The 55,610-nt window shown below is 73.3% G+C and carries 59 protein-coding genes (1 of these 59 running past the window's edge); 35 read left to right on the top strand and 24 right to left on the bottom strand.

The window, feature by feature from the left end; translation table 11 throughout:
- Window positions 1–197 precede the first annotated feature (197 nt).
- A complete protein-coding gene (locus tag M8C11_RS17200; RefSeq protein ID WP_120571047.1) occupies window positions 198–1,670 on the bottom strand; it encodes an NAD-dependent malic enzyme in 1,473 nt (490 codons plus the stop codon).
- Between the two features lie 196 nt (window positions 1,671–1,866).
- On the opposite strand from M8C11_RS17200, the gene hflX reads away from it, so the two are divergent.
- Together hflX and M8C11_RS17210 are read left to right on the top strand one after the other, a co-directional pair.
- Window positions 1,867–3,330 carry a GTPase HflX gene (gene hflX / locus M8C11_RS17205; protein ID WP_120571046.1) on the top strand — a complete coding sequence of 488 codons (1,464 nt, stop codon included), beginning with the start codon at window positions 1,867–1,869 and terminating at the stop codon, window positions 3,328–3,330.
- 50 nt (window positions 3,331–3,380) lie between these two features.
- Window positions 3,381–5,135 carry a hypothetical protein gene (locus M8C11_RS17210; RefSeq protein ID WP_252450621.1) on the top strand — a complete coding sequence of 585 codons (1,755 nt, stop codon included), beginning with the start codon at window positions 3,381–3,383 and terminating at the stop codon, window positions 5,133–5,135.
- Window positions 5,136–5,191: 56 nt separating this feature from the next.
- Here the strand turns inward: M8C11_RS17210 and lexA are convergent, their stop codons facing one another.
- Entirely contained in the window at window positions 5,192–5,974 is a 783-nt protein-coding gene (gene lexA / locus M8C11_RS17215; RefSeq protein ID WP_013284750.1) for a transcriptional repressor LexA, read from the bottom strand.
- A gap of 489 nt (window positions 5,975–6,463) precedes the next feature.
- Here lexA and nrdR point away from each other — a divergent pair, with 489 nt between their 5' ends.
- From nrdR to M8C11_RS30725, 3 genes are all read left to right on the top strand, one after another.
- A complete protein-coding gene (nrdR, locus tag M8C11_RS17220; protein WP_013284751.1) occupies window positions 6,464–6,964 on the top strand; it encodes a transcriptional regulator NrdR in 501 nt (166 codons plus the stop codon).
- A 34-nt stretch (window positions 6,965–6,998) separates the two neighbouring features.
- The gene (locus M8C11_RS17225) at window positions 6,999–9,896 is read left to right on the top strand and encodes a vitamin B12-dependent ribonucleotide reductase (protein ID WP_145822806.1); all 2,898 of its coding nucleotides are present in this window, start codon (window positions 6,999–7,001) and stop codon (window positions 9,894–9,896) included.
- 139 nt (window positions 9,897–10,035) lie between these two features.
- A complete protein-coding gene (locus M8C11_RS30725; RefSeq protein ID WP_013284753.1) occupies window positions 10,036–10,272 on the top strand; it encodes a DUF2188 domain-containing protein in 237 nt (78 codons plus the stop codon).
- Between the two features lie 107 nt (window positions 10,273–10,379).
- Here the strand turns inward: M8C11_RS30725 and M8C11_RS17230 are convergent, their stop codons facing one another.
- Together M8C11_RS17230 and M8C11_RS17235 are read right to left on the bottom strand one after the other, a co-directional pair.
- The gene (locus M8C11_RS17230) at window positions 10,380–10,568 is read right to left on the bottom strand and encodes a DUF397 domain-containing protein (protein WP_013284754.1); all 189 of its coding nucleotides are present in this window, start codon (window positions 10,566–10,568) and stop codon (window positions 10,380–10,382) included.
- A gap of 17 nt (window positions 10,569–10,585) precedes the next feature.
- Window positions 10,586–11,476: a DUF5753 domain-containing protein gene (locus tag M8C11_RS17235; protein WP_145754706.1), complete on the bottom strand. Its 891-nt coding sequence runs from the start codon at window positions 11,474–11,476 to the stop codon at window positions 10,586–10,588.
- A gap of 81 nt (window positions 11,477–11,557) precedes the next feature.
- Here M8C11_RS17235 and M8C11_RS17240 point away from each other — a divergent pair, with 81 nt between their 5' ends.
- From M8C11_RS17240 to M8C11_RS17255, 4 genes are all read left to right on the top strand, one after another.
- Entirely contained in the window at window positions 11,558–11,746 is a 189-nt protein-coding gene (locus M8C11_RS17240; protein ID WP_145754704.1) for a hypothetical protein, read from the top strand.
- Window positions 11,743–11,922, top strand: coding sequence for a hypothetical protein (locus M8C11_RS17245; protein WP_145754701.1), 180 nt, complete (start codon window positions 11,743–11,745; stop codon window positions 11,920–11,922). Before M8C11_RS17240 ends, M8C11_RS17245 begins: the two co-directional genes overlap by 4 nt.
- A gap of 211 nt (window positions 11,923–12,133) precedes the next feature.
- Window positions 12,134–12,313, top strand: coding sequence for a hypothetical protein (locus M8C11_RS17250; RefSeq protein WP_145754696.1), 180 nt, complete (start codon window positions 12,134–12,136; stop codon window positions 12,311–12,313).
- 49 nt (window positions 12,314–12,362) lie between these two features.
- Entirely contained in the window at window positions 12,363–13,310 is a 948-nt protein-coding gene (locus M8C11_RS17255; RefSeq protein WP_145754694.1) for a DUF2332 domain-containing protein, read from the top strand.
- Between the two features lie 25 nt (window positions 13,311–13,335).
- Here the strand turns inward: M8C11_RS17255 and M8C11_RS17260 are convergent, their stop codons facing one another.
- The 3 genes from M8C11_RS17260 to M8C11_RS17270 all read right to left on the bottom strand — a co-directional run bounded on the left by M8C11_RS17260 (window position 13,336) and on the right by M8C11_RS17270 (window position 15,639).
- Entirely contained in the window at window positions 13,336–13,869 is a 534-nt protein-coding gene (locus M8C11_RS17260) for a hypothetical protein (protein WP_145754692.1), read from the bottom strand.
- A 223-nt stretch (window positions 13,870–14,092) separates the two neighbouring features.
- On the bottom strand, window positions 14,093–15,049 hold the full coding sequence (locus M8C11_RS17265) for a hypothetical protein (RefSeq protein WP_145754689.1): 957 nt from the start codon (window positions 15,047–15,049) through the stop codon (window positions 14,093–14,095).
- A complete protein-coding gene (locus tag M8C11_RS17270) occupies window positions 15,046–15,639 on the bottom strand; it encodes a sigma-70 family RNA polymerase sigma factor (protein ID WP_145754746.1) in 594 nt (197 codons plus the stop codon). Before M8C11_RS17270 ends, M8C11_RS17265 begins: the two co-directional genes overlap by 4 nt.
- A gap of 276 nt (window positions 15,640–15,915) precedes the next feature.
- Here M8C11_RS17270 and M8C11_RS17275 point away from each other — a divergent pair, with 276 nt between their 5' ends.
- The 4 genes from M8C11_RS17275 (at window position 15,916) to M8C11_RS17290 (ending at window position 19,002) form a co-directional block, all read left to right on the top strand.
- On the top strand, window positions 15,916–16,557 hold the full coding sequence (locus tag M8C11_RS17275; RefSeq protein ID WP_145754686.1) for a class I SAM-dependent methyltransferase: 642 nt from the start codon (window positions 15,916–15,918) through the stop codon (window positions 16,555–16,557).
- Between the two features lie 103 nt (window positions 16,558–16,660).
- Window positions 16,661–18,103, top strand: a complete 1,443-nt coding sequence (locus M8C11_RS17280; protein WP_252450625.1) for an alpha/beta hydrolase — start codon at window positions 16,661–16,663, stop codon at window positions 18,101–18,103.
- Between the two features lie 29 nt (window positions 18,104–18,132).
- Window positions 18,133–18,366, top strand: a complete 234-nt coding sequence (locus M8C11_RS17285) for a DUF5522 domain-containing protein (RefSeq protein ID WP_071096262.1) — start codon at window positions 18,133–18,135, stop codon at window positions 18,364–18,366.
- An 87-nt stretch (window positions 18,367–18,453) separates the two neighbouring features.
- On the top strand, window positions 18,454–19,002 hold the full coding sequence (locus M8C11_RS17290; RefSeq protein WP_145754681.1) for a hypothetical protein: 549 nt from the start codon (window positions 18,454–18,456) through the stop codon (window positions 19,000–19,002).
- A 100-nt stretch (window positions 19,003–19,102) separates the two neighbouring features.
- On the opposite strand, the gene M8C11_RS17295 is transcribed toward M8C11_RS17290, so the two are convergent.
- A complete protein-coding gene (locus M8C11_RS17295) occupies window positions 19,103–19,789 on the bottom strand; it encodes a metal-dependent transcriptional regulator (protein ID WP_145754679.1) in 687 nt (228 codons plus the stop codon).
- Window positions 19,790–19,886: 97 nt separating this feature from the next.
- Here M8C11_RS17295 and M8C11_RS17300 point away from each other — a divergent pair, with 97 nt between their 5' ends.
- The 3 genes from M8C11_RS17300 to M8C11_RS17310 are packed head-to-tail and all read left to right on the top strand — an operon-like array spanning window position 19,887 to window position 24,554.
- On the top strand, window positions 19,887–20,744 hold the full coding sequence (locus M8C11_RS17300; RefSeq protein WP_252450627.1) for a sulfurtransferase: 858 nt from the start codon (window positions 19,887–19,889) through the stop codon (window positions 20,742–20,744).
- A 47-nt stretch (window positions 20,745–20,791) separates the two neighbouring features.
- Window positions 20,792–21,973: an acetoin utilization protein AcuC gene (locus M8C11_RS17305; protein WP_252450635.1), complete on the top strand. Its 1,182-nt coding sequence runs from the start codon at window positions 20,792–20,794 to the stop codon at window positions 21,971–21,973.
- 25 nt (window positions 21,974–21,998) lie between these two features.
- Complete coding sequence (locus M8C11_RS17310; protein ID WP_252450645.1) at window positions 21,999–24,554, top strand: bifunctional GNAT family N-acetyltransferase/acetate--CoA ligase family protein; 2,556 nt, start codon at window positions 21,999–22,001, stop codon at window positions 24,552–24,554.
- 3 nt (window positions 24,555–24,557) lie between these two features.
- Here M8C11_RS17310 and M8C11_RS17315 read toward each other — a convergent pair whose 3' ends face one another.
- From M8C11_RS17315 to sigB, 4 genes are all read right to left on the bottom strand, one after another.
- Window positions 24,558–24,965 carry a VOC family protein gene (locus tag M8C11_RS17315; protein ID WP_121684293.1) on the bottom strand — a complete coding sequence of 136 codons (408 nt, stop codon included), beginning with the start codon at window positions 24,963–24,965 and terminating at the stop codon, window positions 24,558–24,560.
- On the bottom strand, window positions 24,962–25,453 hold the full coding sequence (locus M8C11_RS17320; RefSeq protein WP_121684292.1) for an SRPBCC family protein: 492 nt from the start codon (window positions 25,451–25,453) through the stop codon (window positions 24,962–24,964). The genes M8C11_RS17315 and M8C11_RS17320 overlap by 4 nt, the downstream gene beginning before the upstream one ends.
- Window positions 25,450–25,785, bottom strand: a complete 336-nt coding sequence (locus tag M8C11_RS17325; protein ID WP_120573912.1) for a helix-turn-helix transcriptional regulator — start codon at window positions 25,783–25,785, stop codon at window positions 25,450–25,452. The genes M8C11_RS17320 and M8C11_RS17325 overlap by 4 nt, the downstream gene beginning before the upstream one ends.
- Window positions 25,786–25,893: 108 nt before the next feature.
- The gene (gene sigB, locus M8C11_RS17330) at window positions 25,894–26,880 is read right to left on the bottom strand and encodes an RNA polymerase sigma factor SigB (protein ID WP_194802988.1); all 987 of its coding nucleotides are present in this window, start codon (window positions 26,878–26,880) and stop codon (window positions 25,894–25,896) included.
- Between the two features lie 220 nt (window positions 26,881–27,100).
- Here sigB and M8C11_RS17335 point away from each other — a divergent pair, with 220 nt between their 5' ends.
- Window positions 27,101–27,889, top strand: coding sequence for a sporulation protein (locus M8C11_RS17335; RefSeq protein ID WP_121684305.1), 789 nt, complete (start codon window positions 27,101–27,103; stop codon window positions 27,887–27,889).
- Window positions 27,890–27,895: 6 nt separating this feature from the next.
- On the opposite strand, the gene dtd is transcribed toward M8C11_RS17335, so the two are convergent.
- Complete coding sequence (gene dtd / locus M8C11_RS17340) at window positions 27,896–28,318, bottom strand: D-aminoacyl-tRNA deacylase (RefSeq protein ID WP_013474500.1); 423 nt, start codon at window positions 28,316–28,318, stop codon at window positions 27,896–27,898.
- Complete coding sequence (locus M8C11_RS17345; RefSeq protein ID WP_252450647.1) at window positions 28,318–29,802, bottom strand: methyltransferase; 1,485 nt, start codon at window positions 29,800–29,802, stop codon at window positions 28,318–28,320. Before M8C11_RS17345 ends, dtd begins: the two co-directional genes overlap by 1 nt.
- 181 nt (window positions 29,803–29,983) lie before the next feature.
- Between M8C11_RS17345 and M8C11_RS17350 the strand changes: the two genes are divergently transcribed.
- The 3 genes from M8C11_RS17350 (at window position 29,984) to M8C11_RS17360 (ending at window position 33,212) form a co-directional block, all read left to right on the top strand.
- Window positions 29,984–31,204, top strand: coding sequence for a S8 family peptidase (locus M8C11_RS17350; protein WP_120571034.1), 1,221 nt, complete (start codon window positions 29,984–29,986; stop codon window positions 31,202–31,204).
- Between the two features lie 118 nt (window positions 31,205–31,322).
- Window positions 31,323–31,907, top strand: a complete 585-nt coding sequence (locus tag M8C11_RS17355; protein ID WP_252450649.1) for an HhH-GPD-type base excision DNA repair protein — start codon at window positions 31,323–31,325, stop codon at window positions 31,905–31,907.
- Between the two features lie 72 nt (window positions 31,908–31,979).
- A complete protein-coding gene (locus tag M8C11_RS17360; protein WP_252450651.1) occupies window positions 31,980–33,212 on the top strand; it encodes a low temperature requirement protein A in 1,233 nt (410 codons plus the stop codon).
- Between the two features lie 4 nt (window positions 33,213–33,216).
- On the opposite strand, the gene M8C11_RS17365 is transcribed toward M8C11_RS17360, so the two are convergent.
- Window positions 33,217–33,528 (bottom strand): hypothetical protein, encoded by a 312-nt coding sequence (locus M8C11_RS17365; protein ID WP_013284778.1) that lies wholly within the window; start codon window positions 33,526–33,528, stop codon window positions 33,217–33,219.
- Entirely contained in the window at window positions 33,518–33,829 is a 312-nt protein-coding gene (locus tag M8C11_RS17370; RefSeq protein ID WP_216932656.1) for a hypothetical protein, read from the bottom strand. The genes M8C11_RS17365 and M8C11_RS17370 overlap by 11 nt, the downstream gene beginning before the upstream one ends.
- A 106-nt stretch (window positions 33,830–33,935) precedes the next feature.
- Between M8C11_RS17370 and M8C11_RS17375 the strand changes: the two genes are divergently transcribed.
- Window positions 33,936–34,292: a DUF3099 domain-containing protein gene (locus M8C11_RS17375; protein WP_145754740.1), complete on the top strand. Its 357-nt coding sequence runs from the start codon at window positions 33,936–33,938 to the stop codon at window positions 34,290–34,292.
- A 39-nt stretch (window positions 34,293–34,331) separates the two neighbouring features.
- On the opposite strand, the gene M8C11_RS17380 is transcribed toward M8C11_RS17375, so the two are convergent.
- Together M8C11_RS17380 and M8C11_RS17385 are read right to left on the bottom strand one after the other, a co-directional pair.
- On the bottom strand, window positions 34,332–35,228 hold the full coding sequence (locus M8C11_RS17380; protein WP_252450662.1) for a carbohydrate kinase family protein: 897 nt from the start codon (window positions 35,226–35,228) through the stop codon (window positions 34,332–34,334).
- The gene (locus M8C11_RS17385) at window positions 35,225–36,145 is read right to left on the bottom strand and encodes a pseudouridine-5'-phosphate glycosidase (RefSeq protein ID WP_120571028.1); all 921 of its coding nucleotides are present in this window, start codon (window positions 36,143–36,145) and stop codon (window positions 35,225–35,227) included. Before M8C11_RS17385 ends, M8C11_RS17380 begins: the two co-directional genes overlap by 4 nt.
- Before the next feature lie 88 nt (window positions 36,146–36,233).
- On the opposite strand from M8C11_RS17385, the gene M8C11_RS17390 reads away from it, so the two are divergent.
- The 3 genes from M8C11_RS17390 (at window position 36,234) to M8C11_RS17400 (ending at window position 39,056) form a co-directional block, all read left to right on the top strand.
- Complete coding sequence (locus M8C11_RS17390) at window positions 36,234–36,452, top strand: DUF3039 domain-containing protein (RefSeq protein ID WP_013284783.1); 219 nt, start codon at window positions 36,234–36,236, stop codon at window positions 36,450–36,452.
- 40 nt (window positions 36,453–36,492) lie between these two features.
- Window positions 36,493–37,143 carry a trimeric intracellular cation channel family protein gene (locus tag M8C11_RS17395; RefSeq protein ID WP_145754656.1) on the top strand — a complete coding sequence of 217 codons (651 nt, stop codon included), beginning with the start codon at window positions 36,493–36,495 and terminating at the stop codon, window positions 37,141–37,143.
- Between the two features lie 191 nt (window positions 37,144–37,334).
- Window positions 37,335–39,056 carry a DEAD/DEAH box helicase gene (locus M8C11_RS17400; protein WP_120573908.1) on the top strand — a complete coding sequence of 574 codons (1,722 nt, stop codon included), beginning with the start codon at window positions 37,335–37,337 and terminating at the stop codon, window positions 39,054–39,056.
- A 99-nt stretch (window positions 39,057–39,155) separates the two neighbouring features.
- Here M8C11_RS17400 and M8C11_RS17405 read toward each other — a convergent pair whose 3' ends face one another.
- Together M8C11_RS17405 and M8C11_RS17410 are read right to left on the bottom strand one after the other, a co-directional pair.
- Window positions 39,156–39,389: a hypothetical protein gene (locus tag M8C11_RS17405; protein WP_013284786.1), complete on the bottom strand. Its 234-nt coding sequence runs from the start codon at window positions 39,387–39,389 to the stop codon at window positions 39,156–39,158.
- A 244-nt stretch (window positions 39,390–39,633) separates the two neighbouring features.
- A complete protein-coding gene (locus M8C11_RS17410; RefSeq protein WP_121684303.1) occupies window positions 39,634–41,235 on the bottom strand; it encodes an RNA polymerase sigma factor in 1,602 nt (533 codons plus the stop codon).
- 286 nt (window positions 41,236–41,521) lie between these two features.
- Between M8C11_RS17410 and M8C11_RS17415 the strand changes: the two genes are divergently transcribed.
- Complete coding sequence (locus M8C11_RS17415) at window positions 41,522–42,343, top strand: inositol monophosphatase family protein (RefSeq protein ID WP_252450664.1); 822 nt, start codon at window positions 41,522–41,524, stop codon at window positions 42,341–42,343.
- A gap of 69 nt (window positions 42,344–42,412) precedes the next feature.
- Here the strand turns inward: M8C11_RS17415 and M8C11_RS17420 are convergent, their stop codons facing one another.
- Window positions 42,413–42,928, bottom strand: a complete 516-nt coding sequence (locus M8C11_RS17420) for a LytR C-terminal domain-containing protein (protein WP_252451096.1) — start codon at window positions 42,926–42,928, stop codon at window positions 42,413–42,415.
- 439 nt (window positions 42,929–43,367) lie between these two features.
- Between M8C11_RS17420 and M8C11_RS17425 the strand changes: the two genes are divergently transcribed.
- Together M8C11_RS17425 and M8C11_RS17430 are read left to right on the top strand one after the other, a co-directional pair.
- Entirely contained in the window at window positions 43,368–43,664 is a 297-nt protein-coding gene (locus M8C11_RS17425) for a DUF4193 domain-containing protein (RefSeq protein ID WP_013284790.1), read from the top strand.
- 214 nt (window positions 43,665–43,878) lie between these two features.
- On the top strand, window positions 43,879–44,685 hold the full coding sequence (locus M8C11_RS17430) for a hypothetical protein (protein ID WP_374668623.1): 807 nt from the start codon (window positions 43,879–43,881) through the stop codon (window positions 44,683–44,685).
- 24 nt (window positions 44,686–44,709) lie between these two features.
- Here M8C11_RS17430 and M8C11_RS17435 read toward each other — a convergent pair whose 3' ends face one another.
- Entirely contained in the window at window positions 44,710–45,201 is a 492-nt protein-coding gene (locus M8C11_RS17435; RefSeq protein ID WP_121684285.1) for a DUF3093 domain-containing protein, read from the bottom strand.
- A gap of 85 nt (window positions 45,202–45,286) precedes the next feature.
- On the opposite strand from M8C11_RS17435, the gene dut reads away from it, so the two are divergent.
- From dut to M8C11_RS17455, 4 genes are all read left to right on the top strand, one after another.
- Window positions 45,287–45,784, top strand: a complete 498-nt coding sequence (dut, locus tag M8C11_RS17440; protein ID WP_199733147.1) for a dUTP diphosphatase — start codon at window positions 45,287–45,289, stop codon at window positions 45,782–45,784.
- Window positions 45,785–45,809: 25 nt separating this feature from the next.
- Window positions 45,810–46,430 carry a DUF3710 domain-containing protein gene (locus M8C11_RS17445; protein ID WP_252450666.1) on the top strand — a complete coding sequence of 207 codons (621 nt, stop codon included), beginning with the start codon at window positions 45,810–45,812 and terminating at the stop codon, window positions 46,428–46,430.
- Window positions 46,431–46,599: 169 nt separating this feature from the next.
- Window positions 46,600–46,980: an OB-fold nucleic acid binding domain-containing protein gene (locus M8C11_RS17450; RefSeq protein ID WP_013284795.1), complete on the top strand. Its 381-nt coding sequence runs from the start codon at window positions 46,600–46,602 to the stop codon at window positions 46,978–46,980.
- Entirely contained in the window at window positions 46,977–47,657 is a 681-nt protein-coding gene (locus tag M8C11_RS17455; protein ID WP_120571021.1) for a DUF3159 domain-containing protein, read from the top strand. Before M8C11_RS17450 ends, M8C11_RS17455 begins: the two co-directional genes overlap by 4 nt.
- 10 nt (window positions 47,658–47,667) lie before the next feature.
- On the opposite strand, the gene M8C11_RS17460 is transcribed toward M8C11_RS17455, so the two are convergent.
- Together M8C11_RS17460 and M8C11_RS17465 are read right to left on the bottom strand one after the other, a co-directional pair.
- Entirely contained in the window at window positions 47,668–48,357 is a 690-nt protein-coding gene (locus tag M8C11_RS17460) for a TrkA family potassium uptake protein (RefSeq protein WP_120571020.1), read from the bottom strand.
- A 3-nt stretch (window positions 48,358–48,360) separates the two neighbouring features.
- Window positions 48,361–49,026 (bottom strand): TrkA family potassium uptake protein, encoded by a 666-nt coding sequence (locus tag M8C11_RS17465; RefSeq protein WP_120571019.1) that lies wholly within the window; start codon window positions 49,024–49,026, stop codon window positions 48,361–48,363.
- Window positions 49,027–49,184: 158 nt separating this feature from the next.
- Here M8C11_RS17465 and M8C11_RS17470 point away from each other — a divergent pair, with 158 nt between their 5' ends.
- From M8C11_RS17470 to dxs, 4 genes are all read left to right on the top strand, one after another.
- Window positions 49,185–51,236 carry an APC family permease gene (locus M8C11_RS17470; protein WP_121684284.1) on the top strand — a complete coding sequence of 684 codons (2,052 nt, stop codon included), beginning with the start codon at window positions 49,185–49,187 and terminating at the stop codon, window positions 51,234–51,236.
- Between the two features lie 95 nt (window positions 51,237–51,331).
- Window positions 51,332–52,540 (top strand): class I SAM-dependent RNA methyltransferase, encoded by a 1,209-nt coding sequence (locus M8C11_RS17475; protein WP_252451115.1) that lies wholly within the window; start codon window positions 51,332–51,334, stop codon window positions 52,538–52,540.
- Window positions 52,541–52,549: 9 nt separating this feature from the next.
- Window positions 52,550–53,740: an anhydro-N-acetylmuramic acid kinase gene (locus M8C11_RS17480; RefSeq protein ID WP_252450668.1), complete on the top strand. Its 1,191-nt coding sequence runs from the start codon at window positions 52,550–52,552 to the stop codon at window positions 53,738–53,740.
- 58 nt (window positions 53,741–53,798) lie between these two features.
- Window positions 53,799–55,610: the 5' portion of a 1-deoxy-D-xylulose-5-phosphate synthase gene (gene dxs, locus M8C11_RS17485; protein ID WP_252450680.1), read on the top strand. 132 nt of this gene lie beyond the right edge of the window; 1,812 of the gene's 1,944 nt are visible here — the first part of the coding sequence; the start codon lies at window positions 53,799–53,801; its stop codon lies beyond the right edge, outside the window.

A 55,610-nucleotide genomic window follows, 5' to 3' on the forward strand; every position in this document is an offset into this window, starting at 1 on the left:
CCGCCCTCATCTGCCTCGCCCGCCGTCGCTGCGACGTCCTGTTCGCCATGCTCCGCGACAAGATCCCCTACCAACCCCGCCCCACGACGCCGATCGCCGCTTGACGAACCCCATAGGGACACCCCCCAGCAGGAAGGTGCCCATGAGAGGGCGCTGGCCTGTGCAGAGGCGCCGCGACGGGCTGGGGCGTGCCTGGGTCAGGGGGTGGCGCTGGCGTTGGCGGCGATCTCGGGAAGGTCGGCCGGGCCCGGGTCGGCCGCCGGGGCCGGCGTGGCGGCCGGGTTCTGGGCGGCGGCCCGCACCGCGGCGGCCACCGCCGGGGCGACCCGGGAGTCGAAGACGCTGGGCACGATCACCGTCGGGTTGATCTTGTCTTCGCCGACCACGTCCGCGATGGCCCGCGCGGCGGCGAGCGCCATCTCCTCGGTGAACTCCTCGGCGTGCGCGTCGAGCATGCCGCGGAACACGCCGGGGAAGGCGAGCACGTTGTTGATCTGGTTCGGCTGGTCCGAGCGGCCGGTGGCGACCACCGCGGCGTACTTGCGCGCCTCCCGCGGGTCCACCTCCGGGTCGGGGTTCGCCAGCGCGAAGACGATCGAGTCCTTCGCCATCGCGGCGACGTCCTCGCCGGTGAGCAGGTTCGGCGCGCTCACGCCGATGAACACGTCCGCGCCGCGTACCGCCCCGGCCAGGTCACCGGAGTAGTTCTCCTTGTTGGTGTTCTCGGCCAGCCACTGCCACGCCGGGTTGAGGTCCGGCAGGCCGCGGTGCAGGGCGCCCTGCCGGTCGTACGCGATGATGTCGCCCACGCCCTGACGCAGCAGCAGCTTCATGATCGCGGTGCCGGCCGCGCCGGCGCCGGAGACCACGACCCGGACGTCCGCGAGCTGCTTGCCCACGACGCGCAGCGCGTTCGTCAGCGCGGCCAGCACGCAGATCGCGGTGCCGTGCTGGTCGTCGTGGAAGACCGGGATGTCCAGCGCCTCGCGCAGCCGGGCCTCGATCTCGAAGCAGCGCGGCGCGGCGATGTCCTCCAGGTTGATCCCGCCGTACGCGGGCGCGATCGCCTTGACGATCGCCACGATCTCGTCGGTGTCCTGGGTGTCCAGCACCACCGGCCAGGCGTCCACCCCGCCGAAGCGCTTGAACAGCGCCGCCTTGCCCTCCATCACCGGCAGCGACGCGGCCGGCCCGAGGTTGCCCAGGCCGAGCACCGCGGTGCCGTCGCTGACCACGGCGACGGTGTTGCGCTTGATGGTGAGCCGGCGCGCGTCGGCCGGGTTCTCCGCGATCGCCATGCAGACCCGGGCCACACCCGGGGTGTACGCGCGGGACAGCTCGTCGCGGGTGCGCAGCGCGACCTTCGGGGTGACCTCGATCTTGCCGCCGAGGTGCAGCAGGAAGGTGCGGTCGGAGACCTTGCGCACGTCCACCCCGTCGAGCGCGGTGAGCGCGTCGACGACCTGGTCGGCGTGGCCGGCGTCGGCGGTGTCGCAGGTGAGGTCGACGATCACGTGCGCGGGATCGGAGTCCACCACGTCCAGCGCGGTGACGATGGCCCCGGCCTCGCCGGCGGCGGTGGTGAGCCGGCCGATGGAGGTGGCGTCGGCGGGTACCGCGATCCGGATGGTGATGGAGAATCCGGCACTCGGCAGTCGTGTGTTGGCCACGAGAAACTCCTCCGTCGGCGCTGAGCGGCTCGACTGGCATTTCTACTCGCCTGCCCAGGTCGCCCGGCATCCGCCCCCGCTACCAGTGGGTAGCGTCGCGGGCATAACACACGTGCGCCCGGCGTTGTCACATGTCAGGATTGCTGTCACGCGCCGAAAATTCTCGGCGTTGCACATAACGGACAGGAGACGCAGTTTGCGCGAGCAGGAGACCTTCCATCCCTACACCGACGACGAGTTCGACGCCACCACCGGCGAGTACGAGCTGTCGGAGCGGCAGGCGCTGCGGCGGGTCCCCGGCCTCTCCACCGAACTCACCGACATCACCGAGGTCGAATACCGCCAGCTGCGGCTGGAGCGGGTCGTCCTGGTGGGGGTCTGGACCGAGGGCACTCAGACCGACGCCGACAACAGCCTCACCGAGCTGGCTGCGCTGGCCGAGACGGCCGGCTCGCAGGTGCTCGAAGGGCTGATCCAGCGTCGCCACCGGCCCGACCCGGCCACGTACATCGGCCGGGGCAAGGTCGACGACCTGGGCGCGGTGGTGCTGTCGACCGGCGCCGACACGATCATCTGCGACGGTGAGCTGTCGCCGTCGCAGCTGCGCAACCTGGAGCAGCGCACCAAGGTCAAGGTGGTCGACCGGACCGCCCTGATCCTCGACATCTTCGCCCAGCACGCCAAGAGCAAGGAGGGCAAGGCGCAGGTCGAGCTGGCCCAGCTCGAATACCTGCTGCCGCGCCTGCGCGGCTGGGGCGAGACGCTGTCCCGGCAGACCGGTGGTAGCGGCCGCGGCGGGGGCGCCGGCGGCGGCGTGGGTCTGCGTGGTCCCGGTGAGACCAAGCTGGAGACCGACCGGCGGCGCATCCGCCACCGCATCGCGCGGCTGCGCCGCGAGATCAAGAGCATGGCGACGGTACGCCAGACCAAGCGCGCCCGGCGTACCCGTAACGCGGTGCCCGCGGTGGCGATCGCCGGCTACACCAACGCCGGCAAGTCCAGCCTGCTCAACCGCCTGACCGGTGCGGGCGTGCTGGTGGAGAACGCGCTGTTCGCCACGCTGGACCCGACCACCCGCCGGGCCACCACGTCCGACGGGCGGCTCTACACGCTGTCCGACACGGTCGGGTTCGTCCGGCACCTGCCGCACCAGATCGTCGAGGCGTTCCGCTCGACGCTGGAGGAGGTCGCCGACGCCGACCTGGTCGTGCACGTGGTCGACGGCACGCACCCGGATCCGGAGGAGCAGGTCCGGGCGGTACGCGAGGTGCTCGCCGAGGTGGGCGCCGACCGGCTGCCGGAACTACTGGTGGTGAACAAGACCGACGCCACCGACGAGGAGACGATGCTGCGGCTCAAGCGGCTCTGGCCGGACGCGGTCTTCGTCTCCGCCCACAGCGGGCGCGGGATCGACGAGATGCGCGAGGCCGTCGAGCGGCGGCTGCCCCGGCCGGCCGTCGAGGTGCGCGCGGTGCTCCCGTACGACCGGGGTGACCTGGTCGCCCGGGTGCACCGGCAGGGTGAGGTGCTCAGCACCGCGCACCTGCCCGAGGGCACGCTGGTGCACGTGCGGGTCAACGAGGGGCTGGCCGCGGAGCTCGCGCCGTACCGGGCGGGTGACCGGCTGACCAGCGACGAGCGGGTGGGCGCCGGGCGGTGAGCCGTCCGGCGTCACCCGCCGGAAACCCGTGCCGTGCGACACTGAGCGTCATGCGGCACGTTGTCTCCTCGGTCACGCTCGCGCTCGGCCTGGTCGGCGCGGTCGTGGCGCCGGCCGGGCCGGCCCCGGCGGCTCCCGCCGCGGCCCCCGTGCTGGCCGCGGCTCCCAAGAAGAAGTGCACGGTCGAGGACGACCGGCTCCGCGAGCTGTCCGGCCTGGTGGCCACCAGCAACGGGTACGTCGTGATCAACGACGGCTCGGACGACCCCAGCCGCAAGCGGGTCTTCTATCTGGACACCAAGTGCAAGGTCGACAGGGAGGTCCGTTACTCCGGTGACGGGCCGCTCGACACCGAGGACCTGGCTCTCAGCCCGGACCGCAAGACGCTCTGGATCGCCGACACCGGCGACAACGTGGAGAAGAAGACCCGCCGGGAGCGGGTCGCGGTCTGGACGATGCCGCTGAGCGGCTCGAGGCAGCCGGTGCTGCACCGGCTCAGCTACCCGGGCAAGGAGCCGCACGACGCGGAGGCCCTGCTCGTCGGCGACGACAACATGCCGCTGGTGATCACGAAGGAGCTCTCCGGCAAGTCGGAGATCTACACCCCGACGGTGAAGCTGAAGGCGAGCGGCGACACCGAGGCGATCCCGATGAAGAAGGTCGGCGAGGTCACGCTCCCGAAGACCAGCACCGAGAACAAGCTCGGCTCGCCCGGGCGGGCGCTCGTCACCGGCGCGGCCCGCTCGCCCGACGGCAGCAAGGTCGTGCTGCGCACGTACGCCGACGCGTTCGAGTTCGACGTGGCCGGCGGCGACATCGTCAAGGCGCTCACCACCGGCAAGCCCCGGGTCACGCCGCTCGCCGACCCGTTCGGCGAGGCGATCTCCTACACGCCGGACGGCAAGCTGTTCGTCACCGTCTCCGACGGCGGCACGCTCGACGAGTCGGACCCGATCGACATCCTCACCTACACCCCGTCGACCACCGGCGCCGAGGCGCTGCCGAACGGCGGCAAGGCCGACACCAAACCGGCCGCCCAGAAGTCGTGGCTCGAAGGGCTCTCGCTCGACGAGATCACGTACCTGATCGCGGCCGTCGGGGTGCTCGGCGCGCTCCTGGTCGGCGCGGGTGTGTTCGGCATCCTGCGGGCGCGGCGCAAGCCGGCGCCGCGGGCGCCGGCCGACGAGCCCGAGCGCAGCGGCGAGTTCCCGGTGAACAACGGCTTCCCGTCGGGCGAGCGGCCGGCCGCGCCGCGCGGCGGTGTCTACGGCGGCGGTCAGGGCGGCGTGTACGGCGGCGCGGCCAACGGCGACCGCCCGGCGTCCGGCGGTGTCTACGGTGGTGGCCGGCCGGGCGGCGGCGTGTACGGCGGCGGCCCGCAGGACGGTGGCCGTGGTCAGGGCGGTGGCCGTCCTCCGGGCGGAGCCCGTCCGCCGGGTGGCGGCGGCGTCTACGGCGGCGGTGGTGCCCCGGCCGGCGGCGGAGGGCGCGGCGGCGTCTACGGCGGCGGAGGTCAGGGTGGACCGGGCGGCGGTGCGGGCCAGGGTGGCCCCGGTCGTGGCGGCCCGGGTGGCGGCGGCCAGGGCCGCGGCGGCCCTGGTGGCGGCTATGGCGGCGGCCCGGGCGGGGCCGGACACCGTGGGCAGCCGAACGGCGGCGGACCGCGGGGGGACGGCGGCCGGGCCGAGCCGCCGCGCCGCGGCCAGGAGCCGCGGGGCGGGCGCCGCGACGACGGCTACGACGGCCGGGGCCAGTACGGCCCGGTGTCCGGCGGTGGCCGGGAGTACCGCGGCGACCGCTACTGAGACGACACGACGAAGGGGTGACCGGCCACCGGTCACCCCTTCGTCGTCGCTGTCGCTCAGATGCGGCGCAGCACCGCCACCACACGGCCCATGATGGTGGCGTCGTCGCCGGGGATCGGGTCGAAGGCCGGGTTCTGCGGCATCAGCCAGACGTGCCCGTCGCGCCGCCGGTAGGTCTTCACCGTCGCCTCGCCGTCGAGCATGGCGGCCACGATGTCACCGACCTCGGCGTTCGGCTGCTGCCGGACGACCACCCAGTCGCCGTCGCAGATCGCCGCGTCGAGCATCGAGTCGCCCTTGACCTGGAGCATGAAGACCTCGCCCTCGCCGACCAGCTCGCGGGGGAGGGGGAAGATGTCCTCCACCGCCTGCTCGGCCAGGATCGGCCCACCGGCGGCGATGCGACCCAGCATCGGCACGTACGCCGGGGCGGGCCGCTGCGCGCGGGCCGCCTCGTCGTCCGCCTCGCCCGGCGCGCGGACGTCGACGGCGCGCGGACGGTTCGGGTCGCGGCGCAGGAAGCCCTTCTTCTCCAGCTCCTTGAGCTGGTAGGCGACGCTGGACGGGGACACCAGCCCGACCGCCTCGCCGATCTCGCGCACGCTCGGCGGGTAGCCGTGGCGCTCGACCCAGTTGCGGATGAACTCCAGGATCCGCCGCTGCCGGGCGGTCAGGTCGACCGTCGCCGGGTCGGGGAAGCTGCTCACCACCGGGGTGACCGGACGCACCGCCGCGGGGGCGGTGCGGCTGCGGGCGGTGCGGGGGCGACGGGTCGCCGGAGGACCCGCCCCGTCGTTCGGCTGCGGGTTCTTCTGCCGGCTGGCCCGGTCCTCGGTCACGTCCGTCCCTCCCTGGTCGGCGCTGGGGTGCCTCGTCGGCTCGTGGTGCGTGTGGTCTGACCGTATAGGTGAGATCGGCCATTTTCAAACATCTGTACGACCTGCTGTCGGCGTGTCGCGCCGAATTCCTGGATTTCCGAACTGGTGTTCTGATAGAAGAGTACGCCGCTCGAACGGGTGTTCTATCCCGGCCGCCCGTGACTAGCACGGGAGGCCGTCCGTTGGGCTCCACGGCGGCGTCGCGCCGGGCGTGATCCTGACGACTCGCCGGACACGCCCGTCAACTTGACCTCGCTTGGGGTTCGGCATACGGTCGACCCCTAGATGTAGTAGTCACACGGGCGTAAGTTGCCTACAGGTTGGGTTCAACTACCGAACGCACTCCCGCACCGCGCACTCGGCGACGGTCATCGGACGATGGCCCCGCCGTGTCGACGCGTGCCCGGGAGCCGGTAGCTGTGCCCGCGATCGACGGAGGAGGTCGGGCGAATGCGGTGTCCGTACTGCCGGCACGCCGACTCCCGGGTGGTCGACTCGCGGGAGGCCGACGACGGCCAGCTCATCCGGCGGCGACGGTCGTGCCCGGAGTGCGGCAAGCGGTTCACCACCGTCGAGGAGGCGGTGCTCGCGGTGGTCAAGCGCAGCGGGGTGACCGAGCCGTTCAGCCGCACGAAGATCATCGGTGGGGTGCGCAAGGCGTGCCAGGGGCGGCCGGTCGACGACGACTCGATCGCGCTGCTGGCACAGAAGGTCGAGGAGACCGTACGGGCCAAGGGGGCGGCCGAGATCCCCAGCCACGAGGTGGGCCTGGCCATCCTCGGCCCGTTGCGTGACCTCGACGAGGTGGCCTACATGCGGTTCGCCAGCGTCTACCGGTCCTTCGACTCGCTCGCCGACTTCGAGCGCGAGATCGAGACGCTGCGGGCCGCCGCGCGCGCCCGGGAGGGCGCCGGTGCCGGTGCGGCGGACGCCGCCGGCGCGATCAGCTGACATTTTCGGGTTTCTGACAGGTACACGAGGCGCGGTGGGTGACCGTGCCGACGAGGGGGGCGAGGGCGTGACGACCAGCAAGTCACGGAACAAGGCCGGGGCGGGGCTGAAGATCGAGCGCGTCTGGACGACCGAGGGGGTGCATCCCTACGACGAGGTCGCCTGGGAGCGCCGCGACGTCGTCATGACGAACTGGCGGGACGGCTCGATCAACTTCGAGCAGCGCGGGGTGGAGTTCCCCGAGTCCTGGTCGGTGAACGCGGCGAACATCGTGACCACCAAGTACTTCCGGGGCGCGGTGGGGACCCCGGAGCGGGAGTGGTCGCTGCGGCAGCTGATCGACCGGGTGGTCGAGACCTACCGCACCGCCGGTGAGGAGTACGGCTACTTCGCCACCCCGGCCGACGCCGAGGTGTTCGCGCACGAACTGACCTGGATGCTGCTGCACCAGGTGTTCAGCTTCAACTCGCCGGTGTGGTTCAACGTCGGCACGCCGTCGCCGCAGCAGGTCAGCGCCTGCTTCATCCTGTCGGTCGACGACTCGATGGACTCCATCCTCGACTGGTACAAGGAGGAGGGCCGGATCTTCCAGGGCGGCTCGGGCGCGGGGGTTAACCTGTCCCGCATCCGTTCCTCGAAGGAGCTGCTCTCCTCCGGCGGCACCGCCTCCGGCCCGGTCAGCTTCATGCGCGGCGCGGACGCCTCCGCCGGCACCATCAAGTCCGGTGGCGCCACCCGGCGTGCGGCCAAGATGGTCATCCTCGACGTGGACCACCCGGACATCGAGGAGTTCGTGGCGACCAAGGCGCGCGAGGAGGACAAGATCCGCGCGCTGCGCGACGCCGGGTTCGACATGGACCTGGGCGGCGCCGACATCGTCAGCGTGCAGTACCAGAACGCCAACAACTCGGTCCGCGTCTCGGACGAGTTCATGACCGCCGTGGAGAACGGCGGCGGCTTCGACCTGCGCGGCCGGCTCGACGGGCAGACCATCGAGACGATCGACGCGAAGAAGCTGTTCCGCACCATCTCCCAGGCCGCGTGGGAGTGCGCCGACCCGGGCCTGCAGTACGACGACACCATCAACGACTGGCACACCTGCCCGGAGACCGGGCGGATCACCGCGTCGAACCCGTGCTCGGAGTACCTGCACCTGGACAACTCCTCGTGCAACCTGGCGTCGCTGAACCTGATGAAGTTCCTCCGCGCCGACGGCGGCTTCGAGGTGGAGAAGTTCGTCAAGTCGGTCGAGTTCGTCATCACCGCGATGGACATCTCGATCTGCTTCGCCGACTTCCCGACCGAGAAGATCGGTGAGACCACCCGCGCCTACCGGCAGCTCGGCATCGGGTACGCCAACCTGGGCGCGCTGCTGATGGCCTCCGGCCTGCCGTACGACTCGGAGCAGGGCCGGGAGGTGTCCGCCGCGATCACCTCGCTGATGACCGGCACCGCCTACCGCCGGTCCGCCGAGCTGGCCGGCATCGTCGGCCCGTACGACGGCTACGCGCGCAACGCCGAGCCGCACAAGCGGGTCATGCGCAAGCACGCCGCCGCCAACGACGCGATCAAGGCGACCGGCACCGTGGCCACCGCCGTGCAGCGCGAGGCCACCAAGCAGTGGACGCTCGGCAACAAGCTCGGTGACAAGTTCGGTTGGCGCAACTCGCAGGCCAGCGTGCTCGCCCCGACCGGCACCATCGGCCTGATGATGGACTGCGACACCACCGGTGTCGAGCCGGACCTGGCACTGGTGAAGTTCAAGAAGCTGGTCGGCGGCGGCTCGATGCAGATCGTCAACCAGACCGTGCCGCGCGCCCTGCGCAGCCTCGGCTACCCCGAGGAGCAGGTCGAGGCGATCGTCGAGCACATCGCCGACCACGGCCACGTGGTGGACGCCCCGGGCCTGAAGCCGGAGCACTACCCGGTCTTCGACTGCGCCATGGGCGAGCGCTCGATCGCGCCGATGGGTCACGTGCGGATGATGGCGGCCGTCCAGCCGTTCATCTCCGGTGCCATCTCCAAGACGGTGAACATGCCGGAGCAGGCCACCGTCGAGGACGTCGAGAAGATCTACTTCGAGGGCTGGAAGCTCGGCCTCAAGGCGCTGGCGATCTACCGGGACAACTGCAAGGTCGGCCAGCCGCTGTCGGCCGCCAAGCCGAACAAGGCCACCGCCGAGACGCAGGCCCCGGCCGCCGAGGTCGAGAAGGTCGTGGAGAAGGTCGTCGAGTACCGCCCGGTGCGCAAGCGGCTGCCGAAGAAGCGCCCGTCGCAGACGGTCTCCTTCTCGGTCGGCGGCGCGGAGGGCTACCTCACCGCCTCGTCCTACCCGGACGACGGCCTCGGCGAGGTCTTCCTCAAGATGTCGAAGCAGGGCTCGACCCTGGCCGGTGTGATGGACGCCTTCTCGGTGGCCATCTCCATCGGTCTCCAGTACGGCGTCCCGCTGGAGACGTACGTCAGCAAGTTCACCAACATGCGCTTCGAGCCGGCCGGCATGACCGACGACCCGGACGTGCGGATGGCCGCCTCGGTGATGGACTACATCTTCCGTCGCCTGGCGCTGGACTTCCTGCCGTACGACCGCCGCGCCGAGCTGGGCATCTTCACCGCCAAGGAGCGGGCCGCCCAGCTCCGGGCCGAGGCGGAGGCGGAGGCGAGCGGTGCGGACCTCACCGCGATGGCCGCCTCCGCCCCGGTCGAGGCGCCCGAGCCGAAGACCGGCCCGATCGCGCAGCCGGCGCAGGAGATGGCCGACGCCGCGGCCGTCAAGCCCGCGCCGTCGGTGGGTTCCAGCACCGAGCTGCTGGAGGCCGTGATCGGCAAGGCCGCCGACGCGCCGCTCTGCTTCACCTGCGGCACGAAGATGCGGCCCGCCGGTAGCTGCTACGTCTGCGAGGGCTGCGGCTCCACCAGCGGCTGCAGCTGACGAAAGCAACGAGCCCCGGGCGTTGGCGCGCCCGGGGCTCGTGAGCCGGGACGGAACCCGACCTGTTTCCTTGCAGAGACAGATCTTCGCTCCTCCCGGCTCGGTCAAGCAAGTTAATCGAGTAGGAGTGGAGAAAGTCATGGCTGATAAGGCCAAACCTGTTCATGTCGTCCCTCGTGACGGCGAGTGGGCTGTGGTCCGGGAGGGAAATCAGCGGGCATCGTCGCTGCACCCGACTCAGGCGGAAGCCGAGAGGGCTGGGCGGCCAGTAGCCCGGGCGGACCAGACGGAGTTCTACCTTCACGGCAGAAACGGTCAAATCCGTGAGCGAGACAGCTACGGAAACGATCCGAATCCGCCACGTGACTCACGCTGACTAGAAGGCCGGGGCGTACGCGAAGGCGTGCGCCCCGCTTGCCCTCATTCGTCCTCGCGGCTGGCTTAAGGGCCAGCGGTGAAGTGTGTGTACCGGCAGGTCCGGGTTCAGGGCAGAGTCCGGAGGAACGCCTGCCATGCCTGACGCCCGAAGCGTAGAACGGGACCGGCCGCATCCTTGCTGTCGCGGATCAGGATGTTCTCGCTGACGGCGGCAACCTCTACGCACGCGCCGCCGTTGTTGTCGCTGCGACTCGACTTGCGCCACTTGAGGCCGAGGCGATCCGGGCTTGTCACGGCCACCTCCAGTTCCGTCAGCGTGCCAGCTCATCCGCCAGTTGCCGGATGAGCTTGCGCGACTCTACCGGCCCGAGCGCGGCGGCACGGAGCCGGTCCCACAGCCGAGTGTAGGCCCGCACCGCGTCCGGTCGGTCGAGGTAATCCGCGTCCGTGAACGTCTCTACGTAGATCACATCCGAGCCGGCGTCGTCGCCGAAGCGCAAAATGATGAAGTTGAAGGACGCCGTTTCGTAGGTCTGCGCGTCGAAGGGGAAGACCTGGAGCGAGACATTCGGCTGGTTGCTCACCTCCACGAGGTGGCGGAGTTGGTCGCTCATGGTGTCGACGTCACCGATGTTCCGCCGGAGCGCGGATTCGCTCAGGATGAAGCTCAGCTCCGGGCCGCCGTCCTGACGCAAGATCGCCTGCCGCTCAAGTCTGATGGCAACCGTTCGGTCCAGATCCTCGTCGTTGGGGCGCGGGTGGGCGGTGGCGTTCATCGCGCGGATGTAGGGCTCGGTCTGGAGGATGCCGGGAACGACCTCCGGTTGGTACCAGCGAATCTCCGACGCGTCGCCCTCTAGGTCGAGGTACTGGCGGAACCAATCGGGTACGGCGTTGCGGTATGTGCTCCACCGCCCTCGCTGGCGCCCGGCACGAGCGAGTTCGCGTAACGGCTCAGCTTCCTCGCCCGTAACGCCGTACAGGTCGAGCAGGAGATGCAGGTCGGTCAGCTTGATGCCCGATTGACCCAGCTCGATGCGGCTGATCTTGCTCGCTGCGGCATCGATGACTGCTGCCGCCTCGTCCTGCGTCCTGCCGGCGTGCTCCCGAGCCCGCTTGAGTGCGAGTCCGAGCCGCCTGCGCTGGATTGTCGGGTTGACCATCGGCTGATTATCGCCCTCCGCATCGAGATGACGCGACACGCTCGGCAGGGTTCCAAAACAGGAGTCCAACTTTAGTCTAGTTGGGCTTCCAAAATGGAAGTCTAAGTTTGGGAGGGCGGCATGCGTACTCGTGTGTCGTACGAGGACTACGTGGTGGCGGTCGCGCTGACCCTCGCCCGGCGACACCGTCCGGTGTGGTCCTGGCGGCGGTGGCGGCGGATCTGCCGCTGCGGCGCGGAACTGCCGTGCCGCGTACGCCATCGCATCCCGATCCGTCGCGGCCACTGGCCGGGAGAGGAGCAGACGTGACGGAGCCGCAGGTCCGGCAGATCCTGTCGGTACACGTACCCGGCGTCGACGGCTTCTGCGCAGGGTGCCGGGCGTGGTGGGCGCGGCTGTCCCCGTACCCCTGTCAGCAGGTCGAATGGGCGGCCCGCCGGCAAGCGCGGACGGCCACCCGGCGCTTCCTGGACGGCCTCCGGTGACCGCCCACGGGCCGGTTCTTCCGGTGTGGAGCTGCGGTGGGTGTGGCGCTCCGTGGCCCTGCCCGACGCGGCGTCGTGAGCTGCGGGCCGAGTTCGCCGGAGCGCCGGTGTCGTTGGGCTTGTACATGGGGTCTTATCTGGTGTGGGCGGCGGAGGATCTGACCTGGGTGACGGCCGGGGTGTTGCATCAGCGCTTCCTCGGGTGGGTGCGATGAATGTCATTCGGCCGGGCGACGAACGGTTTCATTACTGCGACGGCTCGCACCGGTGGGTGCCGCTCGATCCTGACTTCGACCAGGAGGTCTGGGAGGCCATGGTGCGTGAGCACCAGCAGCGGCACCTGGAGGAGATCTCCCGAGGGCTTCGTCCCCGTCGGCCGAAACGGCTGTAGGTGCCCACGGTCACAGACCATCGTGTACGCGAGCTGGAATGCTCGGGGGATGAGCACGGCAGACATCTATCGGGTCTTCGCCGAGCGTGAGACGCGCGGCGTGTCCCCGGCGTACGAGCGGTTGTCGCGGGCGGTGGCCGGTGACCGGGAGCTGCTCGCCCTGCTCGACACGCTGCCGCCGGCCAAGCGTCAGCCGAACCTGCTGTTCGGGGTGGTGCGGCTGCGCGGCGGGCCGGTGGACGACCCGGCGGCGTTCCGCGCGTACGTGATCGGGCACTGGCCGGACGTCGCGGCGCAGATGCGGACGCGGGCGACCCAGACGAACGAGGCGGGGCGCTGCGCGGTGCTGCTGCCGGTGCTCGCCGCGTTGCCGCAGCCGCTGGCGTTGCTGGAGGTGGGTGCGTCCGCCGGGCTGTGCCTCTACCCCGACCGGTACGCGTACCGCTACGGCGACCGGCGGGTCGGCGACGGCGAGCCGGTGCTCGACTGTGACTTGACCGGCACCGAGCCGCCGGTGCGGCGCCCGGAGGTGGTGTGGCGGGCCGGGCTCGACGTGAACCCGCTCGACGTCACCGACCCGGCGGACGTGGCCTGGCTGGAGGCGTTGATCTGGCCGGAGCACCGGCACCGCCGGGCGCGGCTGCGCGCGGCGGCTGCGGTCGCGGCGGCCGACCCGCCGCTGCTGGTGCGCGGTGACCTGGTCGACGACCTGCCGGCGCTGGCGGCGCAAGCTCCGGCCGGGGCGACGCTCGTGGTGTTCCACAGCTCGGTGCTGTACCAGGTGCCGCCGCCACGGCGGGAGGCGTTCACCGCGCTGGTCCGGACCCTGCCCGGCCACTGGCTCGCCAACGAGGACCTGTCGGTGCTGCCGCACGCGACGCTGCCCGAGCCGCCCGCCGACGGGTTCCACAACGTCCTGGCCCTGGACGGTCGCCCCCTGGCCTGGACCCGGGGCCACGGCCAGGCGCTCACCTGGTTCGGCGCGGCGCGGCCGTGAAGACCGCCGGACCGCCCGGCCCGGCTCAGTCCGGCAGCGCGTCGACCGCCGAGGCGAGCACGCCCCGCAGGTCGGCCTCCGCGCCGGCCGGCAACGTCTCCGGCTTGACCACCTGGTACGCCACGCGCACCTCGTAGTGGTCACCTCGCCAGGCCCAGCCGTCGAACCGGGTCTCCCCGCCGTCCCACGGGCGCACCGCCGTGCAGGAGGTGTCGCCCGGGCCGGCGTCGCTCGGTTCGGCGGCGATGCGGTCGCACCGGTCCCGCCGCCACGTCGCGTCGTACCTGCCCTCGGCATCCGTGGCCACGGTGACGACCAGGTCGCCGCGCATGGCGGTGCCACTGGTCAGGTCGACCGCGCACTCCTTGGAGCCGCTGCGGTCACCGAGGTTCGCCGAGGCGGTGGGCTGAGCGCCGGGCGCGAGCCGCGCCAGCAGGTCGGCCGGGAGCAGCGCGCAGGGGTCGCGGAGTTCCCCCGGCGACGCCGTCTCGTCGGCGGTGCAGCCGGCGGAGGCCAGGAGCACCCCGATGACCAGCAGTAAGGCGGCCGATCTCGTCATGTTGTCCTCCTCGGACGATCGCGGGCGACCGTAGCAGCGCGGCGCCAGCCCCGCCCTCCGCTGCTCCGCCCCGTCGATCATGAGGTTGACGGCGCGGCACGCCGACCTCGCCCCGCCAACTTCATGATCGACGGAGCGGGGGGCGGCTGCGAGATCGGCGCGACGGCGGCATGACCGGCGGGCTGCTGGTCCGGCCACCGTCGCCGAAGGGCCGACGGGACGGTCAGCGACCCCGTGGCGTCACCGACACCTGCTCGGCGATCGCGATCACCTGCTCCACGGTGAGCCGTAGGGGCGCCTGCAGGTTGACCACCGCCCCGCCCGGCACCTCCGTCTGCAGGAACCACATCTCGTCGGCCCGGACCAACCGTGCGTCCCGCCCGCCGACCGTGACCGTGCGTTCCTCCACCGCCCCCATCACCGTGTGCAGCAGGTCCGGGTCGCGGCCAGCCACCACCTGCACGGCGAGCATGTCGCCGGGGGACTTGCCGCGCAGGGTGAGGATGGTGTCGTCCTTGAACGAGGCGATCCGCCACCCGCGGGGCGCGACCCGGACCCGCAGGGGTATCGGCTGCGGCTCGTCGACGACGTCCCCGGCCAGCCGCAGCAACGCGCCGTCCGCCGCGAACCGGCCGTGGCCGGTCAGCGACACCCACCGACCCGATTTCTGTTCCCACGTCACGGTGACCTGCCGGGGCGCGGCGGGGTGCTCGTCCTCGTACAGTTCCGCCTGGTGGCTGCCGACGGTCACCCGCCGGGACGGCAGTGCGTGGCGATCCGGGCGCTCGTCCCGGACGGAGAGCCAGACATCGTCGGCGCCGCCATCCGACAGGTACACGGCGAGGAACCGGTCCGGCTCGTAGCTGTACCGCGGTGGTGCCAGCACCGCTGGGCGGGACCGCAACGTCAGCGGGAACTCGGGCATGGTCACCGCCACCAGCGTGACCGGCTCCGCCGGGCGGTCGACCGGACGCGCCGCCAGACCGACGCCCACCGCGACCGTCACCGTCGTCGCGGCTGCCGCCACCAGGAGGGTCCGGCGCCGCACCGGTCTGACGGTCCGGCGTGCCGATGCGGCCGGGAACTCGTCGACGAGGCGGTTGCGAGCGTCGTTCAGCGTCTCCGCTGACGCCTCCGGAGCGTCCGGTCCGTGCGTCCGCAACAGGGCGATCTCGTTCATGTCGGCTCCTTCGAGGTGAGCGCGAGTCGGGTGAGCCGGCGGGCCCGGTGCAGGCGGGAACGGACCGTGCCGACCGGAATGTCGAGCACGGCGGCGATCTGCTCGTACGACAGATCCGCCCAGGCGGTGAGCAGCAGCACGTCCCGGTCGCGCCGGTGCAGCGACGCGAGTGCCGCGGCCAGATCGCGGCGCAGGGCGCGGGCGTCCAGCCGGTCGATCGCGTCCTCGATCCCGGGCTGCGTCTCCGCTGCGGCGAGCCGGGCCAGTGCCCGGTACCGGCGCTCCTCGGCCCGTACGTGCCGGCGCAGCAGATTGGTCGCGATCCCGAAGAGCCACGGCCGTACCCCCACGTCCGGTCGGTACGCGGCCCGCCGTCGGAACGCGACGAGGAACGTCTCGGCCAGGAGGTCGTCGGCGGGCGGGCCGATCCGCCGGGCGAGGTAGCGGTGCACGGCGACGGCGTGCCGGTCGAACAACGGCGCGAACCGCTCCGGCTCGGTGACGGATCCGTGGATCAGGTCGCCGTCCGTTGCCGCCTCGGGTGGCCCGGCCCCGGGTGGTCGTCGTTCCTGGGCCGCGACCGGGTGCATCTCGTTCGTCACATCCCTTCATGCCCGGTCGGCGCATACCGGTTCACGCTGGTCCGAGGGCCGGTCGTCGTGTCCCTTCCCGCAGATCGGCCGGCAGCAGCGCGCAGGGGGCGCGGAGTTCCCCCGGCGACGCCGTCCCATCGGCGGTGCAGCCGGCGGAGGCCCGCCCCGTCGATCATGAGGTTGACGGCGCGACACGCCGACCTCGCCCCCGTCAACTTCATGATCGACGGAGCGGGGGCGGGAGGTGGTCCGGCCGGCTACTAGGGTCGCGGGGTGACCGAACCGCGGTGGCTCGCCGAGACCCGTGCGGCGTACGACGCCGTCGCCGAGGACTACGCGCGGCTGCTGCCCGACGTGGTCGAGCCGCCGCTGGACCGGGCCCTGCTGGCCGCGTTCGCCGAGACGGTCGGGCCGGGGCGGCCCGTGCTGGAGGTGGGCTGCGGTACCGGTCGCGTCACCGCCCACCTGCACCGGCTCGGCCTCGACATCAGCGGCGTCGATCTGTCGCCCGGCATGGTGGCGGTGGCCCGCCGCGCGTACCCGGACCTGCGCTTCGAGGTCGGCTCGCTGACCGAGCTGGCCGTGCCGGACGGATCACTGGCCGGGCTGGTGTCCTGGTACTCGGTCATCCATCTGCCACCGGAACTGCTGCCGGAGGTGTTCGCCGGTTTCCACCGGGTGCTCGCTCCGGGCGGTCACCTGCTGCTCGCGGTGAAGGCCGGCGACCGGCTCGACCGACGGGAGCAGGCATACGGCCACTGCGTCGCCTTCGACGTCTACTGGCTGTCCCCGGATCGGCTGGTCGCACAGCTCACCGCGGCCGGGTTCGCGGTGTCGGCGACGACGGTCCGCGCGCCGGTCGGCAGGGAGCGGCAGTCCCAGGCGTTCCTGCTCGCGCAGCGTCCGGCCGGCTGAACATTCACCACAGCCGACACCCGATCTGTACCACACGTGAGGACGGGACAGCGAAGAGTGGCCGCCCTGGCTAGGGTTGACGATCTCGGCGGAGGGAGACGGCATGCGCACCCGGATGCTCCTCGCGTCGACGCTGCCCCTGCTCTGGGGCGCTGTCGCCGGCTGGTGGACCCCGCGTGGGCCCGGCACGGTGGGTGCGGCACTCGCCTCCGTCGCGGTGAGCCTCGTCGTCGGGCTGGCCGCCGGGTGGCTGGGCCGGTCCCGCTGGTTGATGCTCGTCGCGCCGGTGATCTTCGCGGTGGCTGTCGAGCTGGTCCGGCTGCGGCTGCGTGGGCCCACCGTCGACCGTCCGCACCTGTCCGGCTTCGGTGTCGTGGCGCTGCTCGCCGGCCGGGGCGTACACGGGCTGCTGACCTTGTTGCCGCTGCTGGTCGGCGCCGCCTACGGCGCCGGCCTCGCCCGCCGCCTCGACGCGGTGCCGCCGCGCCGGCCGGTGCCGCGCTGGGCGGGCCGGGCCGGCGTCGGTCTGCTGGCCGCGTTGCTCGCGCTCGTCACCGTCGGCGTGGCCGTGCCGGGCCGCACCGAGCCGATCCCCGGCGGCATCGCCCGCTTCGACACCGTCGACTCCTCCGGGCGCGAGCTGGGCCTGCTGATCAGGGGTACGGACCGCGGCGCTCCGGTGCTGCTCGTGGTGCCCGGTCCGCCCGGCGGCTCGGAGATCGGCGCGGTCCGTCGCCACCTGCCCGAGTTGGAGCGCCGATTCGTGGTGGCCGTCTGGGACCGTGCCGGCGGGCCACGCTCCTGGTCGGGGTTCCGCGCCCCGTCGGGCTGGCACCTGGACGACGAGGTGGACGACCTGGTCGCGGTGGCCCGGCACCTGCGGGAACGGCTGGGCCGGGATCGGATCCACCTGGTCGCGCACTCCGGCGGCACCATCGCCGGCCTGCTCGCCGTGCGACAGCACCCGGAACTGTTCGCCGCGTACGTGGGCGTCGGGCAGGTGGTGAGCCTGCGCGAGGCCGACCGCAGCCAGTACGCCGACACCGTGGCCTGGGCCCGCCGCACCGGCCGGACGGCGCTCGCGGACCGGATGACCGCGCAGGGGCCGCCGCCCTACCGCGACCTCTGGGCGTACGAGCCGTTGCTGACCAACGAGGCCGGGGCCTTCCCGGTCGACCGGGAAGGCGCGAGCGAGGACGAGACCGGGACCGTCGGCAACCTGGGCGTCTCCGAATACAGCCCACTGGAGAAGGTGCACCTGTTCGGTCTCCTGGACGGCTGGGACGTGCTCTACCCCCGGTTGCAGGAGATCGACTTCCGGCGTGACGTGCGGCAGCTCGCGGTGCCGGCGTACTTCGTGGACGGCGCGCAGGAGGTGCCGGGCCGGCTGCGCCTGTTCGACGAGTGGTACGCGCAGCTCCAGGCGCCGCGCAAGGACCATCTGGTGATCCCGCGCGCCGGGCACCGTTCGATGTTCGAGCGGCCCGAGGCGTTCGTGCCGTACCTGGAACGCCTCGGGACCGGCGGCGGCCCGGGCGGAAACTAGGGCGGGCCGGGCGTCCGTAGACTTCAGCGGTGCGTGACGAGCTGGCGGGACGGCCCCTTACCGAACCGCACCCGTCGCGGCTGTCGCCGGACCACCCCGGGCGGGAGCGCATCCTCGCCGCGCACGCCGCCGCCCTGGCCGCCGGGGAGGCCGGCTACCTGGATCCGGAGACGGGGCTGTTCGTGCTCAGCGCGGGCTTCCTGGCGCGGCGTGGCACGTGCTGCGGGCGAGGCTGCCGGCACTGTCCGTACGTGGCCGATTAGGGGGCTTCCGTCCCCGCTGGGGCACGCCGTACGGTGTCCGACGGAACTCCGGCGGGTCGGACCCGCCGCCGACCGCGGAGGTCTCCCGTGCGTGCACGTATCTGGCTGGCCGTTGCGGCCGTCCTGCTCGCCGCCGGCTGCGCCGACGAGGGGCCGACCCGGTCCGGGCCGCCGGCCCCGCCTCCGCCGGTGCCGGTCGCGGCGGCGTCCTCGGGCGGGGCGTGCCGGCTGCTCGACTTCGCGGTGATCGCCGAGCACACCGGCGGCACGTTCGACGTGGCGGCGGCCACCGAGCGGGGCGACACCCACACGTGCGTGGTCCGGGCGGCCGGGGCGGTGCTGCCGGAGCTGACGCTGTCGGTGACCGAGACGTCGATCGACGCGGCCACGTTCGCCCTGGACGTGCAGCCGGGCGGCGCGGCGAAGATCACCAAGCTGGGCAAGGCCGCCTACCGGCGCACGCTGCCCAAGACCGCGAAGTCCGGGCCGGCCGCGGAGGTCGGCTGGCTGGCCACCGAGGGGCGGCTCGCCACCCTGCGCTGGACCGCCCCGGCCGGCACCGCGAAGGCGGAGGCGGACAAGACGGCCGGCAAGCTGGTCACGCTGGCCAAGGTGATCGACACAAGGCAGCTCTGACCGAAGGTCGCCAAGCAGCTCTGACCGAAGGTCGCCAAGCAGCTCTGACCGAAGGTCACGCAGGCAGCTCCGACCGTAGGGCCAGAGCTGCCGGACGCGATCAGCGGGCCGCGACGAACACCCGGGACGCCACCTCGCGGGGAAGGCGTACCCGGTCGCCGGAGCGGTCGATGGAGACGGCGTCGCGTTCCTGCGCCACCGTCACGGTCGCGCCCGGGTCGACGCCGGCGGCGTGCAACTGCCGGAGCACGTCCGAGTCGGTCTGCACGCTCTCGCAGATCCGCCGCACCACGACCGGGCCGGACAGGCCGGGGAAGGCCAGGTTGCGCTCGCCCTCGACGGCGTCGGCAAGCGCCTGGCCCGGGTCGCCCAGCTCCGCCAGGCCCGGGATCGGGTTGCCGTACGGCGAGCGGGTCGGGCGGTTGAGCAGGTCGAAGACCCGCTTCTCCACCGCGTCGCTCATCACGTGCTCCCACCGGCAGGCCTCTTCGTGGGCCTCCTCGTAGGGCATCCCGATCACGTTCACCAGCAGCAACTCGGCCAGCCGGTGCTTGCGCATCACCGACACGGCGGTGTTGCGGCCCTGCGGCGTGAGAGTCAGGTGCCGGTCGCCCTCGACGGTGAGCAGGCCGTCGCGCTCCATGCGGGCGACGGTCTGGCTGACGGTCGGACCACTCTGCTTCAGCCGCTCGGCGATGCGGGCACGAAGCGGCGGCACCCCCTCCTCCTCGAGTTCGAGGATGGTGCGCAGGTACATCTCGGTGGTGTCAACAAGGTCGTGCTTCACGTCTGCGGCCTCCTGGGCTCCGATGGTACCCGCTCCCACCGACCATCGACGCAGGCGAAGCCGGAGGTGGCGGGCCGAATGGTGTTGACTGGGCCGCATGCCCGCCACCGCAGACCTGCTGGTCGAGCCCGACCGGCTCGCCGCCGAACTCGATCACGCCGACCCGCCGACCCTGCTCGACGTCCGCTGGCGGCTGACCGGCCCGCCCGGACGCGACGACTACACCGCCGGCCACCTGCCCGGCGCCGTCTTCGTCGACCTGGACACCGAGCTGTGCGGGCCGCCCGGCGCCGCCGGCCGGCACCCGCTTCCGGACCCGGCGGCGTTGCAGGCCGCGCTGCGGGCCGCGGGCGTCCGCGCCGGTCGTCCCGTCGTGGTGTACGACGGCGGCGACGGCATGTCCGCCGCCCGCGCCTGGTGGACGCTGCGCTGGGCCGGGCACCGGCAGGTGCGGGTGCTGCACGGCGGCTTCGCGGCCTGGACGGCCGCCGGCCTGCCGGTCGACACGAGCGTGCCCGCCCCGGCGCCCGGCGACGTGACCGTGGCGCCCGGCGCGTTGCCGGTGCTCGACGCCGCCGCTGCCGCCCGGCTCGCCGCCGCCGGGCCCGGCGTGTTGATCGACGTACGGGCCGCGCCCCGCTACCGGGGCGAGCACGAGCCGGTCGACCCGGTCGCCGGGCACGTGCCGGGCGCGGTCAACCTGCCCGCCCCGGAGTACGTCACGCAGGGCCGGTTCCCGGGCGCCGAGGCGCTGCGGGAGCGGTTCGCCGCCGCCGGGGTGGACGCGGACGCGCCGGTCGGTGCGTACTGCGGCTCCGGGGTGACCGCCGCGCAGGCGGTGCTCGCGTTGCACCTGGCCGGTCGTCCGGACGCCGCGTTGTACGTCGGCTCGTGGAGCGAGTGGGTGGCCGACGCGGACCGTCCGGTCGCGACCGGCGGCACGTCCGGCCGGTGAGCGCACGACCGGTGGGCGCGTCCCGGGCCACGTGCGACGATGGCCGCATGGCCGACGACACGGTGGTGGTGTGGGACGAGGGTCTCCTCGCCTACGACATGGGCGACCATCCCCTCGACCCGGTCCGGGTCGAGCTGACCATGGCGCTCGCCCGCGAGCTGGGTGTGCTGGACCGGCCCGGCGTGCGGCTGGTCAAGCCCGAGCCGGCCGACGACGCGCTGCTCACCCGCGTGCACGATCCGGCCTACCTGGACGCGGTCCGGTCCGCGCCGCGCGACCCGCTGTTCGCCGGGTTCGGTCTGGGCACGTCGGACAATCCGGTCTTCGACGGGATGCACGAGGCGAGCGCGCTGATCGCCGGCGCCACGACGGCCGCCGCCGAGGCGGTGTGGCGCGGCGACGCCCGGCGTGCGGTGAGCGTGGCCGGCGGGCTGCACCACGCGATGCCCGCCCGGGCCGCCGGGTTCTGCGTCTACAACGACCCGGCCGTGGCCATCGCGCGGCTGCTCGACCTCGGCGCGGAGCGGATCGCGTACGTGGACGTGGACGTGCACCACGGCGACGGCGTGCAGGAGATCTTCTACCGCGACCCGCGGGTACTCACCGTCAGCCTGCACGAGACGCCGCTCGCGCTGTTCCCCGGCACCGGGTTCCCGGACGAGACCGGCGGCCCGGGCGCGGAGGGCACCGCCGTCAACGTGCCGCTGCCGCCGGGGGTGGGCGACGCGGGCTGGCAACGGGCGTTCCACGCGATCGTGCCGTCGGTGCTGCGCGCGTTCCGGCCGCAGGTGCTGGTCACCCAGTGCGGCGCCGACGGGCACCGCAAGGATCCGCTGGCCGACCTGCACCTCTCCGTGGACGGGCAGCGGGCCACCTACCGCGCGCTGCGGGCGCTCGCCGACGAGCTGTGCGACGGCCGCTGGGTCGCCACCGGCGGCGGCGGGTACGCGCTGGTCGAGGTGGTGCCCCGGGCCTGGACGCACCTGCTCGCGATCGCCACCGGCGAGCCGGTCGACCCGGCCACGCTGACCCCGCCCGGCTGGCGGGAGCTGGCCGCGCGGCGGCGACCCGGGCACGACGTGCCGTTGCGGATGACCGACGACGTGGACCCGTCGTACCAGCCGTGGCAGCCCAGCGGCGAGCCGAACGCGGTGGACCGGGCCGTCGCGGCCACCCGCAAGGCCGTCTTCCCGCTGCTCGGGCTCGATCCGCACGACCCGCGCGACTGAGCCGGCGGCAGGGGAGGACCGACCGGTGACCACCGTCGAACAACCGGTGGACGTGCTGCTCAGCGACGGCACGACCGTCCAGCTGCGACAGATCCGTCCGGAGGACGCGCCCGAGATCGTGGCCATGCACGGCCGTTTCTCGGAGCGCACCCGATACCTGCGGTACTTCTCGCCGTACCCGCGTATCCCGGAACGCGACCTGAAGCGCTTCGTCAACGTCGACCACCGCGACCGGGAGGCGTTCGTGGTGCTCGCCGGCGAGCGGATCGTCGCCGTCGGCCGGTACGAGCGGCTCGGCCCCTCCTCGCCCGAGGCCGAGGTGGCGTTCGTGGTCGAGGACGCCTACCAGGGCCGGGGCATCGGCTCGGTGCTGCTGGAACATCTGGCCGACGCGGCCGGACGCAACGGCATCGTGCACTTCGTCGCCGAGGTGCTCCCGGCCAACGGGGCGATGCTGCGGGTCTTCGCCGACTTCGGCTACCAGGTCCAGCGCCAGTACGCCGACGGCGTGGTGCACCTGAGCTTCCCGATCGCGCCCACCGAGGCGACGCTCGAGGTGCAGCGCGGCCGGGAGCACCGCACCGAGGCGCGGTCGATCGCCCGGCTGCTCGCGCCGCGCGGCATCGCCGTGTACGGCGCCAGCACCACCGGCCAGGGCGTCGGCGCGGCGCTGCTCGGGCATCTGCGTGACGGCGGCTTCGCCGGGGCGATCGTGCCGGTGCACCCGAGCGCGGCGACGGTGGCGGGGCTGCCCGCGTACCCGTCGGCGGCCGACGCCGGCCAGGACGTCGACCTGGCCGTGGTGGCGGTCCCGCCGGACGCGGTGACCGACGTGGTCCGCGACGCGGCCCGCGCGGGGGCGCACGGCCTGGTGGTGATCTCGGCCGGGTTCGCCGAGTCCGGCCCGGCCGGCGCGGCGGCGCAGCGCGCGCTGGTCCGCGCCGCGCACCTGGCCGGCATGCGGGTGGTCGGCCCGAACTGCCTCGGCGTCGCCAACACCGACCCGGCGGTACGCCTCAACGCCACGCTCGCCCCGGTGCTGCCCGCGGCGGGGCGGGTCGGCGTGTTCAGCCAGTCCGGCGCGTTCGGGGTGGCGCTGCTGGCCGAGGCGTCCCGGCGCGGGCTCGGCCTGTCCAGCTTCGTCTCGGCCGGCAACCGGGCCGACGTGTCCGGCAACGACCTGCTCCAGTACTGGCAGGACGACCCGGCCACCGACGTCATCACGCTCTACCTGGAGACGTTCGGCAACCCGCGCAAGTTCGCCCGGCTGGCGCGGCGCATCGGCCGCCGCAAGCCGGTGGTGGCGCTCGCCTCGCTGGCCCGGCCGCCGGGCGTGGGGGAGGCGCCCGCGCTGGACGCGGCGGCGGTGAGCGCGTTGTTCGCCCAGTCCGGGGTGATCCGGGTGGACACCGTGTCCGAACTGCTCGATGTGGGCGTGCTGCTGGCCCACCAGCCGCTGCCGGCCGGGCGTCGGGTGGCGGTGGTGGGCAACTCGTCGGCGCTGACCGGGCTGGCCGCTACCGCCTGCGCGGCGCAGGGACTGACCGTTGCCGACGGCTACCCGCGGGACGTCGGGCCGAGCGCCGGGGCCGCCGCGTACGCCGCCGCGCTCGGCGAGGCGGTGGCCGACGAGCGGGTGGACGCCGTGGTGGCGGTGTTCGCGCCGCCGCTGCCGGGCCAGCTCGCCGATCCGGTGGCCGACTTCGCGGCGGCGCTGCCCGAGGCGCGGGTCACCGGCAAGCCGGTGGTGGCGACGTTCCTGGCCGGGCTGGTGCCGGCCGGGGTGCCGGCGTACCCGAGCGTGGAGGAGGCGGTGCGCGCGCTGGGCCGGGTGACCGCGTACGCGGACTGGCTGCGCCGGCCCGCCGGGGTGCTGCCGGAGCTGGCCGACGTGGACCGGACGGCGGGGCACGCCGCGCTGCGGCCGGACGGCGCCGACTCGGCGGCGTTGCTGCGCGCGTACGGGATCGACGTGGTGGACTCGGTGCCGGCCCGCTCGGCCGAGGAGGCGGCGGCGGTGGGGGAGCGGCTCGGCTGGCCGGTGGCGCTCAAGGCCGCCGCCCCCGGGCTGCGGCACCGCCTCGACCTGGGCGCGGTACGCCTCGACCTGACCGACGCCGCCGCGCTGCGCCGCGCGTACGCGGAGATGGCCCCGGTGTTCGGCGCGGAGGTGCTGGTCCAGCCGATGGTCGCGCCGGGCGTGGCGTGCGTGGTGGAGCTGGTGGAGGATCCGGCGTTCGGGCCGGTGGTCGGGTTCGGGCTGGGTGGTGTCGCGACCGAGCTGCTCGGTGACCGGGCCTGGCGCGCGGTGCCGCTGACCGACCGGGACGCCGCCGAGCTGGTCGACGAACCCCGGGCGGCGCCGCTGCTGCGCGGGCACCGGGGTGCCGCGCCGGTGGACCGGGCGGCCCTGGTCGACCTGCTGGTGCGGGTCGGCCGCCTCGCCGACGAGCAGCCCCGGGTGCGGTCGCTCACGCTCAACCCGGTGCTGGCCCGGCCGGACGGCATCTCGGTGCTGCACGCCACTGTGCGCACCGGCGCCGAGGCCGCCCGTCCGGACACCGGCCCGCGGAGGTTGTAGGCCTCAGCCGCGCTCGGAGATCTGCTGTACCGCCCACTCGTTGCCGTCCGGGTCGCGGAAGAACACGAAGCCGACGTTGTCCAGCGGGTGCGGCACCGGGCGCGGGTTCTGACCCATCACCTGGATCTCGCTCACCTCGACGCCCCGCTCGACCAGCTCGGCGTGCGCCCGCTCCAGGTCGGGCACGACGAGTTGCAGGCCCTTGAGGGAGCCCGGCGGCATCTCCGGTACGACGCCCCGGCCGAGCACGATCGAGCACCCGGAGCCCGGGGGAGTGAGTTGGACGATCCGCCCCGCGCCGCCCAGATCGGTGTCGTGGTCTAGGACGAAGCCGAGCCGCCGCACGTAGAACTCCTTGGCCCGGTCCAGGTCGGAGACCGGTACGACCACCACTTCCAGCGTCCAGTTCACGTTGTCGCTCCTGTCGTCGAATCGTTGTGCAGCGCTGCCGCGAGGCGGTCGAACGCCTCGCTCAGGCCGCGGGTCATCGGATAGCGCAGGACGGTGTCGCGGCCCTGCGCGGTGGCGTACCGCAGGTGGGTGACGACCGTGGTCCGGTCCGCCGGACCGGTGAAGTCGTGACGCACCAGCGTCTCGCCCGGATAGGACTGGTCGTCGAAGAGTTCGGTGCAGACCAGCCGCGCGGGCGGGTCGACCTCCCGGTACGTGCCGCCCTGGGCCATCAGGTCGCCGTCCGGTCCCCGGGAGACGAACCGCCAGCGCCCGCCGACCCGCAGGTCCACCTCGCACTCGACCAGGTGCCAGCCACGGGCGCCCCACCAGCGGACCAGCAGCTCGGGTCGGGTGAAGGCGGCGAACACCAGGTGGCGCGGGGCGGCGAAGTCGCGGCTGAGCCGGATCTCCCGGTCGCCGTGCAGCGTGACGGTCAGGCCGGTCACCGCTGCTCCCCGGCGGTCAGCTCGGCGAGCACCTCGTCCAGCCGCGCGTAGCTCTCCGCCCAGTAGTCGCGGTAGTCCGCCAGCCACGCGACGGCCTCCCGCAGCGGCCGGGCGTCGAGCCGGCAGGGGCGGCGCTGGGCGTCCCGGCCCCGGGTGACCAGGCCGGCGCGTTCGAGCACCTTGAGGTGCTTGGAGACGGCGGGCTGGCTCATCGCGAACGGCTCGGCCAGCTCGGTGACTGTGGCCTCACCGGCGGCCAGCCGGGTGAGGATGGCGCGCCGGGTGGGGTCGGCGAGCGCGGCGAATGTGGCGTCGAGCAGATCCGCGGACACGTTCATAACCTCCTGGTTGTGTAACCAGTCGGTTCTATACGGCGGGAGCGCCCGGGTCAAGCGCGACAGGCCCCGGCGAACCGCCGGGGCCTGTCGGGGCAGGGGGGATCAGCAGGCGTACGCCTCCAGCCGGTTCGCCCGCTCCGGGTCGCGCAGCTTGAGCAGCGTGACCTTCTCGATCTGCCGGATCCGCTCCCGGGACAGGCCGAACTCGCGGCCCACCTCGTCCAGCGTGCGCTGCCGGCCGTCGTCCAGGCCGAAGCGCAGCCGGATCACCGCCTGCTCCCGCTGGGACAGCGTGGCCAGCACGATCCGGACCTCGTTGCGCAGCTCGCCGTTCGTGGCGGCGTCGCCCGGCTCGGTACGCGGGTCGACGGCGGCGACGAAGTCGCCGAGCGCGCTCTCGCCGTCCTCGCCGACGGCCTGGTCCAGGCTGACCGGCTCCCGGTCGTAGGAGATCAGCTCGATCACCTGGAACTCCGGGATCTCCAGCGCCACGGCCACCTCGCTCACGGTGGGCTCGCGGCCCAGCGTCACCGACAGCTCCCGGCGCACCCGGACCATGCGGTTGACCTGCTCCACCATGTGCACGGGGATGCGGATGGTGCGGGCCTGGTCGGCCATGGCGCGGGTGATGGCCTGGCGGATCCACCAGGTGGCGTAGGTGGAGAACTTGTAGCCCTTGGTGTAGTCGAACTTCTCGACGGCGCGGATGAGGCCGAGGTTGCCCTCCTGGATGAGGTCGAGGAAGGCCATGCCGCGACCCGTGTAGCGCTTGGCGATGCTCACCACCAGCCGCAGGTTCGCCTCCAGCAGGTGGTCCTTCGCGGCGCGGCCCTCGGCCGCGATCAGCGCCAGGTCCGCGCGCAGCTCGGCGGAGACGGGGGTGCAGGTGGCCAGCTTCTCCTCGGCGAAGAGGCCGGCCTCGATCCGCTTGCTCAGCTCGACCTCCTGCGCCGCGGTGAGCAGCTTGGTGCGGCCGATGCCGTTCAGGTACGCCCGGACCAGGTCGGTGGAGACGCCGCGCTCGTCGGTGGCGTCGAGGTCCGTGAGGGTGACGTCCATGTCCTGGTGCTCGATCATCTGCTGGGTCATCTCTGTTCTCCCCGTGTCCGACGTGCCTACCGGTCCCGTGCCGCCCACGCGGTGGTGGCCGATGACAAACAGCTTGGCGGTCGGGGCGTGAGACGGGAGTGAGGCGATCGGGGAACCGACAGGAATCCTCGCGGGAATCCGGCATCCGCTTGCCCGGCGCGGTTACCGTGCCACCGACCGGCCGTCGGAGCCGGCCCGGCACTGATGATCGGAGAACGTGGTGGTCTTCAAGCGGCTCATGCAGGCGATGGGTGTGGGCGGACCGTCGGTGGAGACGGTGCTGGCCAACCCGAACTGCCGCCCGGGCGGCGTTCTGGAGGGCCGGATCCAGGTGGTCGGTGGCGACCACCCGGTGGACGTGAGCTACGTCGCACTCGGTCTGGTCACGCGGGTCGAGGTGGAGAGCTCCGATTCGGAGTACGACGTCAACCAGGAGTTCGGCCGGGCCCAGATGACCGGCCCGTTCCGGCTGGAGCCGGGGCAGCGCCACGACGTGCCGTTCCGCTTCCAGGTGCCGTGGGAGACGCCGCTCACCGACCTGTACGGCCAGCACCTGCACGGCATGACGATGGGTCTGCGTACCGAGCTGGAGGTGGCGCGGGCGATGGACAAGGGTGACCTGGACCCGGTCGCGGTGCACCCGCTGCCGGCCCACGAGCGGCTGCTGGAGGCGCTGCTACGGCTGGGCTTCCGCTTCGCGCGCGCCGACGTCGAGCGTGGACACATCTACGGCCTGCACCAGCAGCTGCCCTTCTACCAGGAGATCGAGTTCTACCCGGCGCCGCAGTACGCGGGCGCGATGAACCAGCTGGAGGTCACCTTCGTGACCGATCCGCGGCAGGTCCACGTGGTGCTGGAGCTGGACAAGCGGGGTGGCCTGTTCACCGAGGGCCGCGACGCGTTCGGCCGGTTCACAGTGGACCACGCGACGGCGGACCGCACGGACTGGGCCGCCCAGCTCGACGGCTGGCTGCGTCAGTCGCTGTCCCGCCGCGGGCTGTTCTTCTGATCCTCCTCAGAGGTCGAGCACGAGGGTCCGGGGACCGACGTTGACGCTCTCCACGAGCATGTGGGCGCGGAAGCGGCCGGTCTCCACCTTCGCGCCCCGGGCGCGCAGCTGTTCGACCACGGCGTCCACCAGGGGCTCGGCCACCTCGGCCGGCGCGGCGGCGGTCCAGCTCGGCCGCCGGCCCTTGCGGGCGTCGCCGTAGAGCGTGAACTGGCTGACCACGAGCAGCGGCGCCCCGACGTCGGCGGCGCTGCGCTCGTCGTCGAGGATCCGCAGCTCGTGCAGCTTGCGGGCCATCGTGGCGGCCACCTGCGGGGTGTCGGTGTGGGTGACGCCGAGCAGCACCAGCAGCCCGTCGGCGATCTCACCGGTCACCTCGTCGTCGACTGTCACCCGGGCCCGGCCGACGGTCTGCACCACCGCCCGCATCAGTCGGTCACCGGCTCGACGATGCCGCGCTCGACCAGGTGCGCCACGATCGGCCCGGCGGCCTCGGCCAGCTCGTCCGGTGCCACGTCGTGCGCGGCGGCCAGCAGGGCGAGCTGGTCGCGCAGCGGCAGCCGGCCGTCGGCGCCGCCGACCAGGGCGAGCACCAGCGGGTCGATCTCCTCCGACCAGCGCAGCCCGCGCGGCATGGCCAGGACCTGCCGGTCGACAGCCCAGCCGTCGTCGCCCATGGTGGCCTCCTGCCGCAGCTGGAGGCCCTCGGCGGCGCGGTAGCGGGCGGCGAGCAGGCCCTCGGTGTCCCGGGCGCGCAGCCAGTCCTGCCGGGCGAACCACTCGCCGATCCGGTCGCCCAGCGGCGGCTCGACCCGCTGGCGCAGGTCCTCCACCCGGACGACCGGCTGGTCGTGGCCGGAGCGACGCAGCGAGACGATGCCGAAGCCGATCGCCTCCACCTTGTGCGCGTCGAACCAGTCCAGCCAGGCCGCCATCCGCTGCGGGTCGGCGCTCTCGCCGACGTCGGTGAGCCACAGGTTCACGTACGCCATCGGGTCGGCCACCTCGCGCTGGATCACCCACGCGTCCAGGCCGGTGCCGGCGAACCAGCCGGTGACCCGCTCGGCCCAGTCCTCGCCGGTGACGTGCACCCAGTTCGCCAGGTACTGCATCGTGCCGCCCTCGGTGAGCAGGTCCGGCGCGGCGGCGGCCAGCTCCGCGCCGATCGCGTCGCCGACCCGGCCGGAGTCCCGGTAGACGTGCGTGGTGGTGCCCGGGCCGACCACGAACGGGGGATTGCTGACCACCAGGTCGAAGCGGCGCCCGGCCACCGGGGCGACCATGTCACCGCGCAGCAGCTCCCAGTCCTGCCCGTTGAGCGCGGCGGTGGTCGCGGCGAAGCGCAGCGCCCGCTCGGAGACGTCGGTGGCGGTGACCCGGCGGGCGTGGGTGCCCAGGTGCAACGCCTGGACGCCGGAGCCGGTGCCGAGGTCGAGCGCGGTGTCCACGGTCGGGCGCACCGCGGCCGAGATCAGCGTCTGGGTGGCGCCGCCGATGCCCAGCACGTGCTCGGCGTGCAGCGGACGCCCGGGGCGCGCGGCGGCCGGCACGTCGGCGAGAACCCACCACTCGTCCCCGTACGGCTCCAGGTCGACCCCGGCACGCAGGCCGTCGCCGTGCCGCTCCACGATGCCCCCGGCCAGTGCCTCGTCCAGCGCGAGCGGGGCCAGCGCGGCGGCCACCGCCGCCTCCGGCTCGGTCTGGTCGCAGATGAACACCCGGATCAGCGTGGCCAGCCGGTCCCGGTCCTCGGTGGCGCGCAGCGCGGCCCGGTAGTCGTTGCGGGCCACCGCGCCGGTGGCCTGCGGGCCCAGGCGGTCGGCGATCCCGTTGGCGGTGAAGCGGGCGAGCGTCAGCGCGGTGCGCAGCGCGTCGACCCCGGCGGGGGAGAGCAGCATGTCGTGACGGTCCACGTGCTCATCCTGCCCCGGGCGCCGTCCAGCGTGGCGCGGCACCCGCCGAATCCATAACGTCGACCGCATCTATCGGCGGCTATCTCTTTCATGTTTATCGATCTCTGGCTAGCATTCCTGCCAACATCCGTCGATGGGGCGATCCGGCCACAAACCGGGCCGCCCGGTAGGGAGCCAGACGATGCCCGACGTGTCCCTTCCCCGGCGGCGCGCGCTGCGTGCGCTCGCCGTCACGGCCGCCGCCGCGGCCTTCGCCGCCGCCGCCTCCACGCCCGCTCTCGCCGCGCCCACCGGGGAGATCCGGTACGCCGGCGCCGCGGACGCCGTCAGCGGCAGCTACGTGGTCGTGCTCAAGGGCGACGCGGTCGGCACCGCGAACACCCTCGCCGCCCGTACCGCCGTGCCGGACCGGGCCGCCGGCCTGGCCAAGCGCTACGGCGGCAACGTCGGCACGGTGTGGAGCTCCGCTCTCACCGGCTACAGCGCGAAGATGACGCCCGCCCAGGCCCGCCGGCTCGCCGCCGACCCGGCCGTCGCGTACGTCGAGCAGGACCGCGTCATGACCACCCAGGGCACCCAGACCGGCGCCACCTGGGGCCTGGACCGGATCGACCAGCGCAACCTGCCGCTGAACAGCACCTACACCTACCCGAACACCGCCAGCAACGTGCGTGCCTACATCATCGACACGGGCATCCGCACCACGCACAGCGACTTCGGCGGCCGGGCCACCTGGGGCACCAACACGGTCGACACCAACAACACCGACTGCAACGGCCACGGCACGCACGTCGCCGGCACCGTCGGCGGCACCAAGTACGGCGTGGCCAAGAGCGTGCGCCTGGTGGCCGTCAAGGTGCTCAACTGCTCCGGCAGCGGCACCACCGCCGGCGTGATCAGCGGCGTCAACTGGGTCACCTCGAACGCGGTGAAGCCGGCCGTGGCCAACATGAGCCTCGGCGGCGGCGCCAGCACCACGCTGGACAACGCGGTGGCCAACTCGATCAACTCCGGCATCACGTACGCGCTCGCGGCCGGCAACTCCAGCGCCAACGCGTGCAACTCGTCGCCGGCCCGGGTCGCCTCGGCGATCACGGTGGGCGCCACCACCAGCACCGACGCCCGTGCCTCCTACTCGAACTACGGCTCCTGCGTGGACATCTTCGCCCCGGGCTCGTCGATCACCTCGGCGTGGCGGACCAGCGACACCGCCACCAACTCGATCAGCGGCACGTCGATGGCGTCCCCGCACGTGGCCGGCGCGGCGGCGCTCGTGCTGTCCGCGAACACCTCCTACACCCCGGCTCAGGTGGCCAGCTACCTGACCAGCAACGCCACCACCGGCAAGGTGACCAGCCCGGGCTCGGGCTCGCCGAACCGGCTGCTCTTCGTCGTCAACTGACGACACGGGTGACCTGACCACACCGTGGGCCGCGGCCCGGTGGACCTCGCAGGGGTCCGCCGGGCCGCGTCACGTCGTCGGGGAGTCGGCGCCCGCGACCGGCGGGCGGGGCGGCAGGATGGTCCCCATGACGCTGTCACTGCCCGTCGACCCGCAGGCCAACGAACTGCTGGCGCGCAGCCCGCTGGCCCTGCTCCTCGGCATGGTGCTGGACCAGCAGGTGCCGATGGAGAAGGCGTTCTCCTCCCCGTACGTGCTGGCGCAGCGGCTCGGCCACGAGCCCGACGCCGCGGAACTGGCCGGGTACGACCCGGAGGCGCTGGTGGAGATCTTCGCCCGGCCGCCCGCGCTGCACCGCTTCCCCAAGGCGATGGCGGCCCGCGTGCAGGAGGTGTGCCGGGCGCTCGTGGAGCGTTACGACGGCGACCCGGCCCGGCTCTGGTCCGACGTGACCGACGGCCGGGAACTGCTGCGCCGGGTGGGTGAGCTGCCCGGGTTCGGCCGGCAGAAGGCGCAGATCTTCGTCGCGTTGCTCGGCAAGCGGTTCGGGATCACCCCGGACGGCTGGCGCGAGGCGGCCGGTGACTACGGCGACGCGGACGCCCACCGGTCGGTCGCGGACGTGACCGATCCGGAGTCGCTGCGCCGGGTACGCGAGTTCAAGCAGCGGATGAAGGCGGAGGCGAAGGCCGCGAAGGGCTGATCCGCCGCCCGCCGCCGCAACCGGCCCGCCGCCGCTGTCGTTGGTCGCCAGGACGGGGGACGGGAGCGGACGATGACCGAGCAGCGGGGCGGGGCGCTGCTGCGTACCGCGTCCAGTCCCGGGCGGGCCACGTTCCTGGAGCTCTTCTTCGACCTGGTCTTCGTGTTCGCGCTGACCCGGGTCTCCCAGCGGCTGATCGACGGCCTCGACGGCTCCGCCGGTGCGGTGGCCGCCGAAGTGGGCAAGACCCTGCTGCTGTTCCTGGTGCTCTGGCAGGTCTGGACGATCACCACCTGGGTGACCAGCCGGTACGAGCCGGAGCGCGCCGTCATCCAGGTCGTGGTGGTCGGCACCATGTTCGGCAGCCTGGTGCTGGGCGTGACGCTGCCCCGCGCGCTGGAGGAGCGGGCGCTGCCGTTCGCGCTCGCGTACGTGGTGGTGATGGTCGGCCGGCCGCTGCTGATCGCGGCGGCGTTGCGCGGCCACCCGCGGCGTCTGGTTCCGCTACGGCTGGCCGCCTGGGCGGGGGCCAGCGCCCCGCTGTGGCTCGCCGGCGCGCTGATGCCCGGTCCCCGCCTGGCGCTGTGGGTCGTCGCGCTGGCGGTGGACCACCTCGGCACGTTGCTGGGCTGGCCGCTGCCGAGGATCGGGGCGTCGCCCATCCGGCAGTGGCTCGTCGCCGGGGAACACCTCGCCGAGCGCTACCAGCAGATCTTCCTCATCGCGCTGGGCGAGTCGATCCTGGTGATCGGCGTGACGTACAGCGGGAAGGAGTTCTCCGGCGAGGCGGCGGTGGCGTTCGCGATCTCGTTCGTGATCACGGCGCTGCTCTGGCGCATCTACTTCTACCGGGCCGGTCACCTGCTGGCGGAGGCGTTGCGGATGGCCGGCACGCCGGGGCGGCTGGCCGAGTCGGCCGCGCAGACCCACCTGTTCATGGTGCTCGGCGTGCTCAGCGCCGCTGTCGGCTACGAGCTGGTCATCGCCCACCCGTACGACACGGTTCAGCCGAACTGGCTGGTCTTCGTGGCGGGCGGCCCGGCGCTGTTCCTGGCCGCCCGGTCCCGGTTCGAGTACGAGATCTTCGGCCGGGTGTCCCGCCCCCGGCTGGTCGGGCTGCTCGCCCTGGTGCTGCTCCTGCCCGCGCTGGCGGCTGTGCCGGCGATGTTCGCGCTCGGCGCGGTGGCTCTCGTGCTGGCGCTGGTCGCGTTCGCCGACGCCCGCCGGGCCTGGCACCGGCCGCCGGAGCCCTCCGCCTCACCGATCGGGCGGGAGATGCTCGACGAGGCCGGCCCGGAGGCGTGAGCCGTCAGGCGGCGGTCGGGCGGGACAGAGACGCCAGCGCGCGGCGTACGTCGGCCAGCGAGACGGTGGCCGAGTCGTCCAGGTCGGCCAGGCCGGCCTCGATCCACTGCCGCATCAGTGTGGTCACCCCGATGCCGCGCGCGTCGGCGGCGGCGCGGACCCGCTCGTACGTCTCCAGCGGGAGCCGGACCGACCGGCTGACCATCGGCACGTCGGTGTCGGGGGTGGGCAGCTGCGCCGGCGACGTGTCGTCGATCAGGTCGGCGAACGCGTCGCCTCCGGCGTGGAACCGCTTGGTCGCCTCGTCACGGTGCATCGTGACCGCCTCCTCGTCGGCGTGAGTTCCGCACCGCCTCGTCGTAGCGCTTGGCCTCGACGTCGCTCAGCTCGCGGGCGGAGAGGATGTCCCAGTCGTTGTCGGTGCCGTCGGCCTCGGCCAGCAGCACGGCGAGCCGCCGGCCGCGGTGGTCGGTGGCGTAGACCACCATGACGTCGTCCCCGAGGTGGCGGATGACCCGGCGGTTGCTGTGCAGGGCCTCCCAGACTTCCCCGGGTGTGACGTCGTAGACCCGCAGGTTCGCCAGCGCCTCGTCGGTGAAGCTGAACCGGTTGGCCACGGGCGAAGCGTACCACGCACGTAACACGCACCGGGCTGTCACGATTTTCGCCGATCATCCGTCCGGAGTGACAGGATGGGCCCTATCCCCTCGTAGGAGGTCCGTGGTGAAGCGTCAGGCGTACCAGCCGATACTGATCACCGACGCCCCGCGCAGCCAGGACGACCAGCTCAACAGCCGGCAGAAGCGTTACGTGCTGATGATGGCCATCCGGGTCGCGTGTCTGGTGGCCGGCGCGATCCTGGTCGGCGCGAAGGCACCGCTTCTCTGGCTCTGGCTGCCGCTGTGCGCGCTCGGCATGGTGCTCGTGCCCTGGCTGGCGGTGCTGCTGGCGAACGACCGGCCGCCCAAGGAGGAGCACCGCCTGGCGAACCGGTTCCAGAACCGGCACCGCGAGGAGCCCGCGCCCACGGCCCTCACCGCCGAGGAGAACCCGCACAAGATCATCGACGCCGAGCCCTGACCGGCCCGGGCGGAGCGCCGCCCGGACCGGCCGCCGGCGTCACGGCGCCGGGCGGGCACCCACTGTCGTCACGGCGAGCGCGCCCAGGTCACCGGCCCGGGCCAGCGCGGCACGCGGGTCGGCGCCGGCCAGCCACGCGGTGAGCAGCCCGGCCGCGAACGCGTCCCCGGCGCCGGTCACGTCCACCACGTCCACCCCGGGCGCGGGCGCGAACTCCACCACACCGCCGCGCTCCACCCACACCGCGCCCGCCGCGCCGCGCTTGACCACCACCCGGTGCGCCACCGCTGTGAGCGCCCGCGCCTGCGCCGCCGGGTCCAGCCCGCCGGCCAGCACCGTCGCCTCGTCCGTGTTGACCAGCAGCAGGTCGACGTCGCGTACCCAGGTCAGGAACGCCCCGCCGACGCGCCGCAGCGGCGCCGCGGACGCCGCGTCGACGCTGACGGTCAGCCCGCGCTCGCGGGCCGCGGCCAGCGCGCGCAGGCCGGCGCCGCGCGACCCGACGTCCAACAGGGTGTACGCGGACAGGTGCAGATGCCCGGCGTCGGGCGCGGCGGCCAGCGCCGCGTCCACGTGCCCGGCGGTCAGCCGCAGGTTCGCGCCCCGCTGACTGATCATCGTGCGCTCCCCGTCGTGGGCGAGCACGATGACGGTGCCGGTCGGGTAGCCCTCGTGCCGCTCCACCGCGCACTCGACACCGATCCGGGTCAGCTCGGCCACCCGCTCCCGGCCGGTCTCGTCGTCGCCCACGGCGGCGACCAGCGTCACCGCCGCGCCCTGCCCGGCGAGCCAGGCCGCGGTGTTCGCCGCCTGCCCGCCGCCGCTGAACCGGATCCCGGCCGCCGTGTCCGAGCCGGTCGCCAGCGGCCCGGACAGCACCGCGAGCACGTCGGTGATCACGTCGCCGACGACGACGATGCGCGGCCTCCCGCTCATGAGGTGGTCGCCGCGGCGACCGCGATCCGGGCCGCGAGATCGGCGTTGCGCAGGATGATCCGGACGTTCACCGCCAGGCTCGCGCCCTCGGTCGCGGAGTGGAAGTGCGACAGCAGGAACGGGGTGACCGCCTTGCCGGTGATCCCCTCGCGGGCCAGCGCCGCCAGTCCTTCGGCGAGCGTGCGGTCGTGCAGCGCCGGGTCGAGCTGCTCGTCGGCGGGCAGCGGGTTGGCCACCACCAGACCGCCGTGGTGCACGCCGTGCGCCGCGCGGGCGGCCAGCACGTCGGCCACCTGCTCCGGCGACTCGACCGACCAGTCCAGGTCGAAGCCCGCGTCGGTGAGGTAGAAGCCGGGGAACCGGCGGGTGCGGTAGCCGACCACGCCCACCCCGAGCGTCTCCAGCCGCTCCAGCGTGGCCCCCACGTCGAGGATCGACTTCACCCCGGCGCAGACCACGGCGATCGGCGTCCGGGCCAGCGTGACCAGGTCGGCCGACTCGTCGAACGTCTGCGCCGCCTCGCGGTGCACGCCGCCCAGCCCGCCGGTGGCGAACACGCCGATCCCGGCCGCCGCCGCGACCGCGCTCGTGGCCGCGACGGTGGTGGCGCCGTCCGCTCCGGTGGCCGCCGCCGGGGCCAGGTCGCGGACCGAGAGCTTGCTCACGCCGTCGACGGTGGCGAGCCGGGTGAGCTGGTCGTCGTCCAGCCCGACCCGCAGCCTGCCGGCGACCATGCCGATGGTGGCCGGCACCGCCCCCGCGTCCCGTACGGCCTGCTCGATCTCGCGCGCCACGCGCAGGTTGTCCGGCCGGGGCAGCCCGTGCGAGACGATCGTGCTCTCCAACGCCACGACCGGGCGGCCGTCCCGCAGGGCGTCGGCCACCTCACTACCGAGACTGATGTGAAAGTTGGTCACGTCGGCTACCGTACGGGCCGCCTCCGGCCGGGGCCCAGGTGGACCGGGGCGGACCGACCTGCAAAACTGGAACGCCGGAGGTGTAGTCGTGAGCACAGAGGTTCTCGAGCGTCCCGAGCTGAAGGACGCGGACACTGGTCCGGAGATGTTCCACTACGTCCGCAAGGAGAAGATCGCCGAGAGTGCCGTCATGGGCACCTACGTGGTCGCGCTCTGCGGCGAGACGTTCCCGGTCACCAAGGCGGCCAAGCCGGGCTCGCCGGTGTGCCCGAAGTGCAAGGAGATCTACGACTCGTACGCCGAGTGATCCCGGGCGGCTCCGCCGCCCCTGGACGTAACCTGCGGCGGTGACCACCTCCACCCCCCTTCTGCTCGCCGATCTGACCGGCGTGGCGGTCTTCGCCGCCTCCGGCGCCTCCGCGGCGGTGGCGAAACGGCTCGACCTGTTCGGGGTGGTCTTCGTCGGCGTGGTCGCCGCGCTCGGCGGCGGCATCTTCCGCGACCTGGCGATCGACGAGGTACCCCCGCTGGCGTTCGCCGACTGGCGCTACGCCGCCACCGCTGCCGTCGTCGCCACCGCCGTGTTCTGGCTGCACCCCCAGCTCGCCCGGCTGCGCACCACGGTGCTGGTGCTCGACGCCGCCGGCCTCGGCCTGTTCACCGTCACCGGCACGCTCAAGGCCCTCGACGCCGCCGTCCCGGCCGTCGGCGCGTGCATGATCGGCATGCTCACCGCGATCGGCGGCGGGCTGGGCCGGGACCTGCTCACCGGCGAGATCCCGGTGGTGCTGCGCCGCGAGATCTACGCGCTGGCCGCGCTCGCCGGTTCGATCGCGGTGGCGCTGCTGTCGGCGTGCGGACAGGCCACCGCCGTGCCGCTCACCGGCGCCGCGATGTTCGTGTTCGGGCTGCGCCTGATCGCGCTGCGCCGCCGCTGGTCCGCACCGGTGGCGACGATGCGGCCGCCGCGCACCGGCACCCGGGGACCACTGCCCTGACCCGCCGTGCGCCGGGGTGGGCGGATGTGACAGGCGTGGCGTCGAGTGGGGCGTACGGCCCGCGCTGGTTATGCTGAACCGGCCTTCGCGGCACCGGATGCGCGAGGGCGTTTTCATGGGCGGCGGCTCCCGTGGCCCCGGTCGGGCCCGCCGCCGTCCGCGGCGGAGAGGAGCTACGCGTGCCACCGCGGATGCCGGCGCTCGACACGTTCCCGCCCCTGCGCGCCTGGCAACGCAAGGCGCTCGTGGAATACCTGCGCCGCCGGACCGAGGACTTCACCGCGGTCGCCACGCCCGGCGCCGGTAAGACCACGTTCGCGCTGCGCATCGCCGCCGAGCTGCTCGCCGACGGCAGCGTCGAGGCGGTCACCGTGGTCGCGCCGACCGAGCACCTGAAGACCCAGTGGGCGCAGGCCGCCGCCCGGGTCGGCATCCAACTCGACGCCGCGTTCCGCAACGCCGACCTGCACTCCGCGGCCGACTTCCACGGCGCCGTGGTCACCTACGCCCAGGTGGGCATGGCGCCGCAGGTGCACCGGCGCCGCACCATGACCCGCCGCACGCTCGTCATCCTCGACGAGATCCACCACGCCGGCGACTCCCGTACCTGGGGCGACGGTGTGAAGGCGGCGTTCGAGCCCGCGGTACGCCGGCTGATGCTCACCGGTACGCCGTTCCGCTCCGACGACAACCCGATCCCGTTCGTCAGCTACGAGCGTGGCGGCGACGGGCTGCTGCGCTCCCGCGCCGACTCGGTCTACGGCTACTCCGACGCGCTGCGCGACGGCGTGGTCCGGCCGGTGCTGTTCCTGGCGTACTCGGGGGAGACCCGGTGGCGCACCAACGCCGGCGAGGAACTGGCCGCCCGCCTCGGCGAGCCGATGACGCAGGACCTGATCGCCCAGGCGTGGCGTACCGCGCTCGACCCGGCCGGCGACTGGATGCCGCAGGTGCTGCGCGCCGCCGACGCCCGGCTGAGCGTGCTGCGCGCCAACGGCATGCCCGACGCGGGCGGCCTGGTCATCGCCAGCGACCAGCAGGTGGCCCGCTCGTACGCGAAGCTGCTGGAGCAGGTGACCGGTGAGAAGGCCGCCGTGGTGCTCTCCGACGACCAGGGCGCGTCCGCGCGGATCGCGACGTTCGCCGCCTCACAGCAACGGTGGCTGGTCGCGGTGCGGATGGTGTCCGAGGGCGTCGACATCCCCCGGCTGGCAGTCGGCGTGTACGCGACGAGCGCCAGCACCCCGCTGTACTTCGCGCAGGCGATCGGCCGGTTCGTCCGGGCCCGCCGCTCCGGCGAGACCGCGTCGGTCTTCCTGCCCAGCGTGCCGCACCTGCTCGGGCTCGCCAGCGAGATGGAGGCCGAGCGGGACCACGTGCTCGGCAAACCGAAGGACCGCGAGGGCTTCGACGACGACCTGCTGGAGCGCGCCCAGCGCGACGACGGCGCCAGCGGGGAGCTGGAGAAGCGTTTCGCCGCGCTCTCCGCGACCGCCGAGCTGGACCAGGTGATCTTCGACGGGGCCTCGTTCGGCACCGCCGCCCAGGCCGGCACGCCGGAGGAGGAGGAATACCTCGGCCTGCCCGGGCTGCTCACCGCCGACCAGGTCTCGCTGCTGCTCACCAAGCGGCAGGCCGAGCAGCTCGCCGCGCAGAAGCGCCGGGCCGCCCAGCGGACCGCTGAGCCGGCCGCTGCGGCCCCGGCGGCGGCGCCCCCACCGATGAGTGCCGCCCAGCGCCGCGTGGCGCTACGGCGGCAGCTGAACGCCCTGGTGGCCGCCCGGCACCACCACACCGGCCAGCCGCACGGCAAGATCCATGCCGAGCTGCGCCGGATCTGCGGCGGCCCGCCCAGCGCGCAGGCCACCATCGAGCAGCTCGAGGAGCGCATCGCCACCGTGCAGACCCTCTGACGGGTCGGCCGGGTCGACCGGACACGAAAAACCGGCCGGAGGCTCCCCTTGCGGGTGCCTCCGGCCGGTCATGTCGGGTTATGGACTTCCTGTCGGACCTCAGTTCGCCATCAGATCGGCGCCACGCCAGCTGAACTCCGGGTCCGACGCGTAGCGCACGGTGATCTTCACGAGATCCTCCGCGTACTTGTTCGCGTGGTGCCCACAGAACACCAGCTCGCTCCCACCCGCCAGAGTGATCCGGAGCTTGCCGGCAGCATTGCAGCGGTCGCACCGTTCATCGGCGGCCGGGGGGCTCACCGTCTCGGGCGGCGGCGTGAGGGTCGGGGTCATCGCCTTCCTCCTCTGGTCGTCACCGATGAACACTCTCTTCGGTTGCTCACCTATCGTGCAACACCCATCTCGGGCCCTGCCTTCCCTGTGTGCCCGCGGGGGACCGAGGTCACACCTGGCGTGGAGGACAGTGTGCCGTGCACCAAGGGTGCCACGTCAACGATCACAAACAGGCAACCGACCGATCACCAAAGAGTGTTGTACGGCTGGTGATCAAACCGGCACTATTTGTTGACGTGCGCGGTCAGTCCAGGTAGTCGCGGAGCACCTGGGAACGCGAGGGGTGCCGCAACTTGGACATGGTCTTGGATTCGATCTGCCGGATGCGTTCCCGGGTCACGCCGTACACCTGGCCGATCTCGTCCAGAGTGCGCGGCTGGCCGTCGGTGAGGCCGAAACGCAGCCGCACCACGCCCGCCTCACGCTCGGACAGCGTCTGGAGAACCTGCTGGAGCTGGTCCTGCAGCAGCGAGAACGACACCGCGTCGACCGCGACGACCGCCTCGGAGTCCTCGATGAAGTCGCCGAGCTGGCTGTCACCCTCGTCGCCGATGGTCTGGTCGAGCGAGATGGGCTCCCGGGCGTACTGCTGGATCTCCAGCACCTTCTCCGGTGTGATGTCCATCTCCTTGGCCAGCTCCTCCGGGGTGGGCTCGCGGCCCAGGTCCTGGAGCAGCTCGCGCTGGATCCGGCCGAGCTTGTTGATCACCTCGACCATGTGCACGGGGATGCGGATGGTGCGGGCCTGGTCGGCCATGGCGCGGGTGATGGCCTGGCGGATCCACCAGGTGGCGTAGGTGGAGAACTTGTAGCCCTTGGTGTAGTCGAACTTCTCGACGGCGCGGATGAGGCCGAGGTTGCCCTCCTGGATGAGGTCGAGGAAGGCCATGCCGCGACCGGTGTAGCGCTTGGCCAGCGAGACCACCAGGCGGAGGTTGGCCTCCAGCAGGTGGTTCTTGGCCCGCTCGCCGTCCCGGGAGATCCACATCAGGTCGCGCTGGAGGTCGCGGACCAGCTTCTCCTCGCCCTCGTCGGCGGCGCGCAGCCGCTCGGCGGCGTAGAGGCCGGCCTCGATCCGCTTGGCCAGCTCGACCTCCTGCTCGGCGTTGAGCAGCGGCACCTTGCCGATCTGCTTCAGGTACGCCCGCACGGAGTCGGCGGAGGCGGTCAGCTCGGCGTCCCGGCGCGCCTGCTTGAGCGCCTCGGACTCCTCGTCGTCCCACTCGAAGTCGTTGTCGGTGGCGGAGCTGGCCGCGTCGGCCTCGGCGGCCTGGGTCAGCTCGGCCGGCTCCTCGACCACCACGTCCTCGATCTCGGCGGCCAGCTCCTCCGGGTCGATCTCACCGTCGGGGCCCTCGGCCTTGCCGCCGGCCTTGGCCGGCTTGGCCGCGGCGGTCTTCGCCGCCACCGTGGCCTTGGTGGCGCGGGTCGCCTTGGTGGCCTTCGCCGGGGCCGCGGCCTTGGCCACGTCGGCGGTGGTGGCCTTGCGCGCGGTCGCCTTCCGGGGGGCCGGGGCGGGCGACTCGTCGGCGGCGGGCGCCTGCTTCGGGGCGGGCGCGGCGGCCTTCTTGGTGGTCTTGGCGGTGGTGGCGCGGGAGGCCGGGGTGGCGGACCGGGCGGCGGCGACGCGGCGGCGGGTGCTCGCCGAGCCGTCCACCACCACCGTCACGCCCGCCTCGGAGAGCGCGCGGAGGATCTTCTTGGCCTGGGCCGGGGTCACCTCAGCGGACTCGACGGTGCGCGCGAGCTGGGCCGACGTGAGCTGGCCGCCGGCGCTCTGCGCGTGGGCGATCAGGGTGTCGGTGAGCGAGCGAACGTCGGCGCCGGTCTGGCGGGGATCTGTCACGAAGACCTTCCGGAGGCGAAAGAGCGAGCACGGCCGGGTCGTCCGGCGCAGCATGGGACGGCCGCGCCGGGCGAGTCGTTGAGGACCCCCGTGTCCCGGGCCGTCCGGTCGCTGGCGGTCCGTGGCGCGTGGGCAGGGTGAATTGTAACGCCGTCTGCCGCGATCATCCCGCGCCGCACGGCGGACCTGCGGTCCGGGACCGCAGATTCGGCGCAGATGTGGACTTTGTAAGGATGATACCCGCGCACGAGACGGCCGGTCCCGATCGTGCCGGAAGGGGAGAGACATGATCACCTCGACGCCCACGGCGCGGGAGTTGCTCACGATCGCTGTCGACGTGGCCCGGGAGGCCGCCGCCACCGCGTACCGGATGCGGGTCGAGGGCGTCTCGGTGGCCGCGACCAAGAGCACGGTGACCGACGTGGTCACCGCCGCCGACCGGGCGGTGGAACGGCAGGTGGTCGCCGCGCTGCGGCAGCGGCGGCCCGGCGACGCGGTGCTGGGCGAGGAGTACGGCGCGGGCGAGACCGGCCCCGCCGACCCCGACGGCGTGCGCTGGATCCTCGACCCGATCGACGGAACCGTGAACTACCTGTACGGGCTGCCGTACTGCGCCGTCTCGCTGGCCGCCGAGGTGGCCGGCGAGGTGGTCGCCGGGGTGGTCCGCAACGTCGTCACCGGCGAGGAGTGGACCGCGACGCTGGGCGGCGGCGCCTGGCGCGACGGGCAGCGGCTGCACGGCTCCACCGCGACCGACCTCGGGCAGGCGCTCGTCGCCACCGGGTTCGGCTACGACGCCGGCCGCCGGGCCCACCAGGCGCGGGTGGTGACCGAACTGATCCCGCACATCCGGGACATCCGCCGGATGGGCGCCGCCGCGCTCGACCTCTGCCTGGCCGCCGAGGGGCGGGTGGACGCGTACTACGAGAAGGGTCTGGCCGACTGGGACCTGGCCGCCGGCGGGCTGGTCGCCCGGGAGGCCGGGCTGCTGGTGACCGGCCTGTCCGGCCGCGCGCCCGGCCCGGACCTGGTGCTCGCCGCGCCGCCGGCGCTGCACGGGCCGCTGCACGACCGGCTGGTCGACCTGGACGCCTCCGGCGGGCCGTGACGGCGCCGCACACGCGACAGGGCGGCCTCCCCGGAGGGAGACCGCCCTGTGCCGTCGTCGCGCCGTCGCCTACTTCTCGATCGGCATCGGGCAGGTCTCGGGCGGCGCCTGCGGCGCGCCCAGGTCGCCGAGCGACTGGTTGACCTCGGTGGTGGTGGCGAGCTGCTGGAACTGGTTGCCCAGGACCACGTCGACCGCGTCGTCCTTGCGGTTCGCGTCGAACTTCTGGTCGGCCTCGTTGAGGAAGTACGCGCGCAGCAGGTGCGCCGAGCCCACGGCCTTGGGCCCGAACCGCAACTGGGCCACGCCGTCGAACGCCTTGGCCTCGTTGCCGACCTTCTTGACCTGGAACTTGCGGTTGCGGAAGTCGTCCGCGACGCTGCCGGCCCGGCCTGCCTCGTCGGTGGCGTTGTAGACGTTGATCTTGACGTCCTTCTGTTCCCGCAGTCGCAGGTCGACCAGCGGCCAGCCGTCCGGGCAGGCGGCCGCCGTACCGGCTGTGCCCTGGCTGTCCTTCAGCACGGCGACGACCACGAAGACCAGGGCGACGACCGCCAGCAGTCCGACGACAACGAGTGCCCGCACTCGCGCAAAACTCATCCTGGGCGCTCCCCGGACAGTGATTGGGTGGTGGCGGGCGACGCGGTCGGGCCGCGACCTGTCGGCCGTCCAGTACGCCGCTGAGGTTAACGCTTGTCCGGCTCAGGCGTGGAAACAGTCCGACATACCGGCGCGCCACGCGGTGAACCGGTAGGACTACCCCTATCTTCGTGTCGCCTGAGTCACATTGGGAACAACTTCGGGCGCAGAGGCGTACATCTCTCCCGCGAGGGCGGTATACATGCCTCGCCCACAGGGGGGGTAAGGTTCCGCGCTCACCGGGGGCATTTCGCACCGGCGAGCCCGGCCCACCGCTCGTCGGGTCGGGTGCCCGACAGAGATGGTGGCCGGTCAGGGGAACCGAAACGGCGTCGTCCGGCGTTACAACCGGCAGCGACAATATCGATATTGGAGAGTGAAACCGATGGCCACCGACTACGACGCCCCGCGTCGCGACGAGGTCGACCTCGGCGAGGACAGCCTGGAAGAGCTCAAGGCCCGGCGGGTCGACTCACAGTCGGGCGCCGTGGACGTCGACGAGGCCGAGGTGGCCGAGAGCTTCGAGCTGCCCGGCGCCGATCTGGCCGACGAGGAGCTCACGGTCAAGGTCCTCCCGATGCAGCAGGACGAGTTCCGGTGCGCCCGCTGCTTCCTGGTCCACCACCGCAGCCAGCTGGCGGTCGAGCGCAACGGCGACCTGATCTGCCGCGAGTGCGTCTGATCCCGACCGAGGACACCAGCGGCGGCCTCCTCGACGGGGCCGCCGCTGTTCGAGCCGCCGCCGTGCGCGTGCGGCCGATTGCTGCTTGACTCGTTACGGGCGGCTGCCACGCCGCGCGGAGCGGGAGGGCGGACGGGTGAGCGAGCGCAGCGACGGGACCGGCGCCGACCGGACCCCGGCTCCGGCGGCGAGGCCGGCACCGACCGGGCCGGACGTGACAGCGGCCGGACCGGACAGGGGCCCGGACGGCGCGGGCACGACACCCGATCCGACCGGCCCGGACACCGAGGAGCTGGGTGCCACCGTCGCCGCCCTGACCGCCGACGACATCGCGCCGGCCCGCCGGCGCCAACTGCTGACCCGGCTGGTCGGGCAGGCCCGCGCCCGGGGGATCACCGACCTGTTCAAGCCTCGTGCCGCGGTGCGCTGGATGACCGACACCGTCGCCGAGGTCGCCCCGCACGTGCCGATCCGCGACCTCGCCACGCTCCGGCGGCACTTCCCCGGCCTGGACGACGACGCGCTCGCCGACCGGCTGGTCCGTAACGCGTCCCGCGCCACCGCCGGGGTCGGCGCCGCGGGCGGCGGGGTGGCCGCGGTCGAGTGGGCGGTGACGCCCACGCTGCTCTCCGCGCCCGTGCTGCTGGCCGCCGAGACGGTGGCCGTGGTGGCGATCGAGCTCAAGCTGATCGGCGAGCTGCACGAGGTCCACCGGGTGCCGCTGCCGGCCGGCGGCGCCGGCCGTTCCGTGGCGCTCGTGCAGTCCTGGGCCACCCAGCGGGGGGTCAACCCGATGATGCCGGGCGTCGGGGTGAGCGCGGTGCTCGGCACCGCCGCCCGCCGGGAACTGCGGGACAGCCTGATGCGCCGCTTCGGGCGCAACCTCACCACGCTCGGGCCGTTCCTGACCGGCGCCGCCGTGGCCGGGTACCTCAACCGCCGGGCCACCCGCGCGCTCGGCGAGCAACTGCGCAAGGACCTGCGGCGCACCGCGCGTGCCCTGCCGGAGGCGCCGTCCTGACCGTGCGGGCCGGGCGGCAGCAGGTCAGGCCGCGTCGCGGGCGGCCAGCAGGGCGGTCGCCAGCTGGACCGGGTGCCGGGTGCTGACCACCCAGAACGGCGTCGGGTCGGCCGGGTCGTCCAGCACCACCTGCACGGCGCCGCCGATCCACGGGCGCTGCACCACGAAGGCGAGCGGGTCGGAGCCGACGCCGAGCACCTCGCGCCGGCCGGCCGCGTCCAGCGGCACCACGTCCGCCACGTACCGCACCGGCAGGTGGGCGTCGTCCACCCGCAGCTCGCCGTCGCGCACCTCGACCCGGATCCGGCCCAGCCACCACAGGGCGGCCACCGCGGCGGGGATCAGCAGCACGAACGGCAGCCAGGCGCGCACCCCGGTCGCGCCCATCCACAGCTCGACCGCGAGCAGGCCGGCCGCGGCCAGCCCGAGCGGCCACGCCCACCAGGGCAGCCCGAGGCGCTCCGCGTACGGCGCGGCGGTGGCCGTCGGGGCGGCCGGAGATGACGACTGACGCACACAGACGAGGGTACGGCGCGGGAGCGGCCCGGCAACCGGCAGGATGGCAGGGGCACCCCGCAGGACCGGACGGAAGAGGATGACCGTGACAGACGTCGTACCCGTGCCCGTACGGCTGCTCGACCCGGAGCTGCCACTGCCGGCGTACGCCCATCCCGGCGACGCCGGGGCGGACCTGGTGGCCGCCGCGGACGTCGAGCTGCCCCCCGGCGGCCGGGCCCTGGTGCCCACCGGCGTGGCGGTGGCGCTGCCGGACGGCTACGTCGGGCTGGTGCACCCGCGATCCGGACTCGCGGCCAGACTCGGCGTGACGGTGCTCAACGCGCCCGGTACGGTCGACGCCGGCTACCGGGGTGAGATCCTGGTCAACCTGATCAACCACGATCGGGACACGCCGGCGAAGATCAGCCGGGGCGACCGCATCGCGCAGCTCGTGGTCCAGCGGGTCGCCCGGGCCGAGTTCCGGCCGGTGGCCGAGCTGCCCGGGTCCCGGCGTGGCACGGGCGGGCACGGGTCCACCGGCGGGCACGCCGGGCTGGTCCCGGCGCCGTCCGGCGGGCAGAGCGAAGAGGTGGCAGGGTGAGTGTGAACAGCGGAGGGTGGGCGCAGTGATCTTCTCCCGGAAGCGGGCCGACGAGGCGCGTGACAATGGGGTCCTCGACGCCGAGGAGACCCCGTCGGCGCCGGGCCGCGGCCCGTACGACGTCAGCGAGGCGCCCGACGCGCCTCGCCTCGACCTGGGCAGCCTGCAGATCCCGGCGGTGCCGGACGTCGAGGTGCGGGTGCAGGCCGACCCGCAGGGCGTGATCCAGCAGGTCGTGCTGGTGCACGGGCAGAACGCGCTCCAGCTCGGCGTCTTCGCCGCACCCCGTTCCGAGGGCATCTGGGACGAGGTGCGCGAGGAGATCCGCCAGTCGCTGGTGAGCGACGGCGCGACCGTCCAGGAGGTCGAGGGGGAGCACGGGCCCGAGCTGCGCGCCCGGGTGCGTACTCCGGACGGGCCGACCGACCTGCGGTTCGTCGGCATCGACGGCCCGCGCTGGATGGTGCGCGGCGTCTTCCAGGGCGCGGCCGCCGCCGACCCGGCCTCCGCCGGTCCGCTCGCGGCCTGCCTGGACGGCCTGGTCGTCGACCGCGGCCAGGAGGCCAAGCCGGTGCGCGAGCCGCTGCCGCTGCGGCTGCCCCGCGAGGTCGCCGAGCAGCAGGCCGCCGACGCGCAGGAGGTCTGATCCACGACGTGCACGGGCCCGGCGCGGAACCGCGCCGGGCCCGCGGCGTGTCCGGTCCCGGCCGGCGGTACGCGCCACGCCGCTCCCGCCGGCGGGCCACTGCGCGTACGCTGGCGGGACGGTTCCGCCGCCCGCGGGGCCCCGCTGTGGAGAGGGTGACGCGGAGGTCATGACGACCGACGAGAGCCGGGGGTCGCTGCGGCGGCTCCTGCACCGGCTCACCGCGAGCGAGGCCGAGATCGAGGCGCAGGAGCTGCGCCGGGAGAGCGCCGAGTCCGGCGGCACGCCCGCCCACCAGTGCAACAGGGGTCAGGTGGTGTCGGTGGCCGGGCGGCTGCGTACCGTCGTCTACACGCCCCGCACGAACCTGCCCACGCTGGAAGCCGACCTCTACGACGGCAACGACGTGGTGACACTGGTGTGGCTGGGCCGCCGGCACATCGCCGGGATCGAGCCGGGCCGGCACCTGACCGCGCGCGGCCGGGTGGCGGTGCGCGACGACCGCAAGGTGATCTACAACCCGTACTACGAGCTGGAGTCGCCGAAGTGACGACCGGACAGCAGCAGACCCCGCCGGGCCTCGGCCCGCAGGACGAGGAGCGGCTGCCCAGCCTCGCCGAGCAGATGGCCGACCAGCTCGGCGGATGGCGCGGGCTGGTCGAGTCGAGCATCCCGGTGGTGGTCTTCGTGGTCGCCAACGTGATCGGGGAGCTGCGCCCCGCCGTGTACGCCTCGGTGGCGGTGGCACTGCTGATCGCCGGGCTGCGGCTGGCCCAGCGCAAGCCGGTGCGGCACGCGGTCAACGGGCTGTTCGGCGTCGGCATCGGCGCGCTGCTGGCACTGCGCACCGGCGACGAGCGCGACTTCTACCTGCCGGGCATCCTCTACGGCATCGGGTACGGCCTGGCGCTGCTGCTGTCGGCCGCGATCCGGCAGCCGCTGGTCGGCTGGATCTGGTCGGTGCTGGTGGCCAAGGGCCGCTCCGAGTGGCGCGACGACCCCAAGCTGGTGCGCACCTTCACCCAGCTCACCGTGCTCTGGGGCGTGGTGTGGCTGGCCAAGGTCGGCGTACAGGCCGGGCTCTACCTGGCCCACCAGGACACCGCGCTCGGCGTGGCCCGGCTCGCCCTGGGCTACCCGCCGTACGCGCTGCTGCTGCTGATCACGGTGTGGGTGGTGCGCCGGGTCACCCGGGAGACCGCACCCACCCCGCTGCCCGGCTCCTGAGGCCGCCGCCTCAGGAGCGGTCCCGGTGCCGGTCCGCGCTCGTCGGGCCGAGGATCACCGCGCGCACGTCGTCCTCCACCGCCGCGGTGCAGACGAACACCAGCTCGTCGCCGGCCTCGATCGGGTCGTCCGGCGTCGGCACCAGCACCCGCTTGCCGCGTACGATCGCCACCAGCGCCGCGTCCCGGGGGATCGGCACCGCGTGGATCGGCTGCCCCACGTAGGGCGCGGTCGGCGGCAGCGTGATCTCGACCAGGTTCGCCTCGCCCTGCCGGAACGTCATCAGCCGGACCAGGTCGCCGACGGTGACCGCCTCCTCGACCAGCGCCGCCATCACCCGCGGCTTGCTCACCGCGACGTCCACGCCCCACTGCTCGGTGAACAGCCACTCGTTCTCCGCGCGGTTGACCCGGGCCACCACGCGGGGCACCGCGAACTCGGTCTTGGCCAGCAGCGACACCACCAGGTTGACCTTGTCGTCGCCGGTGGCGGCCACCACCACGTCGCACCCGGCCACGTTGGCCTCCTCCAGGCTGGCCAGCTCACAGGCGTCGGCGAGCACCCAGTCGGCGGCCGGCACCCGGTCGGGCCGCAGCATCTTCGGCTGCCGCTCGATCAGCATCACCTGGTGGCCGTTGTCGATCAGCTCCTGGGCGATCGAGCGGCCCACGTTGCCGGCGCCGGCGATGGCGATCCGCATGGCTCAGTGCCCCCCTTCCGGCGGCGCCGCCGCCACCGACGTGACCGGGCCGTTGATGTCGTCGGTCACCAGCATGTAGACCTGGTCACCCTCCTGGATCACCGTGGAGGCGGTGGGCAGGGTGCCGATCCCGAACCGGTTCAGGTAGGCGACCCGGGCGCCGACGGCCTGCTCCAGCTGCCGCAGCGGCCGGCCGATCCAGTCCTTGTGCACCGGCACCTCGATGATCGAGACGGTGCTGGTCGGGTCGCGGAAGATCTCCACGTTGCCCTCGGGGACCAGGTGGCGCAGCATCCGGTCGGCGGTCCACCGGACGGTCGCCACGGTGGGGATGCCGAGGCGCTCGTAGACCTGGGCGCGACGCTGGTCGTAGATGCGGGCCGCCACCCGGGACACGCCGAACGTCTCCCGGGCCAGCCGGGCCGAGATGATGTTGGAGTTGTCGCCGCTGGACACCGCCGCGAACGCGTCGGCCCGCTCGATGCCGGCCTGGCGCAGCACCTCGCCGTCGAAGCCGGCGCCGGTGACGGTGATGCCGGCGAAGTCGGGCCCGAGACGGCGGAACGCGTCCGCGTCCTGGTCGATCACCGCCACCGAGTGCCCACGCGCCTCCAGGCTGTGGGCCAGGGTCGACCCGACCCGGCCGCAGCCCATGATCACCACATGCACGGTGTCCGCTCCTCCCACGGCGCCGCCCGCCGACCCGTCGTCTGCGAGCCTGCCACGTCCCTCTGCCGGACGGGGGACCGAACCGTACCGCGCGGCCGCGGGCGGGGGAGATCGACCACCCCCGCGCCCCGGACCCGGTGGTCGTACGCTTGGCGGTTGTGGCCCGACCCACCTCGCTGCTGAAGCGACTCCTCCTCGGTCGACCGTTCCGGTCCGACCGCCTCCAGCACACGCTGCTGCCGAAGCGCATCGCGCTGCCGGTCTTCGCCTCGGATGCGCTCTCCAGCGTGGCGTACGCCCCGGACGAGATCCTCCTGACGCTGTCCATCGCCGGCGCCTCGGCGTTCATCTTCTCGCCGTGGGTCGCGCTCGCGGTCGTCGTGGTCATGCTGACTGTGGTGGCGAGCTACCGGCAGAACGTGCACGCCTACCCCTCCGGCGGCGGCGACTACGAGGTTGCGACGGTCAACCTCGGTCCCAAGGCCGGCCTCGCGGTGGCGAGCGCGCTGCTCGTCGACTACGTGCTCACCGTCGCCGTCTCGGTCTCCTCCGGCGTGGCGAACCTCGGCTCGGTGGTGCCGTTCGTGGCCACCCACAAGGTGCTCATCGCGGTCAGCGCGGTGGTGCTGCTCACTGCGATCAACCTGCGCGGCCTGCGCGAGTCGGGCACCGCCTTCGCCATCCCCACGTACGGCTTCGTGATCGTGATCGGCGGCATGCTGCTGACCGGGCTGGTCCGCGTCTTCGTGCTCGGCGACGACCTGCGCGCACCGAGCGCCGGACTGGAGATCCAGGCCGAGCACAGCGTCACCGGGTTCGCGCTGGTGTTCCTGCTGCTGCGCACGTTCTCCTCCGGCTGCGCCGCGCTCACCGGCGTGGAGGCGATCTCCAACGGCGTACCGGCGTTCAAGAGCCCGAAGTCGAAGAACGCGGCGACCACGCTGCTGCTGCTCGGCGGCATCGCGGTGGCCATGCTCGTCGGCATCATCTGGCTGGCCCGCCTCACCGGCCTCCAGTTCGTCGAGGATCCGCGCACGCAGATCATCTCCGGCCCGGACGGGTACGTGCAGAAGACGGTCACCACCCAGCTCGGCGAGACCGTCTTCGGCGGCGGCTCGGTGCTGCTGTACGTGGTCGCCGGGATGACCGCGCTGATCCTGTTCCTGGCCGCGAACACCGCCTTCAACGGCTTCCCGGTGCTCGGCTCGATCCTCGCGCAGGACCGCTACCTGCCCCGCCAGCTGCACACCCGCGGTGACCGGCTGGCGTTCTCCAACGGCATCCTGTTCCTGGCCGTCTTCGCGGTGGTGCTGATCGTCGGCTTCCAGGCCGAGGTGACCAAGCTCATCCAGCTCTACATCGTCGGGGTGTTCGTCTCGTTCACGCTCTCCCAGGCCGGCATGATCCGGCACTGGAACCGGCACCTGCGCCGCGAGCGGGACCCGGAGGCGCGCCGCCGGATGATCCGCTCCCGGGCGATCAACACGTTCGGCATGGTCATGACCGGCGTCGTGCTGATCATCGTGCTGGCCACCAAGTTCCTGCTCGGTGCCTGGATCGCGATCGTCGCGATGGCCGTGATGTACGTGGTGATGCTCGGCATCCGCCGCCACTACGACCGGATCGCCGAGGAGCTGGAGCCGACCGAGCAGCGGGCCGTCCTGCCCGCCCGCAACCACGCCATCGTGCTGGTCAGCAAGCTGCACAAGCCGACGCTGCGGGCCGTCGCGTACGCCCGGGCCACCCGGCCGGACACGCTCACCGCGGTCACCGTGAACGTGGACGAGCAGGACACCCGCGACCTCCAGGCCGACTGGGAGCGCCGCGAGCTGCCGGTGCCGCTCACCGTGATCGACTCCCCGTACCGGGAGATCACCCGCCCGATCCTCAACTTCGTCGCGTCGGTGCGCCGGGAGTCGCCGCGCGACGTGGTCACCGTCTTCATTCCCGAGTACGTGGTGGGGCGCTGGTGGGAGAACCTGCTGCACAACCAGAGCGCGCTGCGGCTCAAGGGCCGGCTGCTGTTCGAGCCGGGCGTGATGGTGACCAGCGTGCCCTGGCAGCTCGCCTCCACCGCCAGCAAGAACCTGGACCGGCTGGACGCCACGCTCAGCCGGGGCCCGGCGCGCGGCCCCCGGGTGGCGCCGCAGAGCACGCTGCCGCCGCCGGTGGCGTCCACGCCCTCCGCCGAGCCGGAGGAGCGCTCGTGAGCGCCGTGGAGCGGTCTGGGCCTGCTTCGCCGGCCGGGCGTCCCGGTCCTGCGTCGGCGGACCGGCCCGGCCCTGCGTCGGCGGACCGGCCCGGGCTGGAGGAGGCCGAGCGGGTCGAGCTGACCGTCGACGCGGTCGCGCCGGGCGGGCACTGCGTGGCCCGGGTCGGCGGGCAGGTGGTCTTCGTCCGGCACGCACTGCCCGGTGAGCGGGTCGTGGCCGAGGTGACCGAGCTGCACCGGGGCTTCGCCCGCGCCGACGCGGTGGAGATCCTGGACGCCTCGCCGGACCGGGTCACCCCGCCGTGCCCGTACGCCCGGCCGGGCCGGTGCGGCGGCTGCGACCTCCAGCACGTCGCCCCGGCCGCCCAGCTCGACTGGAAGCTGGCGGTGGTGCGCGAGCAGCTCACCCGGCTGGGCGGCCTCACCGCCGAGCGGATCGACGCGCTCGGCGTACGCGTCGAGGCGCTGCCCGGCGGGCCGCTGGGCTGGCGTTCCCGGGTCCGGTACGCGGTCGACGCGGCCGGCCGGGCGGGGCTGCTCAAGCACCGCTCGCACGAGGTGGTGCCGATCGAGCGGTGCCTGATCGCACACCCGGCGATCCAGGAGCTGCCGGTGCTCCCGCCCACCGGCGCCCGCTGGCCGGACGCCGACGCGGTGGAGACGGTCGCCAGCACCGGCGGGGACGTCGCCGTGGTCGCGTACACCGACGGGGTTCCGACGGCCGTGAGCGGGCCGGAGCGGGTCCGGGAGACGGCGGCCGGGCGGACCTTCACGCTGCCCGCCTCCGGGTTCTGGCAGGTGCACCCGGCGGCGGCGGACGCGCTGACCGGCGCGGTCCTCGACCTGCTCGACCCGAGGCCCGGCGAGACGGCCTGGGACCTGTACGGCGGGGCCGGCCTGTTCGCCGCTGCGCTCGCCGGACGGGTCGGCGGCGCCCGGGTGACACTCGTCGAGTCGGCGCCGGACGGCGTGGCCGCGGCCCGGGAGAACCTGTCCGACCTGGCCGGCGTCGAGGTGGTGGCGGCCCGGGTGGAGACCGCGCTGTCCCGGCGGCGGATCACCGGCCCGGTCGACCTGGTCGTGCTCGACCCGCCGCGCTCCGGCGCGGGCGCCCCGGTGGTCCGTTCCGTGGCGGCCGCCGGGCCGCGCGCGGTCGCGTACGTGGCCTGCGACCCGGCCGCGTTCGCCCGGGACGTGCGCACGTTCGCCGACGCGGGCTGGCGGCTGGCCGCGCTGCGCGGCTTCGACCTGTTCCCGATGACCCAGCACGTGGAGCTGGTGGGCCTGTTCCTGCCTGGCTAGCCTGACCCGATGAAGATCGTCGGGCTGATGTCGGGCACGTCCTACGACGGCGTGGACGTGGTCGCGGCCGAGTTCACCGCCGACGCCGACACGCTGCGGCTGCGGCCGCTCGGGCACCGGGAGCTGGCGTACCCGGACGACCTGCGGGCCGAGATCGGCGCGCTGCTGCCCCCGGCGGCCACCACCATCGAGGCGGTCTGCCGGCTGGACAACCGGCTCGGCGAGGTGTTCGCGGAGGCGGCGGCCGTCGGCGTCGAGCTGGCCGGGGGAGCGGCCGACGCGGTCGTGTCGCCCGGCCAGACGGTCTTCCACTGGGTCGAGGACGGCCGGGTGCGCGGCACGCTCCAGCTCGGCGCGCCGGCCCGGGTGGCCGCCCGGGTGGGCGTACCGGTGCTGCACGACCTGCGCTCGGCGGACGTGGCGGCCGGCGGCCAGGGCGCGCCGCTGGTCCCGGCGTTCGACGCGCTGCTGCTCGACCCGGCTGCCTCCCCGCGCGCAGCGGGGGGCGCGGCCGCCGGGGCCCGCGCCGCGTTGAACCTCGGCGGGATCGCGAACCTCACAGTGGTCGCGCCCGGCGCGCCCGTCCTCGGGTACGACGTGGGCCCGGCCAACGCGCTGCTGGACGCCGCCGCCCGGCGCTTCCTGGACCGGCCCTGCGACGTCGACGGCGCCCGCGCCGCGGCCGGCCGGGTGCACGAGGCCCTGCTGGCCCGGCTGCTCGCCGAGCCGTACTACGCCGCGCCGCCACCCAAGTCGACCGGCAAGGAGCTGTTCCACGGCGGCTACCTGGACGCCGCGCTGGCCGCGCTCGGCGAGCCGGTGGCCGCCGACGACGTGCTGGCCACGCTCACCGAGCTGACGGCCCGCACGGTGGCGGACGCCTGCGACCGGCACCGGGTGACCGAGGTGGTGGCCGCCGGCGGGGGAGTGCGCAATCCCACACTCCGGGCGCGGCTGGCGGCGCTGGGCGAGGGACGCTGGCGGCTGCGCACCACCGACGAGCTGGGCGTGCCCGCCCAGGCCAAGGAGGCGTACGCGTTCGCGCTGCTGGGCTGGCTGTCGTGGCACGGGCTGCCGGGCGCGGTGCCGTCGGTGACGGGGGCGTCCCGCGCCGCCGTGCTCGGCTCCTGGACTCCGGCCGGGCCGTCCGCCGCCGCGCCGCGCCCACCCGCCCCGAGGCGGCTGGTGGTGGACGCCTGACCTGGGTCGATGCACGGCCGGGCTGCGGACTGTTCCGCGGCCGATAGACTCTCCGGTCATGAGTGTTGAAGAGGGCACGGCCAACCACGGTCGGCTGCTGGGCACCGTCCACGGCCCGCAGGACGTGAAGCGGATGACCGCCGAGCAGCTGGACATCCTCGCCGCCGAGATCCGTGACTTCCTGATCGCCAAGGTCTCCCGCACCGGCGGCCACGTCGGCCCCAACCTCGGTGTGGTCGAGCTGACCCTGGCGATGCACCGGGTCTTCGACTCCCCGCGTGACCGGCTCCTCTTCGACACCGGCCACCAGGCGTACGTGCACAAGATCCTCACCGGCCGGCAGGAGGGCTTCGACAAGCTCCGCCAGCGCGGTGGCCTCTCCGGCTACCCCAGCCAGGCCGAGAGCGAGCACGACCTGATCGAGAACTCGCACGCCTCCACCGCCCTGTCGTACGCCGACGGCCTGGCCAAGGCGTACGCGCTGCGCGGCGAGAAGCGGTCCGTGGTCGCCGTGGTCGGCGACGGCGCGCTCACCGGCGGCATGTGCTGGGAGGCGCTGAACAACATCGCCACCGCCGGCAACCCGCTGGTGATCGTGGTCAACGACAACGGCCGGTCCTACTCGCCGACCATCGGCGGCCTCGCCGACCACCTGTCGTCGCTGCGGCTCAACCCCGGCTACGAGAAGGTGCTCGACACGGTCAAGGACGCGCTGGGCAACACCCCGTTCGTCGGCAAGCCGATGTACGAGGTACTGCACGCGGTCAAGAAGGGCATCAAGGACGCGGTCGCCCCGCAGGCCATGTTCGAGGACCTCGGCATCAAGTACGTCGGCCCGGTCGACGGCCACGACGTACCGGCGGTGGAGGCGGCGCTGCGTGCCGCGAAGAACTTCGGCGGCCCGGTCATCGTGCACGCGGTCACCCGCAAGGGCTACGGCTACCGTCCCGCCGAGGACGACGAGGCCGACTGCCTGCACGGCCCCGGTGCGTTCGACGCCGAGACCGGCAAGCTGCTCGCCGTGCCGTCGGTGAAGTGGACGAACGTCTTCGCCGACGAGCTGGTCGCGATCGCCGACGAGCGGCCCGACGTGGTCGGCATCACCGCCGCCATGGCCGAGCCCACCGGCATCGCCACGCTCGCCCGCAAGTACCCGGAGCGGGTGTACGACGTCGGCATCGCCGAGCAGCACGCGGCCACCTCCGCCGCCGGCCTCGCCATGGGCGGGCTGCACCCGGTCGTCGCGGTCTACGCCACGTTCCTCAACCGCGCGTTCGACCAGGTGCTGCTGGACGTGGCCATGCACAAGCTGCCGGTCACGTTCGTGCTGGACCGGGCCGGCATCACCGGCCCCGACGGGCCCAGCCACTACGGCATCTGGGACATGTCCGTCTTCGGCGTGGTGCCCGGCCTGCGGATCGCCGCGCCCCGCGACTCGGCCACGCTGCGCGAGGAGCTGCGGGAGGCGGTCGCCGTGGACGACGGGCCGACCATCCTGCGCTTCCCGACCGGCACCGTCGCCGCCGACCTGCCCGCCGTGCGCCGGGTTGGTCCGGTCGACGTACTGGCCGAGTCGGCGCGTACCGACGTGCTGCTGGTCGCGGTCGGCTCGTTCGCCGGCCTCGGCGTGGAGGTCGCGGCCCGCGTCGCCGAGCAGGGGTACGGCGTCACGGTCGTCGACCCGCGCTGGGTGCGCCCGGTGCCGGCCGAACTGGTCGAGCTGGCCGCCGGTCACCGGCTCGTGGTCACCGTCGAGGACGGCGTGCGCATCGGCGGCGTCGGTTCCGCGCTGGCCCAGGCGATGCGCGACGCCGACGTCCGCGTACCGGTCAAGGACATGGGCGTACCGGCCGACTGGCACCCGCACGGC

This window comes from Micromonospora sp. CPM1, from assembly GCF_023896895.1.
GTDB classification, from domain to species: domain Bacteria; phylum Actinomycetota; class Actinomycetes; order Mycobacteriales; family Micromonosporaceae; genus Micromonospora; species Micromonospora tulbaghiae.

What these genes read in the sequence shown, in the direction of transcription:
- M8C11_RS17210 (WP_252450621.1), top strand. Translation starts at nt 3,381, where the DNA reads ATGCGGCACGTTGTCTCCTCGGTCACGCTCGCGCTCGGCCTGGTCGGC.
- nrdR (WP_013284751.1), top strand. Translation starts at nt 6,464, where the DNA reads ATGCGGTGTCCGTACTGCCGGCACGCCGACTCCCGGGTGGTCGACTCG.
- M8C11_RS30725 (WP_013284753.1), top strand. Translation starts at nt 10,036, where the DNA reads ATGGCTGATAAGGCCAAACCTGTTCATGTCGTCCCTCGTGACGGCGAG.
- M8C11_RS17240 (WP_145754704.1), top strand. Translation starts at nt 11,558, where the DNA reads ATGCGTACTCGTGTGTCGTACGAGGACTACGTGGTGGCGGTCGCGCTG.
- M8C11_RS17250 (WP_145754696.1), top strand. Translation starts at nt 12,134, where the DNA reads ATGAATGTCATTCGGCCGGGCGACGAACGGTTTCATTACTGCGACGGC.
- M8C11_RS17255 (WP_145754694.1), top strand. Translation starts at nt 12,363, where the DNA reads ATGAGCACGGCAGACATCTATCGGGTCTTCGCCGAGCGTGAGACGCGC.
- M8C11_RS17260 (WP_145754692.1), bottom strand. Translation starts at nt 13,869, where the DNA reads ATGACGAGATCGGCCGCCTTACTGCTGGTCATCGGGGTGCTCCTGGCC.
- M8C11_RS17265 (WP_145754689.1), bottom strand. Translation starts at nt 15,049, where the DNA reads ATGAACGAGATCGCCCTGTTGCGGACGCACGGACCGGACGCTCCGGAG.
- M8C11_RS17270 (WP_145754746.1), bottom strand. Translation starts at nt 15,639, where the DNA reads ATGCACCCGGTCGCGGCCCAGGAACGACGACCACCCGGGGCCGGGCCA.
- M8C11_RS17280 (WP_252450625.1), top strand. Translation starts at nt 16,661, where the DNA reads ATGCGCACCCGGATGCTCCTCGCGTCGACGCTGCCCCTGCTCTGGGGC.
- M8C11_RS17300 (WP_252450627.1), top strand. Translation starts at nt 19,887, where the DNA reads ATGCCCGCCACCGCAGACCTGCTGGTCGAGCCCGACCGGCTCGCCGCC.
- M8C11_RS17305 (WP_252450635.1), top strand. Translation starts at nt 20,792, where the DNA reads ATGGCCGACGACACGGTGGTGGTGTGGGACGAGGGTCTCCTCGCCTAC.
- sigB (WP_194802988.1), bottom strand. Translation starts at nt 26,880, where the DNA reads ATGACCCAGCAGATGATCGAGCACCAGGACATGGACGTCACCCTCACG.
- dtd (WP_013474500.1), bottom strand. Translation starts at nt 28,318, where the DNA reads ATGCGGGCGGTGGTGCAGACCGTCGGCCGGGCCCGGGTGACAGTCGAC.
- M8C11_RS17350 (WP_120571034.1), top strand. Translation starts at nt 29,984, where the DNA reads ATGCCCGACGTGTCCCTTCCCCGGCGGCGCGCGCTGCGTGCGCTCGCC.
- M8C11_RS17355 (WP_252450649.1), top strand. Translation starts at nt 31,323, where the DNA reads ATGGTCCCCATGACGCTGTCACTGCCCGTCGACCCGCAGGCCAACGAA.
- M8C11_RS17360 (WP_252450651.1), top strand. Translation starts at nt 31,980, where the DNA reads ATGACCGAGCAGCGGGGCGGGGCGCTGCTGCGTACCGCGTCCAGTCCC.
- M8C11_RS17365 (WP_013284778.1), bottom strand. Translation starts at nt 33,528, where the DNA reads ATGCACCGTGACGAGGCGACCAAGCGGTTCCACGCCGGAGGCGACGCG.
- M8C11_RS17380 (WP_252450662.1), bottom strand. Translation starts at nt 35,228, where the DNA reads ATGAGCGGGAGGCCGCGCATCGTCGTCGTCGGCGACGTGATCACCGAC.
- M8C11_RS17400 (WP_120573908.1), top strand. Translation starts at nt 37,335, where the DNA reads ATGCCGGCGCTCGACACGTTCCCGCCCCTGCGCGCCTGGCAACGCAAG.
- M8C11_RS17405 (WP_013284786.1), bottom strand. Translation starts at nt 39,389, where the DNA reads ATGACCCCGACCCTCACGCCGCCGCCCGAGACGGTGAGCCCCCCGGCC.
- M8C11_RS17415 (WP_252450664.1), top strand. Translation starts at nt 41,522, where the DNA reads ATGATCACCTCGACGCCCACGGCGCGGGAGTTGCTCACGATCGCTGTC.
- M8C11_RS17425 (WP_013284790.1), top strand. Translation starts at nt 43,368, where the DNA reads ATGGCCACCGACTACGACGCCCCGCGTCGCGACGAGGTCGACCTCGGC.
- M8C11_RS17450 (WP_013284795.1), top strand. Translation starts at nt 46,600, where the DNA reads ATGACGACCGACGAGAGCCGGGGGTCGCTGCGGCGGCTCCTGCACCGG.
- M8C11_RS17460 (WP_120571020.1), bottom strand. Translation starts at nt 48,357, where the DNA reads ATGCGGATCGCCATCGCCGGCGCCGGCAACGTGGGCCGCTCGATCGCC.
- M8C11_RS17480 (WP_252450668.1), top strand. Translation starts at nt 52,550, where the DNA reads ATGAAGATCGTCGGGCTGATGTCGGGCACGTCCTACGACGGCGTGGAC.